The organism is Paenibacillus sp. MER 180, assembly GCF_023713665.1.
Lineage (GTDB): Bacteria > Bacillota > Bacilli > Paenibacillales > Paenibacillaceae > Paenibacillus_B > Paenibacillus_B suaedae.
Map to the genome: position 1 here is coordinate 57,672 of NZ_JAMAVT010000019.1, position 57,671 is coordinate 115,342.

The following is a 57,671-nucleotide window of genomic DNA, read 5'->3' on the forward strand; positions in this document are numbered from 1 at the left end:
GCTTGTCCATTGCGCGGGCACTTGTGCGCAAGCCTGAAATTTATCTCTTTGATGACAGCTTCTCCGCTCTAGACTTCAAAACAGATGCCAAGCTGCGGACAGCATTAAAAGGAGAAACAACTAACGCAACTGTAATTATCGTCGCACAGCGTGTAAGTACGGTGAAGGACGCTGATCAGATTATTGTGCTGGAGGAAGGACGAATCGCAGATATTGGCACGCATCAAGAACTGCTGAAATCTAGTGAAGTGTATCGTGAGATTGTATCCTCGCAGCTGTCGGAGGAGGAGATCGCATGAGTGAAAAAAATAAAGCAGCGAATTCCGGCCGTAAGCATGGTGGCGGTGGACCGATGGGGCCGGGGATGATGATGCCGGGTGAGAAGGCCAAGGACTTCAAGGGTACCTTACGCAGGCTTCTCGGTTATTTGAAACCGAGCCGAACCAAGCTCTTCATCATCTTTTTGATGGCTATACTCAGTACCATATTTTCAATCGTCAGTCCTAAAATTATGGGTAAAGCAACAACCAAGCTGTTTGAATTCACAATGGCGAAGTTCAACGGACTCCCAGCTGCCATGGACTTTGACTTTATTACTAATATCCTACTGCTGCTTGTTGGCTTATACCTGTTCAGTGCGTTTTTCAGTTATATACAGCAATATTTGATGGCAGGTGTAGCGCAAAAAATTGTGTATGACATGCGCCAGCAGGTCAATGATAAGCTGAATCGTCTGCCGCTCAAGTACTTTGACGGACGCACGCATGGCGAGATTCTAAGCAGAGTTACGAACGACGTAGACAACATAAGTACAACGTTACAACAAAGCTTAACGCAGTTAATTACATCGATTATTACGATAATTGGCGTCATCGTGATGATGTTGACCATCAGCCCGCTGTTAACCCTAATCTGTATGCTGACATTGCCGCTCAGTGCGATCGTGATTAAAATGGTGGCATCACGTTCCCAAAAACACTTTATGGGACAGCAAAAATCACTTGGTGAGCTAAACGGTCATGTAGAAGAAATGTATACGGGGCATAATATTGTCAAAGCGTTCGGCCATGAGGAAAAATCACTCGAAGATTTTAACGAGGTTAATGAACGCTTGTACGAATCGGGATGGAAGGCACAATTTATTTCCGGCATGATTATGCCGCTAATGAACTTCATTGGCAATATCGGATATGTTCTTATCTGCGTGGTAGGCGGATTGCTCGTAACGAAGAAATCGATCGAGATCGGTGATATTCAAGCATTCATTCAATACGCTCGTCAATTCACGCAGCCGATTGCTCAGACAGCCAACATTGCGAACGTCATTCAATCGACCATTGCATCGGCAGAGCGGGTGTTCGAGGTGCTTGATGAGGTAGAAGAGGTTCCAGAAGCTACGAAGCCAGTTGAAATCGCACATCCAGTCGGTCAAGTGGAATTCGAGCATGTACAATTCGGATATAAGGAAGACGAGTTGCTCATTACAGATATGAACATCCACGTAAAACCAGGACAAATGATTGCGATTGTAGGCCCTACTGGAGCAGGGAAGACGACGCTCATTAACCTGCTGATGCGCTTCTATGAAATTAATGGCGGCGCCATCAAGATCGATGGCGTGGATATAACCGACATGGAACGCAGCAGTCTGCGGTCGATGTTCGGTATGGTGCTTCAGGATACATGGCTCTTCAATGGTACCATTCGTGAAAATATCGCGTATGGCCGGGAAGGAGCTTCGGAAGCGGAGATTGTACGCACAGCGAAGGCAGCGCACGCCGATCATTTTATCCGTACGCTGCCGAAGGGATATGATACGGTTCTGAATGAAGAGGCCTCCAACATTTCACAAGGTCAGAAGCAGCTCCTTACCATCGCGCGCGCGATTCTTGCGAATCCATCCATTCTTATCTTGGATGAAGCAACGAGCAGTGTCGATACACGTACCGAGGTTCATATTCAGAGAGCCATGAATGAACTGATGAAGGGGAGAACGAGCTTCGTCATTGCCCATCGCTTATCGACTATACGCAATGCGGATCTGATCCTCGTGATGAACAAAGGTACCGTAATTGAACAAGGATCACACGATCAACTGATCGAACAAAAAGGCTTCTACGCTGATCTATATAATAGTCAATTCGAGGAATCAACACCAGAAGCAATTTAAAATCTATAGCCTAAGTATGACGTTCCATGATGGATCAACATACTTGGGCTTTTTATTTGCAAATGAACCAGCATATAAGTTTACATAATAAATATTACGTTACTTCATTTAATTACAAGATCTCTATTTTTGAGTAAATTACGCGTTACAGAAACAAATAAAATTTGACAATTACCGATTACGAGTGTAATCTATACCTCAGGATGTTAATTACATATGTAATCAATAGAAAGAAGGTTGAAAATATGCCAGATATTCCGCGAATCTCGGATGCTGAATGGGAAGTCATGAAGATATTCTGGGGGACAAACCATAAGCTGTCAGCGAACGATGTAATCGAGAAGCTAAGTGAGAATAGCGACTGGAAGCCAGCTACGATTAAATCGTTAATTAATCGATTGCTCAACAAAAATGCGCTCGGCTATGAACAGGAAGGGAAAACCTATCTATATTACCCTGTAGTCAGTGAAGAAGAGTGCGTCAGGGCAGAGAGTAATTCCTTCTTGCAGCGTCTATATGGAGGCGCCTTGAAGCCGATGTTTGTTAATTTCCTGAAGCAAGAGAAGCTATCCACAGAAGAAGTAGAGGAGCTGAAGAAAATACTCGACGAGGGGCAGCGTAGAGATGAATAATTTATTAACATGGTTAACTATTATTTTTGATTGGGTTGCAAAGACTTCCTTAATGGCATCAATCATTGTTGTCCTTATCTTGCTTGTGAGGGCCGCATTGAAGGATCGTCTCCCGATTAAGTGGCAGTACATGCTCTGGTTCGTGCTGCTTGCCAGAATGCTGCTGCCTTGGGTGCCTGAAAGCTCAATCAGCTTATATAATCTATTTTCATTTGCAGATAAACCAGTTACTCTTTCTTTCTCGGCAATGGATGATAAAGTGAGCAGATTATCGGCGGAACGTGCATCAGCAATAAACGAATCCAGCCGTAATCTGGACAAGAGCATATCTGGCGCTGAGCGGTCAGATGTCACGATTAACGATAGTCCTGCATTCATTCACTCCGCATTGTCACTTAGCTGGTTACTTGGCGTATTGGCAATGACAGCCTATGTGCTTGTATCGAACCGTAAATTTTCGCGAAGGATGATGAGAGAATCCTATGTCGTATCCGATGAAGACAGCTTGCGTGTACTTCAGCAATGTCGCGAGGATTTGAAGATAAAGAGAACACTGCCGCTGCTGATATCGAATGGAGTGAGCAGTCCTACACTGTATGGGGTATTACGACCGAAGATATTGCTGCCTGGCAAGTATTTTGCGCAGTTTCGCAATGAAGAACTAAGACATATTCTGCTTCATGAATTTGTTCATTACATACGCAAGGATATTGTGACAAACTGGTTATTCACCATCCTGCTTATCCTGAACTGGTTCAATCCGATACTATGGTACGCATCCAGGAAAATGAGGGAAGACCAGGAGCTGTCTTGTGACGATCGCGTCATTTCTTGTTTGGAAGAAGATGAGGTCAAACAGTATGGATACACCATTGTCAAGCTGGTGGAAGCGAATATGACAACCGGCTTTCGTTCTGTCAGTGCGACAAGCTTCTCAACCGACAAATCCCTCATTAAAAGGAGAATCAACATGATTGCTTTGTTCAAACGAGGTTCGTATAAATGGACCATTCTCGGAATCGCGATCATTTCCATTTTTGCCTGCATTGCCCTAACGAACGCGGCAGCGGATAAACCAGAGCCGAAGAAATCCGAAATCCTTGAGCTGTATGCAAATGAACCATTATTTAATCAGGTTAATGAAAAAATCCGCAATACGGTTAAGCAAACGGTTAGTGATGTCATGCAGCAGTTGGGCAAGCCGCTTCCGCTCCAAGAGATCATGCCCACAGAAGACACGAAGGATCTGTTCCTTGTATTCAAAAGCTCTCCAAATGACGGCCCCGGTCAGCGTTACATATGGGTAAACGCTGACACCGGCAAGCTATCGAGAGTACAACTAGGGTTGGATCTGACGCCAGAAGCAGCCGGCTCTGAATTGTTGAAGAAGGCTGCACAAGCGCTGCAAGACAGTGGATACAAAGGGAATCCATATTTTAAAATCAGTCGTACCATTTTCAATGATCCAAACACGAATGAATATACGGTTCAAACGAAATTGATAGATAATCAGAACGATCATCGAGTTGAAGTGCGATTTTCGAATGACACAATCACTACGTCCTATGATGTAGGTCCTGACCAAATTTCGGATGATGAAAATAAAAAAGGTCAATACATGCTTGCTGTACTGCGCGGCAAAAAAGCTGATCAGCTTACCGCTGCATCCAAACTTTTCTCTGACAGCTACAATACCGTGTATTTGTCTTATGGTTCTGACGGCGGTGTCAGCTTCGATCCGAAAACCTATAAGATTCGTCAAATTTATGATTCTTCATTATCTACCTATTCGAGCAATCCTAAAACAAGCGCGAGCCAAAAGCAGAAAAAGCTTGAAATCACGGATGAGCAATTACAAACAGCTGCTTTCCCTCTTGTTGCTGAATTGCTCGGATATAATCTACATGAATATGAAATGCAGAGAAATCCAAAGGCTCCCGGCAGTGCTCAATTTGTTAAAGATGGAGAGCGTATATTTGCGATAGAGTTTAACGAGAATGGTGATATATGGATGATCAACGACTACACGAATTAAAGCAGACATTCATAACAAAATAACGACGACCTCAGACATAGTCGTGCATAACAAGTATTATAAAAATTCATGACAGGAGTCCTGAATCATCAAGATTCAGGATTCCTGTATTTTGGTCAATGGTTTGGCTGCCGGGCCCTCTAATACATCGCCTTCATAGGAGAACCTTGACCCATGGCAAGGACAATCCCAGCTTCGTTCGCCGTGGTTCCATTCCAGTTCGCAACCCATGTGCGTACAAGTGGTATCAACGATGTGAAGCATGCCATGTTCATCTCGATAAGCTCCAGCTCTTCTACCGTCAATCGATACAACAGCGCCTTCATCATTCGATAGATTCTCAGGCTTATTGTGAACACGTTCCAATTTTCCGCTAATGAGATGTTTGGCTACATCCGCGTTCTGAGCGAAAAATGTTTTCACATCAGGATCGACTTGAAAGCGAGACGGTGTATATAGTTCCTGATAGGCATTCTCTCTCCCCATAATCATATCCCTCAACAGGAGCGCAGCAGCCGTGCCATTGGTCATGCCCCATTTCCGGTATCCGGTTGCAACGTAAACATTCGGTACTGAAGAAGATATTTGTCCGATATACGGCATTTTATCCAAGGTAACTAAATCCTGAGCCGACCACCGATACGATATTTCTGCTGCTCCAAATACATCATTCGCGTATGCTTGCAGTGCTTCATAGTGCTTAATGGTGCAAATGCCTTGTCCGGTCTTATGACCTTCGCCGCCAATGAGTATCAAGCTGTCACCGGAATCCAATGCCGCTGTACGGATCGAGCGTTTTGGGTTCTCTGCGCTAATATACATGCCTGACAATTGAACATTCTTATTGGGGATGCCCACAACATAGGAGCGTTCAGCATGCATTCTTGCAAAATAAAATCCCATCCCGTCATAACAAGGAAAGTGGGAGCATGAAACGGCATGCTTGCAGGTTATCTTGAAGCCATCTTGCGTAATTACGGTCGGCAGCGTACTCTTATCGATAGTTTTTACAGTGGTATGTTCATAGATCTGCCCGCCTAATTCCACAAACAGCTGAACTAACTTGTCCAAATACTTAACCGGGTGAAATTGGGCTTGATTCCGCATGACGAGGGCCGCCTTGATGGGCACAGGCAGATCGATTTGAGTGACCAATTCACCGTCAATCCCGAGCTTCTCATAGGCAGCGAGCTCCGTTTGAAGCTTCGGCAGGTACTCATCCGAATTTGTATAAATATAAGCGTCCCGTTCCTCATAATCACATGGGATCTTATGTTCCTGAACCATATGCTTAATAAATTGCTTGGCCTCGATATTCGCTTGATAGTACAGCTTTGCCTGTTCTTGACCGAAATGCTGAATGAACTCGTCGTAAATAAGGTCATGCTGCGCTGTTATTTTGGCCGTCGTATGACCAGTCGTGCCATTCAGCAGCTGACCTGCTTCAACAAGCACGACGCGGAGTCCTTCCCGTGCCAAGAGGTAGGCCGTTGTTATGCCGGAAATTCCGCCTCCAACTACTACAACTTCTGCTTCCGTATGTTTAGCAAGTTTCGGGAAGGAGGGAATCGTTGCGGAGTCCCGCCAATATGATTCAGGAAATTGGGGGAGATCTTGAATGGACGAGGAATCATTGTGCATAGTAGCGAACCTCCTATATAGATTGTCTTTGTCTATTCATTTCCTTGGGAATCCGTGTTTAATCAGTGTGTGATTGAAATCATACGTACAGACTAGGGAATACAAACATCGATCTGTATGACGAAGAAAGGAAGTATCAGCGCTTCTAGGGTATAATCCGAATCGTTCGATGCCTTGCAGCCTAATTGACATGCTAGCCATTCGCGGATATTATCGATATCATAAATCTATGATTAAGAAGGGTTGTCCATGAAATTTACAAAAGCAACGAATTATGCGCTCCATACTATGCTCATGCTGATTGAGGCATCTACCGTTAAGCCAGTTGGCGTACAACAGTTGGCAGAATCTCAGGGCGTGTCCCCAACGTACTTGTCCAAAATATTAACGAGACTTGTGAAGGCCGGCATGATTGAATCGATCTCGGGAGCAAATGGGGGATATCGCCTGACTCGTCATCGAGATGATATTACATTTCTGGATATTATCCATGCTATCGAAGGCTCGACCTCGTTATTCGAATGTAACTTCGTCCACGGCGAAGAATGTCTGATTCAAGCCGTGATGAAGGAAGCAGAAGAGAAGATGGAGAATCATCTGAAGAATAAGAAATTAGTCGATATCGCTCAACAACTCCATAAAAAATCGCATTCGTAATCTACTGAAATGGAGATCATTTCGTCTAGTACCTAATGTTGTTTTTAATATGTGTATCTCGAAATGTCGAATGTTCCAAACTACAAATAAATAGGAACTGTTGATGCAGGGGGACAGAATAAATCTCAAGGGATTTGAACTGTCCGCTGAACGAAAAGTGAAGAGGGGTATGTCCTGATGTCAAATCGTCAATTGAATCCGAAGGTCGATGAATTTATACGGAAAGCGAAAACGTGGAAAGAAGAATATGAGAAGCTTAGACATATCGTTCTTGACTGCGAGCTGACCGAAGATTATAAGTGGATGCACCCATGCTACACCTATGAGAACAAAAACATCGTTTTAATACATGGGTTTAAAGAGTACTGCGCACTTCTGTTTCATAAAGGGGCCCTGTTAAAAGATCAAAACGGGATCCTCATCCAACAGACAGAGAATGTACAGGCAGCACGTCAGATTCGGTTCACCAATGTTCAAGAAATCGTTGAGATGGAAGACATCTTGAAGGCCTATATTATGGAGGCCATTGAAGTTGAAAAAGCGGGGTTGGAAGTGAACTTTAAGCAAACTGCAGAGTACACAGTTCCCGAAGAATTTCAAGTTAAACTCGATGAAAACCCTGCCTTGAAAGAAGCCTTTGAGGCATTAACGCCAGGGCGTCAACGACAATACCTGTATTATTTCTCAGAACCCAAACAATCCAAAACGCGAACATCAAGGGTAGAGAAATATACACAGCAAATTCTTGATGGAAAGGGATTAAAAGATTAGATTATTTGACGATAATCGTAGGTGGACAAGAACATACCTTCATGTAGATCCGCGCATTGCGCGGGTTTTTTTTATTTATATGCATGGCAATACAAACAATAGGGGTTCGTTCGGACGCATGAAAATCAATCGTTGACAGGACGCCTTTTGGTGTCTTATAATCAAACCGACACCAAAAGGTGTCTCTTTTAAAGACAGTCATAGCGAAATTTGCAAACCTGATTATGTTTCACCTGAAATATTCTTTGTCATGACTGGTGCAGCTCTCTCTCATGCGTTTGCTAATGATTATGGTGATTACGGTTTTTATGCGATCTCCCGCTTTCCTATGCAGCTCTGAGCATCGCCTCATGGACACTGTGTCCAAATAGCCGTAAACTCTAAGGAGGTGATAGAAGTAGTCATAGCTGATCCCTCATATCACCAACAGATTTCTACTAAAGAATGTAAGATATTGGAGAGGTTGTTGTGGGTGAGAATAATCAGTTGCGGGATGTGTTTGACGCGATTGCAGATCCAACTAGGCGGAGACTCATTCGTTTGTTAGCAGAGAAAGAGGAGATACCGCTTCATGAATTAACGGCACAATTTCAAATGGGACGTACAGCGGTATCCAAGCATTTGACAATTCTTAAAGAAGCCGGACTGGTATATGACCGCAAAGTCGGCCGAGAGACACGATTTAGGCTGAACGCCGTACCACTGAGAGAAGTCCAAGACTGGGTGGCTTTCTACAGCAAGTTCTGGGGTTTGAATATGTTGCGCTTGCAACATTTATTAGAGGAGGAAGAAGAATGAGTGTAACATTAACACTGGATTTTCAATACAAGACTACAATTGAGAAGTTGTGGTCCGCATTAACCGATTCCAGCAAGCTTGCCAAGTGGGTTCACAACATCCACACTGGTGAGGCAATGGAAAATGATTTTAAAGCCGTCGTTGGACACCATTTTCAGTTCCGCACGCAGCCGAACGAATGGTGGAATGGAATTATTGATGGAGAAGTACTGATTGTAGACGAACCCAACAAGTTGTCCTATACATGGGAAAGCGGGGAGAAGCACACGATCACGTGGACACTGCAAGACTTAGGGAACGGAAGCGTTAACCTTCATCTCGAACAAACCGGAATCTCCAATGAACAAGCACTCGCAGGCGCTAAGTATGGCTGGACAAAGTGGTGCAGTGAGCTTGAGAAGGTATTCGCTTAGTTATAAACAAGTACACGTTAATGCAGCAATCAGGCATAATGAGCACAGGTACCACTTATAAGAAGAACTCTCCAAGTCAGGAGGGTTCTTTCTGTATTTTTTACGATAACGCGAGTAATACTTGCTTCATAAATCGGTGAAGAATATGTTATCATAGATATTATCAGTCTGTAATATCCTATTTAATAAGGAGATGAGTATTATGATTTACGATTGCGCCATCATTGGGGGAGGACCCGCAGGATTGAATGCTGCTCTCGTCCTAGGAAGAGCAAGAAGAAGCATTGTCTTGTTCGACCACAATCGCCCTAGAAATGCGGTGACATATGCATCTCATGGTTTTATTACGAGGGACGGGGTTACGATTCCAGAATTCCGGCGCATCGCGCACGAAGAGCTGGGGCGCTATCCATCCATTCGTCTGATGCATGTTGAAGTTACGACAGTTGCCAAAGTGGATGGTGTCTTTCACTTACACGATACATTGGGGCAGTGCATTCAAGCGAAGAAATTGATACTTGCGACAGGGGTCAAGGAGATATTCCCGGAAATAGAAGGATTCACTCCGCTATACGGAAAAAGCTTGTTCAACTGCGTATACTGCGATGGCTGGGAATTGCGTGATCAACCACTTGTGGTCGTGTCTGAACATGCTGCTGGATTTCACACCGCCAAGTTGCTCTATCAATGGAGCAATGATTTGGTCGTATGTACGAACGGGCACTCAACCCTTACACACGAGCAGAAGATGCAGCTTCAATCCAAAAGGGTAAAGGTCATGGAACAACCGATAGCCGCTTTTATCGGACATAATGGCATGCTCCAACAAGTCCGATTCACTGATGGAACAGAGCTTGCGAGATCAGGAGGCTTCGTCACTCCCAAGTTTGGGCAAAGTGCACCTTTTGCTGAGCAGTTGGGCTGTGAATTGACCGCTGCTTGTGGGATTAAGACAGATGATTCAGGGAGAACTACGAGAGCGGGTGTCTACGCAGCAGGGGATGCGGCTTCCTTTTCTCCCTCCCAAGTTGTATTCGCTGCAGCAGACGGCAGTCGAATCGCAATGCATATTAATCGAGAATTGACTGAGGAGGAATTCGAACAGGGGGAGACGAGTTAGGACGATATCACTTTGGTAGTCATTCAAACCTTTATTGGAGGAGTAACACATGAATATTGCATGGAATGAGCGTTACGGTTCAGCAGAATATTACTACGGGGAAGAGCCGAATGCATTTATCCGAGAACAAGCACACCGACTGGACAATTGCCGGACTATCATTGCTTTTGCGGAGGGGGAGGGCAGAAATGCCGTCTATTTAGCTCGTGCTGGACATCAAGTGACAGCGATTGATTACTCCGAGAACGGTCTCAACAAAACGGAGAAGCTGGCTCACAAGTACAATGTACGAGTGCAAACCAAGCAGGCGAATCTCCTTACTGATAATGTAGCGAAACAAGAATACGATGCTGCAATTATGGTTTTCGGCCACTTTCACCAACGTGATCAAGGCTTAATTGTGAATAAGCTGAAGCAGGCCGTGAAGCCAGGGGGCATCATTATGCTTGAAGTATATTCGAAGTCGCAGCTGCGTTATGGAACAGGCGGCCCTCCGGATATTGACATGCTATATGACCCCGCTGAGATGCTAGCTTGGTGCAAGGAGCTTGAGGTTCTGCACTTCTATTATGGGGAACAGAACCGAGTGGAAGGAAAGGGCCATACCGGATTAGCTCATGTGATTCAAGTGATCGCTAGACACCGATCCGCCACAATTTGATCTTGAACCGCCCTTTTTGGTGGGATATTATGTAAGGGAATGAACGTTCATTCCGCGAAAAGGGTGATAGCTAGTGACCACGAACAAAAGAGACGATATTTTACTCGCAGCATTGCATTTATTTACTGACCGCGGTTTCGACGCGACTACCGTACCGATGATCGCTGAACGAGCCAAGGTTGGCGCAGGCACCATCTATCGTTACTTTGAGAACAAGGAGGAGCTGCTGAATTCTTTGTTTCAAGAATGCACCGAGCAGTTCTTCCGTGCCGTTAAACAAGGCTTTCCTGATTCTGCAACCGTCCGCGAACAATTTCATCACATTTTTGTTCAGACCATCCATTTCGCGAAAGAGAACAGGGAAGCCTTCTCGTTCATTGACTCTCACTTGAATCCTCGATTATTGGACGAGAAAAGCCTCAAAACATTTGAAATAGGCATGGATTTTATTCGCCACTTCTTATTCAACGGCCAGCAGCAGAACGTTATCTCTCCATTGCCGCCAAATGCGTTAATCTCTATCTTCTACGGGGCGCTTGTCAAATTGTTCGAAACAATCCGGGCAGAAGTGCTCGAAGAAACGCACGAACTCCTCGTAGGAGTGGAGGAATGCTGCTGGAATGCAATCCGAGCTCATTAACTCGATTGTGTTCCCTTCTGCAACACGGAATGAATATTCATTCCTACCTGTCGACTGTTGACTTCAATCGTTTATTGCTGCAATGTAACACTGACATCCATGAGCTACCTCTTACGAACGAATCTGTATTCCATATAGAGGAGGCAATATCATATGTCTATTGCGATTCCACAACCCAAAACCTACGGCCCTCTCGGCAACATTCCTCAACTGAATCCGAATACCCCCATCTTGTCTTTCATGAATCTTGCTGATGAATACGGTGAAATCTACCGCATGAAGCTGCCATTTGGAACGCTTCATGTCGTCTCTGGCTACGAGTTGGCCAAGGAATTTAGCGACACTGCTCGCTTCGGCAAAATCGTAGATAAAACCGTATTACACAATGTGCGAGCATTTGCAGGGGATGGTTTATTTACTTCTGAGACGGAGGAGCCGAACTGGAAGAAGGCCCATAATATTTTGCTCCCGAGCTTCAGCCGCACAGCAATGCGGGGCTATTTTGACAAGATGCTGGATCTCGCCATGCAGTTAATCCAGAAGTGGTCGCGCCTAAATCCTGATGATCATATCGAGGTGCCGGAGGATATGACAAGACTGGCGATGGATACGATCGGGCTATGCGGCTTTAATTACCGCTTTAACAGCTTCTACCGTGATCAACCCCACCCATTTGTAACAAGTATGGTTCGGGCATTGGATGAATCCTTGAATCAAGCGCAGCGACTTGGCATTCAGGATAAGCTTATGGTCAAAACCCGGCGGCAATTCCAGCAGGACATTGATGTCATGTTCACATTAGTTGATAAGATTATCGCTGAACGCAAAGCGCACGGACACGATGAGGCAGATGACTTGTTAGCTTACATGCTGCAAGGCAAGGATCCCGACACAGGTGAAGCTCTGGACGACGCCAACATTCGGTATCAAATTATTACGTTCTTAGTAGCCGGACATGAGACAACAAGCGGATTATTGTCATTCGCCCTGTATTTTCTGCTGAACAATCGCGACAAGCTGCAAAAAGGCTATGAGGAAGTAGATCGTGTATTGAAAGATCCCGTTCCCACCTACACACAGATCAAGGATTTGAAATACATTCGCATGATTCTCGATGAATCGCTGCGATTATGGCCGACAGCACCCGCGTTCAACTTGCTTGTGAAGCAAGATACGCTGCTGGCGGATCGATATGAGATGAAGAAGGGAGATCGCTTGCTCCTACTGCTTCCTCAATTGCACCGAGATGCTGCAGTATGGGGATCTGATGCGAACGAATTTCGTCCAGAGCGATTCGAGGATCCAAGCCAAATCCCTCATGATGCTTATAAGCCTTTCGGAATCGGTCAACGCGCTTGTATCGGTCAGCAATTTGCTCTTCAAGAGGCGACACTAATGCTTGGTTTAATCTTGAAACATTTCGAACTCATCGATCACACCAATTATCAATTGAAGCTTATGGAGTCGCTGACCATCAAGCCCGAAGGGTTTACCATGCAAGTCCGTCCGCGACGCACTAAAATCGGAGCCGCAGCCATTCACATTGAAAATCGTGACCCGTCTAATGAAGGAGCAGCCTTAAGCCGAGAGCTTCAACAACGATCCCTTCACCATACGCCGCTCCTCGTATTATACGGCTCCAATCTTGGCACAGCAGAGGGCATTGCCCGCGAACTGGCGGAGAAGGGCAATCAATTAGGCTTCCTAAGTAAAGTCGCACCCCTTAACGATTATGCAGATGGTCTTCCCAAGGAAGGCATCACCTATATCATAACAGCATCATATAACGGTCAACCGCCCAGCAATGCACGACGCTTCATGAAGTGGCTGAAGGAAGTGGGGCCGGAAGCATTGACAGGAATTCGCTATTGCGTCTTCGGTTGCGGCGATCATAACTGGCCTAGTACCTATCAGAGCATTCCCATGTTCATGGATGAACAACTCGCGGCTAAAGGAGCAACTCGACTGCTGCCTGTCGGCCATGGCGATGCCAGCGGTGACTTCGACACCGAAGTGGAGGAGTGGCGCGCTATGCTGTGGCCAGCAGTTATGCGTTCACTGGAATTAGAATTTGATGGAATTGATGGAACAGAGGAATCGACAGCTTCTTCGTTAACTGTAGAGGTTGTAAACATATCGGTTGAATCACCGTTTGCCGAATCATACCATGTCCATTGTGCAACGGTCATAGACAATCACGAGCTGCAAAGGGGCGGAAACGGGCGTAGTACACGTCATATCGAGATTGAACTACCTGAAGGAGTGTCTTATCTTGAAGGGGATCATTTAGGTGTGTTCCCTATCAATTCGGATAATCTAGTCGAACGGGTAATAAACAGATTTGACTTAAATGGAAGCGATCACGTGGTGTTGCGAACAATAGAGAACCGTTCTTCCCATTTGCCGTTACATCGACCTGTGTTGATACATGATCTTCTAAGCCGGAGCGTCGAACTTCAGGAGCCTGCCAGCCGAGCGCAAATTCGCGAGCTTGCCGCATTGACGGTATGTCCTCCGCATCGAATTGAATTAGAAGCGCTGCTTGAGGCAGAGGCCTTTAGACGGAACATCCTTGAGAAGCGCGTATCAATGTTAGATTTACTAGAGAAATATGAAGCTTGCTCAATGACATTCGAGCGCTTTCTAGGGCTGCTCCCGCCACTAAAAATACGATACTATTCGATATCCAGCTCTCCTCATGTACAGCCGAATCAGATTAGTCTCACGGTAGGGGTCGTACAGAGTCCGGCTTGGGATGGACGACATGAATATCGAGGAGTTGCTTCTAACTATCTTGCCGACAGACAACCAGGCGAATCCATCAGGATGTTTATTCAGCCACCGCAGTCCAATTTCCGGCTGCCAGAGGATCCAAGCACACCTATTATTATGGTAGGCCCGGGGGTAGGAATTGCGCCATTCCGTGGATTTCTTCAAGCTCGGCAAGCCATGAAGGAGCAAGGGATTCCGCTCGGCAGCGCATATCTTTATTTCGGCTGTCGAGATGCGACGGATCACATCTATGAAGAAGAACTGGAGCATTATCAACAAGAGGGGATTGTTACGGTACACACCGCATTCTCTCGTATCGAGGGTCAACCAAAAACCTATGTCCAGCACCTGATCAAGCAGCGTCAGCAAGAAGTAATCGGTCTCCTTGATCAAGGGGGACAGTTCTATGTGTGCGGAGACGGGAGCGCTATGTCACCAGATGTGGAGGCAACACTTAAGCAAATGTATCAAGACGTTCATGGTGTTAGCGAGACGAAAGCAAATAGATGGCTGGAGCAGCTAGGGGCCGACGGAAGATATGTGAAGGATGTATGGGCAGGAAGGAAAGCCTAATGAACCAAAACAAGTTGTAAACGAGTTGCAGGACAAGGGCGCCCTAGATGGGCGTCCTTTACCATTTGGACAGTTCAACTAGGTCATTCGTGTGATTGTGTTGCAAGAACAGGCTTTATATACTTGATTGGAGGTGGAAAGTACGGAAGACATTCCAGTATCGCAGACTAGCAGGGGGGATATTTATATAAAAGCTACTGTATAGAAGGGTTCGTCGTAGACTACGACGAGATCAATTTATGGCTGGTTATCGAGAACTGTAAGATAACGGGAGAAAACTCTTTGTAGGTAGTAACAGTGCTTCTATTGAACCTAACTTTTTTCAGAAAGGAGGAGATGAGATGACGAAAGACGAGGCGCTATTTCTTCTTAAATGCCATGCTTTCCATTATGACGATTTCGAACACGAAAAAATGTCGAATGGATTTTTGGGCATGCTGAGACCTTTTCGCGGTGAATTAATTGAAGATAATTTCCACGAGCTGATGAAGATCATTGAAGTTCTGGCCGATGAGTTCGCGAAGCCGCAAGTAAACAGAATCTTGATATCGTGCTTCTGGAGCATCTGCCAGCTATCCCGAGCATGGGCTTTATATCCTGACGGTATGCTGCAGAGCAATGGCCTGCTTTCCCAAGAACAGGTTCGAAAAATGGACGAATGGGTAGACATGATCTCGTATGCAGTGATGGTATTATTAGAAGGCGAAGATCAATTGGATGAAGCGCTATGGTTATATCGAGAATACTTGCACAACCAAGAGAAGTGAAGCACCGTGGAGAAGGTGAACCAAGGGGATATCGAGGGAAATACATGCACTTGATAGGAGATTATGCAATGAATAGACTCGCCTCATTAGACAGCATTCCATGGCACCGAATGACAACCGCCTATGGAAGGGGAACGGATATACCTCATCTGATTGAAGAAGGAAAATATCATGAATTGGCTAATTTAATCGAGCATCAGGGGACATTGTGGCAGGTAACGCCATGGGTACTGCTTGTGTTGCTGCAGAAGCTGGCGGATCGAGCTCGCCAACCAGAACAAATTACGGAAAACGAAATGAGGCCTTACGCGGCTGTTGCCTCCGCATTAGCCTTTCAAGACATGGAGGCGGGGCAAGCGGTTGACAAGATGGAAGACTTACTAGAAGAAAAGTACTTATGGCCGGAGAGCGAGGAAGAGGATGAGGAACAGTGGGAGGAAGGGGAGCCGCCTGGATATGATCCAATACCGTTCTTTAGTTATTATTACTATAGCTATGACTTATTGAAGCAGGCAGTGCCTACTTTCACTGCAATCAAGAATGGCAATCGCCAGCTTGCTCCCACTATTGATGAGATTCTTCAGTTATTCGCAAGCTAATTTATACAGAACTTATCACCGTCAATAGAAGAATAGAGAAGGGTAATGCGTAATTTAGATGATTTATCTATCTTTACCTTGGCCGCATGCTTACCTGAACAGGTATAATAAATATACGTTAGCAAACCCTAACAGCACGATACATACGAAATAGCAGGAATGAAAAGGAGATACAATGGACGAGAAACCTTCTAATTTAGACGCAGGATGGAACTTCGACAACAGTTACTCCCGTCTTCCACATTCATTTTTTTCCAAGCTGAATCCAACTCCTGTACGAGCGCCGGAACTTCGTGTTTTGAATGAATCGCTCGCAGCCTCCCTAGGATTGAGTGCAGAAGCATTAAGAAGCGAGTATGGCGTAGCTACGCTTGCTGGCAATACGATTCCAGAAGGGGCGCTGCCGCTCGCCCAGGCTTATGCTGGACATCAATTCGGGTATTTCAATATGCTCGGGGACGGAAGAGCAATTCTGCTTGGCGAACATATTACGCCTACAGGTGAACGATTCGATATTCAGCTTAAAGGCCCCGGCAGAACCCCATATTCACGAGGTGGTGATGGTCGAGCCGCCCTTGGGCCGATGCTGCGAGAATACATCATTAGCGAAGCGATGTACGGTCTAGGCATTCCAACGACACGCAGCTTAGCGGTAGTATCCACCGGTCAAGGAGTCATACGTGAATCAGAGCTGCCGGGCGCGATACTCACTCGTATCGCTGCGAGTCATATACGAGTCGGGACATTTCAATACGTATCCAATTGGTGCGGAGCCGAGGATTTGCATACTTTGGCTGATTATACGCTGAACAGGCACTTCCCAGGAGCAGCAGACAACAGTGACAACCGATATTTGATCCTGCTCAAAGAGGTTATAAAACGTCAGGCATCGCTTATCGCTAAATGGCAGCTTGTCGGATTCATTCACGGAGTTATGAATACGGACAATATGGCTATTAGCGGTGAAACGATTGATTATGGCCCTTGCGCCTTCATGGATGCGTACAATCCAGATACCGTCTTCAGTTCCATTGATCGAGAAGGCCGCTATGCATATGGCAATCAGCCGAATATTGGCGGGTGGAACCTTGCTCGGTTCGCGGAATCCATCTTGCCGCTGCTGCATGACAACGAGTTGAAGGCTGTGGAATTGGCCGAGGAAGCCCTAAATGAATACTTTGAGCTATATCATGGTCACTGGCTGACTGGGATGAGGGCAAAGTTAGGCATTTTCAATGAAGAAGAGCAGGATGAAGCCTTGATTAACGACCTGCTGAATCTGATGCAGAAGCATCATGCTGATTATACCAATACGTTCCGTGCATTGACCCTCAATACTGGTGAGAAAGAGTCATCTTTATTCGCTAGCACCGAGTATGGACAATGGCATAAGCAATGGCAAGCAAGACTAGCCAAACAACCGCAATCCAAGGAGCAGTCACTTCAGCTTATGCGCAGCAGCAATCCAGCCGTCATACCGCGCAATCATCGAGTTGAAGAAGCATTGGATGCAGCGTCGCAAGAAGGGGATTTCAGCGTGATGAAGCGGCTGTTGGATGTTCTCGCGAATCCATTTGCGTACTCTGCGGATCAGGATGAATACTGCGAATTGCCGCCTAACCCTTCCCGTCCTTACCGGACTTATTGCGGCACGTGATAGAGAGTACAATCAGTAACTTGACATGTACATTTACAAGGTGTTACGATAAATGCATAAATTTTCTAGGGAGAGATGTTGATGTTGGCGGTCGTTCTTAACTAATCAAATTCCATAGTGAGGAATATGTAATGCCAGTGAGAAGTGTTGCTGCTTAGCAGTATTTATTTGCTGTGGCTTTGCGTACCCTCGGAATTAGTTAAGAACAACGGATATCATACTTGCCTTAGGTCATAAGTATGCCTATTTATTGAACCCGCATCCGTGCTTCTTGAAGCACGGATTTTTGCTTTATTTAAGGGCTTATTTAGGTATCAATCAAGAAGGGCGTAGAATGACGTTTGTTCATTCTGCGCCTTTTTTGTGTGCCATGAATGAGCGTCATTCCACCACAAAGGAGGATTAACGCAATGCGCAATTTTATCGACATCGCAAATGAAGGCGTACGCTTGGAAGAAGGGATCACTGTCATCGAGCAGCTCTTGTTGGAATGTTATTTGAACCCTGGAATCTCTACCAAAGAATTGGCCCGGAAAGCTCTTATTCCGATACCAACTGCTGCTGCCGTTAAACGGGAACTTATCAAGGTCGGGGCCATTGTTCAGGATAAAGGAGCACGCTGTACCGTGAAAGGGAAAGCATGGGTTGAGGAACAATGGGGATATCTCGGAATCCATAGAAGCCTATATCAAGAGCTGATGGCTTTCGAAAATGGGATTCATTCCGATCTGCACCATGTATTAGCCGATTTGCGGGAAATCATGAAGTATCGTCCACAGGCCGATACTCGAATCGATCAATCCAAATGTACACCGGAGACTAGCTTACGCAGAGCAGTGCTTTGTTTGAAGCAGCAATTCTTAATTGGGAAACAGATTATGTGTGTGGGCGACGACGATTTGGTTAGCGTATCAATTGGACTGCTGCTTCAAGCTCTATTCCCTAATGGGAGACATTCCAAAACAGCAGTGCATGTCGTTGACATGGATGAGCGATTTTTACATTACATTCATGATGTGGCACAGCAAAAACGATTGCCGATTCAATGCATCTATCACGATTTGAGAGAACCACTGCCGGCAAACTTGCATGGGAAGTTCGATTGTTTCTTCACAGATCCCCCGTATACGCTGCAGGGGATGAGCCTCTTCGTATCTCGAGGTATTAGCGCACTGCGGAAGAGAAAAGGCTTGCCGATTTTCTTATCCTTCGCACACAAGTCACCTGATTACATGTTCACGATGCAGCGTGAGTTCCTGAGAATGGGGCTGACGATGAGTGCAACATTGCCGCGATTCAATGAATACGAAGGAGCAGAAATTATCGCGAATCGAAGCCAGATGATCATTCTCAAGACGACCGAACGTACCATACCGGATTGCTCAGGGACATTTGAGGATGCATTATACACAGGTGAAGTGAGGCAGACGATGCGTACGTACAAATGTAAACAGTGTGGGAGCAAGATCCCGGTTGGCAGCCAATGTGAGATCGCAACGATAGAGCAGCTCAAGCACCGAGGCTGCGACTCATGCGGCAACGATACGTTTGATTTCATGAATAAGAAAACATTATGATATATCAAGAAGGAGAAAACATGAACATCATCATTCGAAAAGAAACACAAGCAGACTACCAAGTGACTGAATCCGTTGTGAAACAGGCATTCGACGCATTGGAATTCAGTGATCAAAAGGAACATGAATTAGTATCCCGTGTCCGGCAATCCGACGCATTCATTCCGGAGTTATCCTTAGTCGCTGTTCTCAGTGATCGTATCGTCGGTCACATCCTGTTATCTCGAATAACAATTCGTGGAGATCAGCACACCGTAGATTCACTCGCCTTGGCTCCCGTATCCGTGTTACCGGAATACCAAGCTCTCGGAATTGGAAAGAAGCTGATCCGTGAAGCACTGCAGCTAGCTGTACAGTTGGGATACAGTTCTGTGATCGTATTGGGTCATCCTCAGTATTATCCAAAGTTCGGCTTCAAGAAAGCCTCAATATGGGGGATACAACCACCTTTTGAAGTGCCTGACGAGGTATTTATGGCATTGGAGCTGCAAGAGCACGCTCTGGATCACGCTTCCGGGGTTGTGCAGTATCCAAGTGAATTTTTTTGAATAAATGGTCGTTCTGGCCGGTATGCAGATGATCAGGCCAGGTAGCGAGCCATACATGGGAGAGTCGATAATGAGGTACCCAATTGTCGCGTATGATGCGAAATACCATGAACGATTAGTAGACATATGGCTTCGTACGCACAGATAGGGCGTTCAGTTCTCGACGGAACAGGCCGACCTTTTCCATTGCTGCATCTAGAACTAAAAAATGATCAATCGGGTTAAGCTTTTATATCGATATCGAGATACAATCATGTAATACTATTTCTGCTAAAATAATAAACGAAGTAATCGGGTGTTTTATATTCGTATTTTATGTTTAGATGTTCAAGCCAGTCTCCCTAGAGGGGATTGGCTTGAACTCTTTTTGTCTTGAGATTAATTTCATAATGAAAAAGGATGAGGGCGGCATATTTGGATCGTTTCATCATATGATCGATACTGACCGAAAGGTTAGTAAAAAGTGAAGGAGGAGAAGCTTTGCCTGTAAGGCTCTACGAAAGAGAAAAAGTGTTGAGGGCCTGCATATCCGTATTCGCGAGCAATGGTTATAAAAACACTTCGACCGGGATGCTGGCTGAAGCAGCCGGCACATCGAAGGCTTTAATATTTCATCATTTCACCAGCAAGAAGAAGCTTTATTTCAGCTTATTGAATCATTGCATTGAAAAGTTATCAAGCAAAATTCGAGCGGACTACATACTCGATAACGAGGATTTTTTTGAGGCTATAGATACGATCAGCCGCTTAAAACTAAATTACTTTCGTAAACACGCGAATGAATACAAATTGGTGTACGAGGCTTTCTATTTGATGCCTGATGAACTGAAAGAAGACATTGAGCTGAAGTATGGGCACGCAATTGCCCTCAGGTATCAAGAGTGGGAACGATTATTTGAAAAAGTTCAGCTGCGAGAAGGCGTTCAGCGCAAGCAAGCTTTTGAGCTAATCAAGATTACGCTGGAGCATTTCCAAAGGAAGTTTATTGAGGAGCTCAAGGATATTGATAACATTGAGGAAGAATGCCTTGATGTCTTGCTTGATGAGATGAAAAGCTTCTGCTGCATGATCCGCCATGGAATTGCATCGGACACGACTGACACGAATGCATGACCCAATGATTATGGAAACGGCGAATGTGAAAAGGAGCGAAAATATGAAGAGATTAACGAGTGACGACTTTATCTCTACGGAACCAATGCACGATGTCGTCTCATTTTATGCGAAATTTTATGAGCAGCAGGAACCGCTGTACCGCCTTGATAATTTTTTTGGCATGGGGGAAGCATGGCTCGCATTTCGCCACGATGATGTTGTTGCAATATTAAAAGACCCTCGCTTCATCAAGGACATCCGCAAGCTGACACCAAGGGAACAACCCATAGAGGAGAACGCATCCGTGAATGCCTTGATGGAATGGGTGATCAACATGCCGAATATGCTCACTGTTGATCCGCCCGATCATACCAGGCTGCGCAGGCTGGTATCCAGAGCCTTCACCCCCAACATGATTGAGGAGCTACATCCCCGTATTCAGCAGATTGCCGATGAATTGCTGGATGCTGTGCAGGAGCAGGGAAAGATGGATCTTGTATCGGATTTTGCCTATCCGCTTCCTATCACCGTCATTTCGGAAATGCTTGGCATTCCCGTCGCTGAGCGAAGCCAATTCCGAGAATGGACGCGTACACTTGGGCAAGCCTCACTGGATCCGAAGGAAAGTGAGGCGGTTGTTGCCACACTGAATGAATTTATTCAATATATTCAATTACTTCTAACCGAGAAACGCAAAAATCCTGGAAACGATGTAATCAGCAGTCTCGTTCAGGCCTATGACGAAGGTGATCATTTAAGCGAGAATGAGCTCCTATCGACCATATGGCTGCTTATCTCCGCCGGACATGAAACGACATTCAATCTGATCGCCAACGGCACGCTGGCTCTGCTTTAGCACCCAGATCAGATGCGTCTGCTCCAGAACGATTCCTCTTTGGTGCCTTCCGCAGTGGAGGAATTATTGCGCTTCGCTGGTCCAGTCTTGCTTGGCAGCCGCATTGCGGGCGAAGATATAGTGCTTCACGGTCAGACGATTCGTAAGGGCGAAATGATTGTGATCACGTTGAACGGAGCCAACTTTGATCCGCATAAGTTTGCGAATCCCGGTACTCTGAACATTACGCGTGAAGAGAATGAGCACTTAACCTTTGGCAAGGGAATTCATCACTGCTTAGGCGCCCCATTGGCCCGATTGGAAGGTCAGGTTGCTTTCCGCACACTGCTGCGACGACTGCCTAATCTGCGCCTGGCAATTGATCCCGAGCATCTGACCTATAACAAGGACTCAATGCGTTCACTTGCGAGCTTGCCTGTATTGTTTTAGGCTCTTCATCACGGTTCGCTTGACTGTAATTCGACGTTCACATGTCTTCAGGTTTTGTCGTATCAATGATACGCAAGCTTGAGGACATTTCTTTTTTTGCAAACATACAAGCCTTTAGCAAGATTGGAACAGCATCTATCCCACAGAACAGATACAATAAAGGTAACAACGAACCACTGCTAGAGGAAAGGACAGATTTTGCATTGGATTACAAGGACGATATTCAGCGCAGTATCGAGTATATCGAAACAAATCTAACCAGAGAGCTTACTGCCATTGAAATTGCAGAGCATATCGGATACTCGGTATATCATTTTTGCAGAGTATTCAGCGTCCACCAAGGTATGCCTCTGATGGATTTTGTGCGTAAGAAAAGATTGATTCAGGCAAGGAGATCGCTGCTCACGAACCGTAAAATTATTGATATTGCCCTAGATTACGGGTTCGAAACAGCAAGCGGTTTTTCCAAATCCTTCCGCAAAGAATTTAGCTACAGTCCGACCGTCTATCTTACTAAGTTCAAAGCATGGCATTCAAGCAATCTATACATTCATTTGGAGGGAGACAGAATGCACCCTATTTTTGTAACAAAATCCGAATTCAAAGTAGCTGGCTATGGCATTTACACGAATCTGGCGAACGGGTATACGAAAGACATCGCAGCCTATTGGGATACGTATATCGGAGACAATTTGGAAAGCAAGATGTATGAGCAATTAACTCCGCCGGAGCACGGCGAGGTAGGAATCTGTATCCCCGCATCAGCTGAAGGGAATATTGTCTATTTATTTGGCGTAATCGTTAAAGATTATAGCAAGGTTACTCCCGACATGATAACTGTCGAAGTTCCTGAGGCACATTATGCCGTCTTCACAACACCGCCAGTCGATTATTTCGGAAGCGATGCAGCTTATGATGCAGATCCGCTAGCTGCGGCCGTTCAAGCAACCTGGACCTACATTTTCGAGGAATGGTTCCCGAACAGTGAATATGTATACGATGAATCCAAGCTCGATTTTGAATTTTATGATGAACGCTGCCACGGACAGAGCAATGTCGTCATGGATATTTATGTCCCAGTCCAAAAATCAATTGCTCAGGGGGAATAGAGTATGGAGAAGCAATATTATGGAGAGTTATGCTCCTTATTTTACGATTTGGATAAGCCAGAGGCACCGAAGGAACAAATGGACTTCTGGATGTCTTATGCCGATAAGACAATGAGAATATTAGAGCCTATGTGCGGATCAGGTCGGTTTCTAGTCCCATTTCTTGAACAAGGTTATCAGATCGATGGATTCGATTTGTCTGCGGATATGATACATAGATGTATAGAGAAGCTCACATCATTAGGCTTCAGTACACATATTGATATATGTGATTTCAACAACTTTGATACGTCGATTGCGAAGTATGATTTAATCTTTATTGCAGCTGGATCATTTTCCTTATTAACGGATCGGGACGAGGTAATCAAGGCTCTCCAAGTTATGAAGAATTGTCTAACTCCGACAGGTCGCATCGTGTTAAGTGTTGAATCCGACCTTCCTTATCGTGGAATTGGACAAACTAGCATTAATCAACAGCAATTCGATTTGGCAGCGTTCGAGGAAGGCAGGAGGGTAGGGAAGGACTCCGTAGAAGTAGCACTGCGAAGCAAGAATGCTTACGATACGGACCAACAAATTTTATACTCGATGATTTCCTATGAGTTGTATATCGATAATAGATCTGTACGTACCGAATACGAGGATTTTCATTTGAGACTGTATCTACCGAATGAATTCGACAGCATCGTTGAGCAATGCGGGTTCGTGATCGCTCATAAATTTGCCGATTTAGATAAAAATAATGTTGATTTCCAGCAGGCAGAAGAGATCTATTACGAACTTCATACATAAAACGTCAAGGGCGGCTAATCCTGCAGCAGGAAGGCCGCCCTCATCGTTCATGCAACAATGTATGGATTGCAAGTATCGTTATTGTTCACAATGACATCTGCGCACAGTTGTGGAGCGTGTTCCTCAATATACAGCTGGGATGCTGCATGATATCGATTCACAAACACAGCTTCCGCCTTCTCATAACTTCCGAAAGCAAGTGCCTCCCGCAGTGCCCCTCTATTTCTAGCAATTGCATAATCCGTATCTACAAACACCTTGAAATCGAAGAGCGTCCGCAGCTCCTTTTTCAGTAAGAAGGTTCCATCGATGATTACAATCAAATCCTTGGCTGCTAATTGCAATTCTGGATTCACATATACATCCTGAGCTAGATCCAATGAGATCGTCTGGTAATACAGGCTACCATTGGGCCCGAGGGGAACGAGAAGCTTTTGTTTGAATGACTCATAATCATGAGCATCCTCGTAATATCCGGTTGCAGAATCCTTGCCTTGTCTGTAGCGAATTTGCCTTGGATGATGAAAGTGATCAATACTAGCTCTAATCACGCGACTTTGCCTACATTGAAGTTCCTCAGCTAGCTCATTTGCAAGTGTTGTCTTCCCAGATGCAGTGATTCCACTAATCCCCACACGAATCGGATGGTCTAATCTCAAATCTACGATTCGATCCGCGATTTCAGCGATCAACTTTCTTCGCAACATATTGCTCCTCCTTATGTGATAGAGCAGCATCCATTCTCTTATTTGCAGGTCGAAAACGTGTGGGAATGGGATGGTAATATCAGATTGATTTATGAATGAGCGGACACTGGAATATGCGTAAAGCTAGCAAAATCGAACAAGCCCATATCGGTCAGCTTCAGTTCCGGAATAACCGGCAAGCAGAGGAATGACAAGGTGACAAAAGGATTGAACTCCTGTGAAGCGCCAATGTGTGCCAATGCATCATTGAGACGTTCCATACGATCAAGTACCTCCGTATATTCGCCCTTCGCCATCAATCCTGCCAGCGGAAGCTCGATCGAAGCGAGGACTTCGCCCTGGCTTACTACAACCAAGCCGCCCTCTAAGTCACGCAGCGCCTGAACAGCTGTCAGCATATCCTGATCGTTGCTTCCGGCTACAACTAAATTGTGCGAATCATGTGCTACGGTAGAGGCAATCGCTCCGGATTGTATGCCAAATCCCTTCACAATGCCTAGTCCAACACAGCCAGTATGGTGATGTCGCTCGAACACGGCGATCTTCAATTGATCCTTCTTGGTAGAAGGGCAGAAGTACCCATTCGCTACGTCTACTTCCTCAATAAGATGTGTCGTGATTAGACTATTCGGATTAATGCCGATAATGTGGCAGTGTCGTTCTGTTTCACCCAGTTCAATTTGCAGATCATGCTCCGTAATCTCAGACAGATGTACGGTCTTCAATAAAGGGGCAGGGATATCAGTTGCTTGGATCTTCGGCCCTGTATACTGGCCATTCTCGCCGACTAAGCTTCCGCCTTTGTACACCTGAGCAATCGTCAGTTCCTGCAGGTCATCCAACAATAACAGATCTGCCTCGTACCCTGGGGCAATCGCACCCTTCGCATGCAAGCCGAAGCATTCAGCTGCATTCAGAGAAGCCATCTGAATCGCTTGCAGCGGGTCAAGACCGTATCGAATAGCAAGGCGTGCATTATGATCAACGCTGCCCTCATGGAGCAGCTCATCCAAGTGCTTATCGTCGGTACAGAACACACAGCGGCGGGCATTGCTCGCTGTAACAGCCGGGATGAGCGCCTCAACATCCTTCGCAACCGATCCCTCGCGCAGCATGACATACATACCTCTGCGCAGTCTTGCCTTTGCTTCCTCAGCTGTCACACATTCATGGTCATTGCGAATGCCTACAGATCGGTACACATTGATAGCTTCTTCATCTAATCCAGCACCATGGCCGTCAATCAGTTTGCCGTGCCGATGCGATGATAACAACTTGTCCACCATATCCGCATCACCACGGCGTACAGAAGGGTAATCCATCACTTCCGCCAATCCTAGGACGCGTGGGTGAGTGTAGAAGGGTTCCAGACTGGCAGCATCCAGCTTCGCTCCGGCATGCTCGAATGGCGTACAAGGGACACACGATGGGAGCATGACAAAGACGTCCAGCGGCAGATTTTCAGAGGCATCGAGCATATATTGAATGCCATCCGCTCCCGCAACATTTGCAATCTCGTGGGGATCTGTAATGACCGTCGTAACTCCATGCGGAAGTACAACACGAGCGAATTCGGATGGCGTAACCATAGCAGATTCAATGTGAACGTGCGTATCGATGAAAGAGGGTGCAATATAGCGGCCTTTCGCATCGATGACGCGATCTCCTTCATAGCTGCCGCCAATTCCTACGATAATGCCATCTACAATCGCGACATCACCTTCCATAATTTCTAGATTGAAGACGTCAACGATCTTTCCGTTCGTGATGACAAGATCAGCAGACTTCATTCTGCCCGCTGCGGCAATTCGATTGTTCCAATGCTGCTTGCTCCAATTCATTCGAAATCACATTCCTTTTCTCGTTGTATGAATAGTGTGGGGATAAAGCACCCATATAAATACAAAAAAACTTTAGTTCTGATAACTAAAGTTTGACGGTAAGGAGCAAGAACAGCCTGTCCATGCTAGATAGAAGAGTTAGCGCTCAATCCGATCCCACATAGCAAGCATTCTTTTCCTCGTAGTCAAACTGTTTACGGCAGCTCGGTAGAGACGATTGGACCATATTTCCAAAGTTATACGAAGAAGTATACGGTTGTAATTCTCTACATTGTATAGGGCGCCATTATTCCCGTCAACCCGGGAGCTTGTTCCTAGCAGATCAATTGTTTGTAATAAGAGGAAGAGAAAACGCAGGAATGGGAAGCAATATAAGGTAAAGTGGAAATGAGTGATGAAACCATAATTGTAGGTCCATACGGAAAATGGGGAAGTAGTTGAACAGAGGGAGTGAGTATCCCTCTGTTCGTTTGTGAATTCACTTCTAATCCTTCAAAGCATATAGCTGCTGTTGATTCACTGGTGACGTATTTACTGCTCCAGCATAGAAATTCAATAATGCCATCATATCTTGCGTACTTTGACTGGAATTGCTGGATAGATTGTTAACCGGCTGTTGAGCTACGGACGACTCAGCATTGCCAATGAATTCACCAAAAGTCTGTTTTGTTTCGCCTAACAATACTTTGCTGCCGTCTGGTCTGACGAGATATTGCCGAATATAGCCGTCTTCGCGGGTCGTTACGAGTTTGCCCTTTTTATTCTCTTTTTCATCTGATTCCTGCTTTTGTATTTCCTTCATTGTGTCCGCAAATAACGGCTCAGATTGTGCTTTGGATCGCTTCGCGGCAGGCGGGATTCGATAATAAGATTCAATACGCATCTATGTAACCCTCCATCATTTTGCATGTTATTAGTAATTTGCTTTCATGTTATCTATCGGAAAATAACTGCTTATCGCTTAATATTTTTGAAAAAAAGAATAATGAAGTTATGTCTTGAACCTGGACAGCACATGCAAAACGGGCGTATTTCAATTCTATTTCTAGCTGCTTGACCGCGTCATCCTTCCTTATCATTTCATATAATTGTAATGATAGGGGGGTGTTAATTTTGTGCAATCATGGGTTTGAAGATGACAACTGCAACAGCTCGATGGAAATATTGCAAAGTACTGCTGATATGGCATTCCGTGTTCCTGTATTTCTCAGCCATCCTAGTACACTAAATAATACACAGTTGAGATTTTTAAGTCGCTTAATTACAGAGATTCAGAACGCGCTTCTCTTTCCTCGTACGCTGCCCGATACAGAACAGTACCCGGAGAAAACCTTAACGAGTGTACGCCGTATGATCCTATCCAGCTACGGTTTCATAGCCACTAATTTGCAGCAGGTGTTCGCAATGTATACGCAGACCAATACTGGCTCACAACCACCAGCGCCGTCTTGGGAGGGAGCACCGTTCTTGCAAATTGAACCTTCTATGGCGTATCTATACGGATTGCCTATGCTGTTGATTAAGGAAAAGGGAGTAAACAGTATCGGAATCTGGAATCCCTTAGTTCAACCTTATTTTATTATCGAATGGGATTCGACGAAGCCGCTCAATGATTTCTTCGGAACCGTAGAATGGAAAGAGTTGTTCCAGAACTGGGTCGCTAGGGTCAGAAATGGTTATTTTATACAGACTGAGCCTTCGTTCCAATATGAATGTCGGGGAAATCTGTAGAGAATTAAGGGGAATGCTGTCATTTGAATATAAATAGGATACGCCACAAAAAGTACCTCTATCCCATTTCGAAAGAGGTACCTTTGTGTGGCGTATATAATTTCAAGTCATGCAGGGAAGAAGAATCTGATTCGAAATGAATTAAGAATTGATAACCTGAATCCCTTTGATAATATTCCATACAAAGTAGTACACGCTTATCACTCCGCATACACAAAATGCGATAATTGCACCGATTCCCCATGCGACGCCAATGTCGCGTACACTAACCCCAATTAAGCCAAACAACATTACCGCAATAATGACCGCGATACTTGGAATAAGGTGAGTCCATAGCGCACGTTTGGCATGGCTTCTTGTTACCGAATCTCCAACAATCCAGGCTAAAACAGGGAATAAGATAGGCGCAAAGAGAACGCTCCAGTACGAAAATGCCGATATTACTTTATTTTCTTTCATTTATGTTCACCTCTAGTAGTTATTGTTCTTATCTTGTTCTGATACATAGATCATACAATAAGACTTTGGCTCTACCTATCGATCAAGCTTTCAATATCATTACGAATTTGTAAGCCTAGGGCAAGTTTCATCATTCGATTCGCCTCGTAGTCCATCCGTTGACTGCTTACATTTATGATTCCTATAATAAGTTCAAGGGAATTCATTTCCAACGAAACTTGTCCATCGCGCTTATGAGACGCATCGCCATACGATAAAAGGTGGGGAAGAGCTTCATCTGAGAAGCATCGAGGTTGGCATGAGGCCTGCCCGGGGATGGGTATCCGATAATCGGATATCACGAATCTAAGAAGGGGCTGTATCTTGCCGTCATGCATTCCGCCATCATATTAGCTTCGCTTATCAGCTGACTCGCTGCTAAGGAAATTATTGATAAAGTGCAATTGGAGGAATTACAAGCATGTCGATTGGCTAGATTTAATAAAGAAAGCAGATCATAAGCGATCAAGCTGACTAATGCACTTGGATAGCAGCTTGATCGCTCATGTCACGTACTACTTGAGTATCTTGTCAATAATCCCATATTCAAGCGCTTCTTCTGCAGTCATAAAGTAGTCGCGATCCATGTCTTTCTCAATTCGTTCGGCGGGCTGACCAGTATGGCCAGCCATTAATTGCACAAGTCTCTCGCGCATCTTGAGAATGCGTTTGGCGCTGATGGCAATGTCGCTTGCCTGTCCTTGAGCGCCTCCATGGGGTTGGTGAATCATGATTTCGCTATTGGGTAGTGCAAAGCGCTTGCCCTTGGCTCCTGCTAACAGCAGAATCGATCCATAGGAGGCGGCTAATCCTGTACAGATGGTATGAACCTGCGGCTTAATGTATTGCATTGTGTCATAGATGCCAAATCCTGCAGTGACCGAGCCTCCTGGACTATTGATGTACATATAAATGTCTTTGTCTGAATCCTCCGCTGCAAGAAGAAGGAGCTGCGCAACAACACTATTGGCCAGACTATCATTAATTTCAGAACCGACAAAAACAATTCGATCCTTCAGCAATCGGGAATAGATGTCGTAGGAGCGTTCGCCTCGACTCGTTTGCTCAACAACATATGGGATATAGTTGGACATGGTAATACCTCCTCTGTTTTTCCACTGTGGAATATCCAGAAAACGAATGGATCGCAGCAGAAGATACGGTTCAGAGGACAAAAGTTTTTTTCACAAGGTTGCGTAACGCAATGCATGCTTCATTCGTTTACTGATAAGAAGATACACCATAATTGCCGCCATGAATGATTCATGTTAGGCATGAAGAAGGCTGATGAAGTGAAAGCGAGAACGAGCGAATGAAGGAGTTGACTGTGAAGGATGACCAATCTAGATCAAGTGCAGAGCGTCGAACAACCTAATCTGAAGCAGTTGAACGACGTACTGAACAGATATTGCCTCTCTCTCACACATTCCAAATGGGATTCTGAGGATCTCGTACAGGATACGTGGGTCAAGATTCTAGCCCGTAACAAGGAGTTAGAACACAACAACCCTGAAGCGCTGCTGCTGCGTACAGCCAAGAACGCTTGGATTGACCAAGTACGCCGAAGACATCGATTGGATCAAATTCTGGTAAAGCAGCAGCTTCAATCTCAAGAACACAATGATCCTATACAAGAGAATAGTACAATTGACATTGAAGCCGCCTTCCAATATATGATGACACACTTGTCTCCTCTGCAAAGAACCGTCCTCCTTATGCGCAGCGTACTCGGGTATTCTGTTGCTGACACTGCAAATAAGCTGAAGACAACGGAAGGGGCGGTGAAGGCTGCATATCATCGAGCACGGAAGGTGCTGCTTGATGTGAAGGAAGATGAATACATGGAAGAAGCGGCCCTGCCTGACAATGTGGAAGCTCAAAGCCACATACGGGCACTCGCTATTGCATTTGTCAATGGAGAAGTCAATGAGGTATTGAGACTTGTGCAGGGAGAACAGGATCTCGTTCCTGTATTAAATATGTACTCTAGGTCGAATCAGATGCGTTATAAACAGAAGCAGCGGGATTATAAGCAGATGTTCCACCATTTTGAAGCCTTACTAGCTGCATAAAGTATGCTCGTATGGAGCAATGCAGCATGCTGTTTCTGGATAATCTGTGAATCGCTTAGCCCGCCTCATGCATACACGTCGATATGGGCAAACGTCTTCAGCATGTGACACGTAACATGGAGCTGAGGGCGCTTGCCCGATCCTCCTTTATGAAAAGGTGAGAAGGGGAGCAATTTATCTAGTTTAAGCGAGCAATAATAATGATAACCGTGCTATAAACATCTTTGGATATTCATAGCGTTGTAGACAATCCCAACATTAGGAAGTAGACTGGCTATATAGTATTTTGGACATGTCTACATAATCATCGATGAGAGGAAATTGAAGATGACAGATGTACAATTACATCACATTTTACACTGTTTTCGCTTCCATAAGCCTGAAATCACTTTCCTGAGGCATAATGAGAATCGGACATATAAAGTGAGCGACGCTGACGGCAGCACTTATGTCCTGCGTGTTCATCAGCCGTTTAAAGAAAGTATGACAGGCTTGCAACATACTTATGAAGGCTTGCTGGGTGAACTGTTCATGCTGGAAGCCTTGGCGAAGGAGAGCAGCCTGCTGGTACAGTCGCCGCTGCGCAATCAAGATGGGGAATTGATTACCGTCATCGAACATGAAGGGCAGCGATTGAACTGTTCGGTACTAACGTGGCTGGACGGTAGGGATCTTCAGAAGGAGGACGTTCAGAAGCCAGAATTGGTCAAGCTGCTCGGATCTCAAGTTGCTGAACTCCATGAATTTTACCGTCAGTATCCGCGCGATCGGGTAAAGAATCGACCAGAGCAAGGGATTGCATATAATGTTGACTTGATTTCAACAATACATACAGGGTTGGAACTCGGTTTATTTGTGCCTTCAGATGTCGCGATCATCGAGAAATGCATTCATCTTATCAACGATAAACTTGAGCAATTCGGAACCGAGGATAGATGGGGACTTATTCACGGTGATTTAGGTTTTGGTAATATGATTATCTCTCCTGAAGGTCAATTAAGCTTTATTGACTTCGGATTCTTTGGCCCGGGATACGATTGGACAGACATCGCCATGGGGGCGATGATGGCTCCCGCAGCACACAGAGACATATTCCTAGAGGGATATTACGGAACTGCGAACATTGCTGTGGACGAGCTTGTTCTAATCGAAGGCATGATGCTGATTTCGATTATCGGATATTACGCGTTTCAAATGGGGAACGAGTCCGTACGTAATTGGATGCGGGAGAAAATGCCGAAGCTTTGTGCTGATCATTGTGTGCCATTCCTAGCAGGAGAGCGAATATTTTATCAGGTATAGGGTAATTATGTCACGTCGAGTCCTTATATTTTTCCAAGATGATTGATAAGATAGGGGAAGAACATATATTCCGTGGACAATCGGGAGGATTAAAAGGAGGGGTTCCTATGCACGCGAAGAAAGTTCCTCGTTAAGCCCGTGGCCCGCCATTCATGAAACTGTATCCACTCATTCCAAATACACAGACCAAGGGAGAGATACGCGAATGAACATGAATGGACCTGTTGAAATTTCAAGACAAGAAAGACTGGAAATTTGTTATGAGCTCGCCGACCGTTTGCGGGAGGTATACAATAAGCAAATTATTGCAATCGGGGTGTATGGCTCCGTATCCCGAGGCACGGACGGCCCTTATTCGGACATTGAGATGTTCTGTGTGCTGAAAGACGCAGACGAAGAGGTAAACTTCAGTTACGAATGGTCATCGGGGCCTTGGAAGGCTGAAGTGAATGTACGAAGTGCTAGTGTGGTTCTGAACGACGCAGCCGCTGTGGAAGGGGACTGGCCATTAACACACGGGCCATTCTTCTCACCGCTAAGTCTGTATGATCCGGATGGATTTTTTTCTAAGCTGAAGGAAGCGGCACAATCACCCTCAAGTGTTGATTTCTCAAATGCAATTAACGAAGTGCTCGTGGGAGAAATGTATGAGTTCATTGGAAAGCTCCGGAATGCGAGTCGAACCGGCACGCAAATGTATCTGCCCTATTTAGCTATGCAATTTGCCAAATACGGCGCCATGTTGATCGGACTTCACAATCGGAAGCTGTACTCGACAGGAGCAAGAGTTCTTCCTGAATCGTTGCAGCTTCCAGAGCGCCCGGCTGGGTATGACATGGTCGCCAATATGGTCATGTCCGGTCAGTTGTCTGAACCGGATCGAATTATTGATGCGTGCGAACAGTTCTGGAATGGACTCGTCTCATGGACTGCAGAGTATGGTTACAAGATTCATTCGGAACGTATTCCATTCTAAGAAATCCCGGCTGCGTTAAATGGCGATTGATGACCTGATCATCAAATCACAATATGGACTTCATGTACACAAGCTCTGCTCTAAGCAGGGCTTTTTTATTTTTCAACTGGTGGCGGCCAATGAGCCGATGGTTCTTTCAATAGATAGAAAATGATTCTTCCTATTTTCGAGATCCATACTTGTTTTTCGGGTTTGAATCCAACTGTTTGATTTTTCCTAGAAATGAAACTTGTCTCACCATTTGAGATATGTGATACTATTGTTATCTGCAAAAATGGGAGGTGAATGCATTGCTGTTGGAACTCCAGGATCTGATGTCTACTGATTTGATTCCGTATTTGATCTCGATCGGTCTAATATGCTCACTGACGTATGCTTACGTAGCTCATCTGTATGTCGCAGTCGATCACTACTTAGTGCCTGCATACAGAGGCCGAGTCGCGATTGTTCCTCATCAGGAACGGATCGTCGGTCGGACAGAGATACATCACTGGCTAACCAGAAGCGTGAAGCGAAAAGAAGCGCCGGATGGAGATTCAGGAGACTGCCATTCCTTGATTGGAATTAGAACGTTACCCAATCAAGGAGGATTATTATGGAGCAGTTCAATGTATTCACCTACAAGCGAAAGTTCATTCTAATCGGGGCATTGGTGCTCCTAGTGCTATTAAGCGGATGCGGGGTAAGCGGGGCTGATGCCACCGTTGATGCTAATACGCCAGGCTTTTTTAACCATTACATTGTATATCCGTTTGTGTATCTGATTCAACATTTTGCGGCATTTTTCGGTGGAAGCTACGGACTGGCATTGATTATGCTCACGCTGCTCGTACGGTTAGCGCTGATGCCGCTCATGATGAGACAGTATCGCAATCAGCAGAAGATGAAACAGAAGATGGACGTTTTGCAGCCTGAGTTGAAGCTTCTTCAAGACGCATATAAGGATAAGAAGGATGCGGAATCAAAAGCAAAGATGCAGCAAGAGATGATGCAATTGTATCAGAAGCATCAGGTGAATCCGCTGGCAATGGGCTGCTTGCCGCTGCTTATCCAGCTGCCTATCTTGTCCGGATTGTATTATGCCATTAAGTTCACACCGGAAGTAGCTGCACACTCGTTCCTATGGTTCCAGCTCGGAAAACCGGACATTGTGCTTCCACTGCTCGTTGGGATCATCTACTTCTTTCAATATAAGGCTACGCAAATCGGTATGGATCCGATGCAGAGCAAGCAGTTTGCATTTATGGGATACTTGTCTCCAATCATGATGACCGTGTTTTCCCTGACCACTCCCGCAGTCATACCGATGTATTGGTGTGTAGGCGGCGTGTTCGTTATTCTGCAAACACTGCTTGCGAAGAAGATGTATCGGAGGACGAAGATAGAACCAGCCGCAACCGTTAGCAACAATTAAAAAGCGTAACAACAAAGCAATCAAAGCTGTCCTGAATGAATTAGTGGGGCAGCTTTTTATCTACTTGAAAATGGATAAAGAGGTATTTAGACATTGGAGGGAATGGGTATGGAGTGCCAATCTAGCATATTTACGCAGGAGCAAATCGAAACTATCGTGAAGCGATTTGGAAATACATTTTTTGAACAGATGCTGCGCCATCTCGATGATTATGCCGAGAAGTGGTCGTTGTCCTCATTGCAGCTGATTCCTTCCTTCTCAGCAAACGTAGTGTTCACTTGCTACTCCGAACAATTTGGCCATGCGATACTTAAAATAGGACAACCATCGGAAACGATTTGGACGGAAGTTTCGACATTGCGTCAATATCAGGGGCAGCGATTCTGCAAGGTATATGAGGCGGATATAGAAAATGGCGTTATCCTATTAGAACGTTTGCAGCCGGGTACTACCTTGCGGGACGAGAGTTCTCTACAGCAACGATTGGATGTATTCTGTTCCTTATATTCGAATTTACATATCGCGGCTGTTGAGGCAGAACAATTCCCAACCTATATCGGTTGGGTCGAACGGATAACAGATTACATGAGACAGCGTCACGATTGCCCTGAATTAACTAGACACATGCAGCGTGCAAGAGATATTTGCTTGTCCATAGCTTCAACGTATTCGCAAAATCTGCTGCTGCACGGTGATCTTCATCATGATAATATGCTGCTCGGCAGCAATGGGGAATACGTGATCATCGACCCGAAGGGTGTAATCGGCGATCCTGTATTTGATATTCCTCGATTTATATTAAATGAGTTCGATGAAAGCATTTCGGAGAACTTATATGAGAAAATAGAAGAAATCATAGGTGTTCTCACGAAGAAGCTTGCGATTCCGAATGATGTCATAAGGAAATGCCTATATGTAGAAACGGCGATGGGAATGTGTTGGTGTGTAGAAGACGGTTCGACACCTGAGGAATATACTGCCCTTGTCCAAAAGGTAGCCTTTGCCGAGGCAATCATAAACGAGCAAGGTACTTGGTAAGGCTGGTTGACGCAGCTAACTAAATACTATAAGTTTGAATGGAGTCAGATTGGCTCCTATGCTATTACGATAGGGAGGAGGGAAGATACGTGCAGTTTTTATTGTTCTATTAATACGGGCTTCTTCTTAACCAGATAGAAGCTCGTATCGAAACCATTCCTATGGCTATCGATACGAAATGATGAAATTTCGGAGGTAGCAAATAGATGGAACTATTTGTTTTGAACTCGAAAACGTCGAAGTGACGTATTTAGATAAAGAGATATTCAAGATTGACCGGTTAGCTGTACATCAGTTTGACCGGATTGGCATCGTTGGCAAGAACGGGGCAGGGAAGAGCACGCTTCTGAGGTTGCTTGCAGGTATTGTTCAACCCACGAGCGGGAACGTGAAGCGGCATGTCGAATATGGCTTGTTTGAGCAAATGGAGGCGCCTGCAGATGCTGAAGCAGATCCAGCGTTACTAGGCAGATTGGCGGTTCCGAATCGTACTGAGGGTTTAAGCGGCGGGGAGCAGACAAGGCTGAAGCTTGCGCACATGCTGACTCATTATTATGAAGCACTGCTCATCGATGAGCCAACAACCCATTTAGATCAAGCGGGCATTGCGTTCCTGCTCGATGAGCTTCGCTATTACTACGGAGCGCTTGTCCTGATCAGTCATGATCGTGCCGTACTGGATGAGCTCGTCACGACGATTTGGGAAGTGCATGAAGGCAAGGTACATGTGTATTCAGGGAACTACAGCGATTACGTCGAGGCGAAGCGTCTGGAGCGCGAACAGCAGATGCAAGCACATGAGCAGTTTATCAAGGAGAAAACCCGCCTAGAAAAAGCTGCACAAGAGAAAATGAAGAAAGCCGAAAAGATTGCGCAAGCAGGCAGTATGTCTAAGAAAGAGTCGAAGGCATTAGCAAACCGCATGTTCGAAACCAAATCGAAAGGCACCAGCCAAAAAGCAGTCCATCGTGCCGCTCGCGCTATTGAACATCGAATGGAAAAGCTTCAAGAAGTAGAGGCCGTGCAGGAAGAGAGACAGATTGTGTTCCGCCAAGCGAAAACAGTAGAATTGCACAATAAGTTTCCTATTATGGCAGACAGACTCACGCTCCAATTGGGTGACAATGTATTACTTAAAGATGTAAATTTCCAGCTTCCTCTGGGGAAGAAAATAGCGATTACGGGTGCAAATGGAAGCGGAAAAAGCTCGCTGTTAGCACATATAGCAAATGCGGGGGCAGGCTTAACCATTTCCCCAAAAGCGAAAATAGGCTGGTTCCGTCAAATGAGTTATCAATATACAAGCAATGAGTCCGTGCTGCAATTCGTCAAAAATCGTTCCGACTATGAGGAAGGTTTTTTGCGAGGTGTGCTGCATGCTATGCAGTTCGTCGGGACTGACATTCAGAAGAGTGTCCGATCCTTAAGCGGTGGGGAAGCGATTCGTCTCCAGCTGTGCCAGCTATTCCTAGGGGAATATAACATACTATTGTTGGACGAGCCGACCAACTTTTTAGATATTCTTGCTATAGAAGCATTGGAGCGGTTCATTGCCGCATATGAGGGAACGATCCTCTTCGTGTCTCATGACAAGAAGTTCGTGGAGCATGCCGCAGATGTCCACTTCCATCTCTCGGATCGCAAATTGCATTTAATGTAAACGTAGTTAAGCATCCAAAATAAGCCGCCAAGTTCGACTTGGCGGCTTTCTGTTATTTGTTCAGTTGTGTTCTCAGAAGTTCTTTAGGACAAAGCTTTCAAACCCGTAACCCCAATGATAATTGCGATGAGGCTCACGATCCGCGCTGGGCTTTTGCTTTCACCGAAGAAAATCATATTAATAAGCACGGCTCCTGCAGTACCAATGCCGACCCATACTGCATAGCTGACACTAACCTGAAGATATAGGAATGAAGTATAGAGTAGGGCGAAGGAAGCACCGAATCCACCTAAGAAGATCACTCCATTTTGCAGCGTTTTATGCTGGGAATACTTTTTAAGTCCGACTACACCGACCATTTCACACATTGCCGCTAGGAAAACAAACAGCCATCCCATCGTTACACAACTCCTTTCTGTTTATGATCCGTGGCAGCTTGATCTGCCAATTTAAGTCCGATAACGCCTGCAACAAGCACGATCATAAAACCAATTTTGCCTATGCTAAGACTCCCGCCGAAAAACAATACATCCATCAGTGCCGTACCGACTGTCCCTGCACCTGCGAAGATCGCATATACAGTACCGGTAGGAAGCTTCTCACAAGCCTTAGCCAAGAAATGAAAATCAACAGCAATGATTCCGAGAATAATGGCCCAATGCCACCACGATGAGGCCATATTAAAGCCAAATACCCACAGCAGCTCGAACAGACAAGTGAGTATGACATACATCCAAGAACGATTCATGTTTTACATCTCTCCTAATGTGAATGACATTCAGTCATTTTATAGACAAAAAGATAGGCCCTTGAACTACAGGACCTGAATCCCTAGTGCGTGACTGACGAAGGCGTATACTTCTTCCGCTTGCGCTTGTACTTCTGATTCATCCGCTTGATCGAACAGATACACTTGCTCAGCTGCGGATTCAATAGCTCCAATCACAATTCGCGCCGTTCTAACGGTGTTCAGCGATTTCCGAATTGAGCCATTGGCTTGAGCTTTTTCCAATAGTTCAGAAACCCAATCATAGTAAGGTTTATAAATGGATTCCCATTCCTTTAAATGCTCACTGGAAGCTAATCCTGCATACAAAAGCGCTAACTGCTCTCGGCTATCATGGTGAAGCTGGAACACCGTTGCAATAAAGGACTTGATCTGATCCTGAAATGGGGCGTTCTGATCTACTGAGCTCTGGAGTGCTTCTATAATCTTCTGCACCATGACTTCTGCAATAGAAGGCATGACAGCCAGCTTAGAAGGGAAGTAAAGATAAAATGTGCCCTGTGCAATCCCGGCTCCCTTCACGATATCAGATACCTTCGTCTTCTCGATGCCTTTGCTGCACAATACTTCTATAGCCGCACGAACAATACGTTCCTTTTTGTCTTCGATGAGTATGACCTCCTCTAACTCGATCACAAATGACTGACTATCATTCATTTTACTTTGTGATCAATGAACTGTCAATTGGGGGATATTCAACATGAATTGTAGCTTGTATAATGTCTTTGGATATCTATATGTAATATCCAGGAAACGACTTCAGGTTCCGTAAGGAATCGATGAATCCAAGCTGCATGATTATCCATATCGACGAGAAGGATCCCTTCGATTTCGTACGACCAGCCTGTGAGTACACTGAATCGAAGGAGAATGATCATGCAATCCATTACAGCACTCAGTTTTGCAGCTCCTAAGAACGATGAGGACATGACGCCAACTCTGACAACCTCTCTATCACCCACTTCTAGCTCTTCTCTACTTGCCGTGTATGATCTTAGTCTTGCACACACAGAGGAATCGCTGAACGACGATGCCTGGAGCAGCCATGATGGACATCGAATCGAGCTGATGAAACCAGATCCGCAAGATCGCAGTCAAGATCGTCTGTTTATTAACGAACAAGAGATCACCCCCGGCAACTGGCGCTGGTGCGTCGACGGCGTAACGCTGCGCTGGAATCAAGGCAGCGGCAATGATTACGTAGCAGGCGAACTGGCCTTTAATCAGTGCCAGAGCAGAGCCGTAGGTTCCGTTATGTTCAATCAGATTCACTATTCCGCCGCGGCTAATGTGAGACCAGCTGAATACAATTGCCGACTTATTCATAACGATCAAGTCGCATACCGCGCAGACGGACAATTGAAATGGGTGGAGAATGAGCTTTGGAATACTGAATCATTATGGTCAAATGAAGTATTAAGATGGAGCTTCTGGGTTGAAGAGTATGTTGATGAATACGGCACGCGCGGTTATCGTCCGAGATTGCGGTTTCAAGACATCCAAACCAACGAAGAGTGGACGCCGCAGGTTGGATCCTTCTCTGCTCAAATCGATGAGAACTATCAATATCACTACAAGTATATTTCTACCTCTCCTTTTTCCTCCGAGAACGATGATAAAGAATTGACGATTCCAAGAGAATCGAAGTTTTCTACCTTGTTCCCAATAGAAATTCATCTAAAATTGCAGCCGGATGCAACGGCTGTAAAAGGCGTAATCGAGGTTAAAACAGAACGTAATGAAACGATAATTTACGGTTTGAAAGGAGTCAGTGCACATCCGTATGAAGTTCTGCAATTGATGCATGCAGAGATGGCTCTAGAAGAAATCTCTGCGGCTGTTTCACCGCCTAAGGAAGCGAAAATCACCTCTACTACTGCCGGTCAGGATCTGCAGCCATATTACCTGTATAACTTAGACCCTTATGAGTTCATTCAAATCGGCGAGAAGACTGAAAAGGTAGTCAGAGACGCGGTTCAGCATTATGCCGAAGCGAGCTTAATCGAAATCATCCAATACTATATGCCATCTGAGCAGAGAAGAAAGTTCATCTCCGCTTCTCCTATTGATATTGACGAAAATATCCGTACAATAGCCGAGACAAAAGTAGTTGATCCCGATGACGCTGCGGGACAACGGTTACTTGATCCTAAAGCGTTCTACCGAAGCTTGACCACTCCCTTGTTATCTATCATTCTGAAAGGTCAGACGCCAAAGGTAAATGCGCGCAGAGCACGAAAACAGTTTGAAGAGAAGCTGTCCAGCAGTGCGATTTACCAACAGCATGCGCCTATGCTCTATAAATATCATTTTGTCGAGAAGTTCCCGGCAATTAAGGATTATTTCGACGATGAGCGTTTGAATCTAGAGGACAAGGCCAAAAAAATCAAATTCTATACCGACGCGAAGAAAAAAGAATATACAGCGCTTAGAGATCAAGCCGAAACTGATGATGTTCGGAAACAGTATGATCTACTTCTGGAGGAACTTGACGAGATGCAGCAGAAGGCATTAGAAGGGAAGTTCTGGGCGCATCGGGTATTCACGCATTTTACCGGGGACGACTTCTTGAATATGTTGAAAATGCAGTTGTTCGCCTCCCCAGATGGAGCGAAAGCAACCGTTCGCAATATTCAACGCGTCTCTACCGTTTTGTCTGTTCTCGATGACAGCCAGTACTTCGCGAAGAAGTTCGCAGACACGATGAGAATCTTCCAACTGTATAACATTCTTGCTCAAAACGCGAGCCTGCGCGAGGATCAGAAGACGCTGCGTGATATTACCGAAGAAATCGCCAAGGAGTTTGCGAAACAACATAACGACTCTACGGATGCGCTCACAAAGCTGGTAGCAGAAGCGATTAAGAAAGCCGAAGAAGATGCAGCCAAAGGGCAGAAAAATCTGTGGACAGAAATTATGTCGATTATTTATGTCTGGTTCGAGCAGGTCGGACGGGCCCAATCGATTGCTCAAGTTGTTGCAAAATTGACGGCGAAGTTAAACCCGCTGCTGGAGCGGATTACCGAAAAAATCATTCAAAATCCGGCGCTTAGAGCTCAAATCGAGAAGTACGGGCTGGTCGCCAAGACGGTTGCTTCCAAGGTGCTGTGGCTTGGCATAGGCGGTATTACGATAAGCGCCATGATTTTTATGATGGTGCTCGATTGGGACAACATGGACCCCGCAACGAAAACAGGCATGATCATGGTAGGGGTGGGCATGCTGGCGAACTTCGCCCTTAGCATCTTGAAGGCGGGCATGGATTTCTATACAGTGTACCGCGGCACTGGCTCATTCCGCGGCGCGTTGAAGTGGGCTGTCGGGCTGCAAAGCCATACCGTAGAGCAAATGGAAAGAATGTTCGCGGACGCCGCTAATCATGTCCTGCAGAGGCTGTCCGGAGGACGGATTCAACTAGCTCAATGGGCGAACCTCTCGGGCTGGAAAGGCAGCGCGGCAAAATTTGCGATTCGCTGCCTGCAAAACTTGACACGTATTGCGATGATTGCCATATCTGCGATAATGGCTGCGATCAATATCGTACTGTCCGCGATATCGCTTGCGAAGGCGCGCACGCCTTTGGAGTCGGCAGTAGGCGCTTTGGCGATTTCCTCATCGATTCTGGAGCTGATCGGTCTAGGGTTTGAACTCGCTTCCGTGTTGACAGTCGGTACGGCGTCAAGCGTTCTGGGAGTGATCGCAGGCGTCTTTGCCGGATTTGCCATCCTGGTGGCATTGGCGGGGGTTGGAATCATGATTTACCTTGCAATTAAAGCGCAAATCTCACCAGTGGATGAATTTGTCGAGAACGAAGCGCGGCAGGCTCATTTAGACATGCCGAAGGAAACGGATATTGACTATATGTTACCCATCTATGATAAGAGTGGAAAGCTGCTCAAGGAAGGAGTCACCATTTCAGATTCAAATGGCGTGTATCTCATTACACAAACAGGCGGTCAAGCAGGTGCAGGGTCATTAACACGAGATCAGACAACATGCTTCGGCATAACCACTGACGGGGAGGGGAGAGCTGTCATTTATTCAGCAGCTATCCAAAAGGATCAATCGATTGAAGTTCATTACCTTACGGCCTCTGAATCTCGCAGTCTTTCGTTCCAGAATAAACGCATGATCGGCGAAGAAGCAGTGCAGCAGTTGTGGCATGCTGAGTTAATCGGCAATGCCGAAACTACGAATCCCGGCAAAGATAAAGATGAAGATAAGGATAAAGATGATAATAAAGAACTGCAGCTTGTCAAAGGGTTATTCCAACTGTATACAGAAAAAAGCGGAACAAGATCTTATCTCGGTTATAACGGAACCTCCTTCATCCTGTACGACAATCCGCAGCAGCCGCTATGGCTGCGTTTGGAGTCAACGAAGGCTTCTAGTCTGTCAATGAATGACGTCAAGCTATATACCGAAGATCGGGATATGCAGTTCTATGCCAATCTCGCTTTCCCGGGAAGCGAATCGAGAAAATGGGCTTTGCGAGGCGGAGACGTTCCGTCCTTTATGACTTTTGATGCTGATCAAGGCGTACTTGTTCAGAAGCAAGGCATCGCACCTGAGCAAGGTGAATTCGGTCCTTATCAGATTGCACTCGACTCCGGTTCACTTGAGACCTTAGAATCAAATGAATTTTATATTTTCGTCGCGAACACTCCCGGCGACGACATAGCTGAGCTATAACGGATGGATTCGGGAAAGGAGGTGCCGTTTCATCGGTATCGATATGAGTTTGCAAGATTTTGAAAAACGGATGGAGCGCGATTTTGCAGACGAGATTGATTCCCTTACAGCGCTTAGCAAGTTTGTCGTGCTGCAGCCTACCATGACCAGGAATCCGGTTGCGGATGCTTTGTTCCGGGCGATTGTTGCACATTTGAAAGGGGCGTTGCCAGGAGAACTGAAGGAACGATTGTTTAGCAAGATGCTGTATGAAACCGGTTCGTACCGGGCTTTGTTCTTCCCAAGTTATACACCCGATCCTTATGAATCGATCTTGTATAATGGCCCATATGATCATCTGGAGCAGGCACAGTGGTCCAACTTTGCCGTTGCACTGCTGTGCCAGGATATATATAAGATATCCGCTTCAATAAAAAAAGAAATGCGGAAGGAAGCCATCGATCGGCAAATTCAAAATGCAAATTCCTTAATCAATAACCGATTGTGGATCTGGTATGCTCAAGTATTTATGCATGAGATGCCTGAATACGCCAGTCTCGTTACAGAATTAGGGGGCCCTGAACAAGCGCTGCTCAAATATGAAGGAATGCTTCAGTCCTCGCAATGGCTGGAGATGGTCACACAAATGTTGATTTCAGGGAATTTCCCTGACCCTGAATGGTTTTTCTATCATACCTGGATTAAGCTCGTGTGCTTGGGTGTTAGAGACTTGGATAACCTTATTGACGAGATCGTTCGTGGTACAAATGGGACTCTCCCTTCTTCAGTGCGTAAGGAAGCTTGGCGTAGTTACCAAACGTGGATGCCGGCTCGTTCGATTAGCTATGAGCAATTTAAAGAAGCGGATTCGCGTATTGTTAAATATGCGTATCTGGAGTCAGGGGATGTGTATGTCAAAGTTCCTGAGTTTTATGCACAATCTTTCTTTGATGATCCCGGCAACATATATAAGAATGAACCGAGCAGTTGTTTCGCTGCAGGGTCGATGGTCAGAATGGCGGATAGAACACTGCGGGCAATAGAGCACATACAAGCAGGCGATCAAGTTCTTACACCGAATGGATCTCGAAGCGTGATGCTGTTGGTTAACGAAGACTTGGCTGGTCGTTACTTATATTCACTGAATGACTGTACAGCCAAGTTCACGGCACTTCACCCGTTCGTTAGAGCTGGCGAGGAGCATGAGCCGCAGCTCGCTGCTATCGAGCCAAGACATCTAGGGTTCAATATGCCAACAATGAGCGCGCTCGGAATCATGCCGTTGAATGAAGATACCGTTCTGCATGCCTATCAAACCACTGAATACAAAGCAGAACCCACGAAATCCACAATCCGACAGGTGCTGGAGCATGAGCCGCAGGCAAACGTCAATGGAGAGCAGCTTGTATACGATTTGATTCTTGAGCCAAATGAACTTGGAACCTCGGAGTATTACATCGGCGATGATTCTATTCAGTTTCTTGCGATGTCCGAATTTCCAGCGTTTATGCATGCTCCTCGCCTGACGGCGACCATGCTGATGATGCTGCACACCATGTATGAAAACATCGGAGATACTGGTATTAACGTAGAGTCAATAAACAGTTTTGTTGCTCAGCATCTTCTTTCTCAGTGCATAAATGACTCAATTGTACAGGCATTAGCCGTTATACAAGATGTACATGTTGCAGTCAACACACGGGAAATCATTAGCCTATTCCAATCGCATACATTACCAGAATTTATGGCGAATCATCTATCTTACTATCGCGGCGCACATCCAGAAGACGCGCATTATCATCGCAGCAACGGGAGATGGGCTACACTGCTGCTCTCTAAGCATGCGGAACAGCTACAAGGGGCTGTATCTATGGGATGGAGACTGTTCTCGATAGGCGCCACTGGTTCCGAGTATGTGGCCGATGCAGAAGTAGGAGAGAGAACGGGAAAGCCGGGTTCGTCTCGCAGCCTGCATTTCCTTCCAACGAATCGAATCCTTGCCCTCAGTGTTCACAGTCTATGCTTAGACGCAGAGGAAGCCATGATTCATCGTAATCTTACGTTCGAGATAACGGCAGCTGTTCAGGTGAATGAACATCTTTATTCCACCGTTAGTTGGACGAAAGAACGAGACGCTGCAGTGCAAGATAAGCCAAGCCTTTTCTGTCGAACGTTTTACGATGAATTATATTTTGCTGAGTTTCCGATTGAGACGGAACAAATGCAAATGCAAGTTCAATTCACCATTGTAGATGCAGATACAAAACAGATGATATTCTCGGCTTGCAATCTTATTGAGTGGCCTCTCTCGAACGATTATGCACATCGAAATGCGTTACTCATCAATGTCAATGGGGTGGACTGCGGTTTTCTTTATTTTGATTTGCGCTTGATTACCCCAGAGGACGTTCGTCTTCAGACAGTTGCCAAGCAAACTTGGTCGAAGGACCGAGAAGCTCAGTTTGCGTGCCAGTTTGGCGAGCAGATGGGAAGCGTATTAAGTCAAACACTGCCGAAGCTGCTGTCTGAACTTGATGAAGGTAACGTGAAATAAGTGAGGAGCAATTCGTTTTCCATAAGTTCGAGCTAATGATATAAAAGAGTCAACTCATTTATGACACCCTGATGCTGCTTTATTCATTCCAAGTTCGATTTTACGCTTACTTTTAAGCTCGATAACGTTTATAATATATCGAGTACAAAGACTATAAGAAAAGGTGTCATGAATGAGCATATTAAACGTAGAACGACTCAGCCACGGCTTTGGAGACCGTGCGATCTTTAAGGACGTATCCTTCCGCCTGCTCAAGGGCGAGCACATTGGACTAATTGGCGCCAATGGAGAAGGCAAGTCCACTTTTATGAATATTATTACTGGCAAACTACAGCCGGATGAAGGCAAAGTTGAATGGTCCAAGCGCGTGCGCGTTGGCTACCTCGATCAGCATGCCGTACTTAGCAAAGGCTTGACAATTCGTGATGTATTGAGAAGCGCGTTCCAATATTTATTTGATATGGAACAAGAAATGAACGACATGTATGGCAAAATGGGTGATGTAACGCCAGAGGAACTGGAGAAGCTTCTAGAGGAAGTCGGTACGATTCAAGATACGCTTACGAATCAAGACTTCTACTTGATCGATGCGAAGGTCGAGGAGACTGCTCGAGGGCTTGGCTTGGTTGATATTGGCCTGGACAAAGACGTACACGACTTGAGTGGCGGTCAGCGTACGAAGGTGCTGCTCGCAAAGCTATTGCTTGAGAAGCCAGACATCCTGCTCTTGGACGAGCCTACGAACTATTTGGATGAACAGCATATCGAATGGCTGAAGCGTTATCTGCAAGCGTACGAGAATGCGTTCATCCTTATCTCGCACGATATTCCGTTCTTGAATAGCGTTATTAACCTGATCTACCATATGGAGAACCAGGAGCTTAACCGCTACGTGGGCGACTACGACAAGTTCCAGGAAGTCTATGAAATGAAGAAGCAGCAGCTGGAATCTGCCTATAAGCGCCAACAGCAGGAAATTGCTGACCTGAAAGACTTCGTTGCACGCAACAAAGCGAGCGTCGCGACACGCAACATGGCGATGTCCCGTCAGAAGAAGCTTGACAAGATGGAAGTGATCGAACTAGCGAAGGAGAAGCCGAAGCCTCAGTTCAACTTCAAGGATTCCCGGGCTTCCAGCAAGCTTGTATTCGAGACAAAAGACTTGGTTATTGGTTACAATGAGCCATTGTCCCGTCCATTGAACCTCCGTATGGAGCGCGGCCAGAAGATCGCCTTCGTCGGCGCGAACGGTATCGGTAAGACGACATTGCTTCGCAGCATCTTGGGCGAAATCCCTGCAATCTCGGGCTCTGTAGAGAAGGGTGACAACCTGGACATCGGGTACTTCGAACAGGAAGTCAAAGACGCGAATTACAATACATGTATTGAAGAGATCTGGAAAGAGTTCCCTTCCTTTACACAATTCGAAGTTCGTGCAGCACTGGCGAAATGCGGACTGACAACGAAGCATATCGAAAGTAAAATTGCAGTGCTAAGTGGTGGGGAAAAGGCGAAAGTTCGCTTGTGCAAGCTCATTAACGTGGAGACAAACTTGCTCGTACTCGATGAGCCGACGAACCACTTGGATGTTGATGCGAAGGAAGAACTGAAGCGTGCCCTTAAAGCGTACAAAGGCAGCGTCCTGCTTATTTCTCACGAACCTGAATTCTATCGCGATATCGTGACAGAGACATGGAACTGTGAATCTTGGACGACAAAAGTATTTTAATTGGATATGTAAAAAACGACTCCGTTGCCACGGAGTCGTTTTTTTGTACATGAACACAAACTGACTAAGTTCATTTAATATGGCCATTCCGTACCTGCTCGAAGAAAAGTTTGTTATGCAAAGCAATGCAAAACTAACATCTGAGATTGCTTCCTGTAGAAATGCCAAGCAAATTGGCGAAGATCGTAAAGAAGTTGACTCGATTTTCAACCGCCGCTGGATTTGAGCCGTTACATTCCTGTGTCCCGTTAATGGAACGAATGGTCTCCCCGTAGCCTGCTCCGTTGACAATTGCATTATGCGGAGTCATCGTTCCTGCTCCGTTCTGTGTGTTCCAGAACCACAAGGCCGTTTTCCATGCTACTGAAGAATCCTGCGCGACCAAGTCTGGATTGGTCAGAAGCGGAAGTCCCAATGCAGCGCCAGCAGCACCATAGTTGTAGTTCCAGCTTATTTGGAGCGGGCCTCTTCCATAGTACTGCTTTCCAGGAGCACATGGATACTGAACATTATTGTTATTGCAATAAAACGGATAATTTGCCGTATCCAACTCAACGATGTATTTTAAATGTCCCGTTTCTTGGGCTACATTTCCTAGAAAAGCTGCTGCCTCTTGTTTTTTGATCGTGTCGCTTCCTGTATTGGCAAAGGCAGGGTAGGAGGACAGAGCGGATACTAAACCGGAATAAGTATAGAATGGATTGCGGTTAGGGAACATTTGATTGAATTGAGCCTCGGTAACGACAAAGCCGCCACCAGTACCGCCAGAAACAGGTTTGCAAGTTTTACTGGAGCTTTGCGGCGAAGTAGTAACAGGAGTAGTCTTGTCATTCTGTGCGGCAACGGTATACGTATAGGTTGTTCCGTTCGTCAATCCCGTATCGGAAAAGGACAAAGCGCTGATCCATTTATACCAATCGCCGTTGCGATAGATATCATAACCTGTTGCTCCATTGATAGCATTCCAGCTTAAGCTACAGGTTCCATTCGATGCTCTTACCGATAAAGTAGGGGCTGGCAATGTGCTGCCGCCTGAGGCGGTTGGCGTGCAAGCTTTGCTGGCGCTATGCGGGGATGTCTCTACAGGACTAGTCTTGTCATTTTGCGCGGCAACGGTATACGTATAGGTTGATCCGTTGGTCAATCCCGTATCAGCGTAGGACAACGTATTTGTCCATTTATACCAATTGCCGTTGCGATATATATCATAACCTGATGCTCCGCTAATCGCATTCCAACTCAAGCTACATGCTGCATTCGACGCAGTAACCGCTAACGATGGGGCAGTTAGAGCAGCAAAAGCAGTAAGAGGAGATACAAGAACGGTTACTATCACAATTGCTAGCATGAATACTCTCTTATCGATCATCTTTTTCATAGAAAGCCTCCTTATATTAAAGTAAGAAGAAATAGAAACAGACAATCAAGTAATATCACTCCTCACTTGAGATAATCTCACCTCCATCAGCTCTAAGCTCTTTGCAAGATGAGTTCCAACTGTACAGATAATAGAATGAATGGTTCTTTTCAATAGAGCAGATTAGAACAATTTCCATACATGTTGTGGAAATAAGGAGGCCATTATACTGACGGCTTCTGTGCACGATAAGAGCGCAACGTGCCGAATATGGTCGCAAACTGACCGGTTTGCTCCACATTCTCAAATCCACATTCCTGGTGCAATTCAGGAAGAATACCGTGGACATGATCCCGGGTCGTTGTGAAGCCATCCAGCCATTGAATCGGGTAAAAGGCAAGACGCATCCAACTGTTTTGCGGTTTATCAAAATCAATGATGTTAATCGTCCCGCCAGGACGCAAGGCACGATGCAGCTCTTCTACCGTGCGGCGCTTCATATCGAGGGTCAGATGGTGGAAAAAGAGACTTGAAAAAACGTGATCCAAATGGGCATCTGGAAAAGGGAGATCCGTGGACATTCCTTGCTGAAAATCAATATCCACCTTATTCTGTACTGCCTTATTCTTCGCAATCGCCAATATTTCTGGATCAGCATCAAGCCCTACAATTTCAGCTTCCCCCTGTGCTTGCTTCAACATTAACGTCAATGTGCCCGTTCCACAAGCCAAATCGAGAATACGTTGACCTGGCTTCAAATTCCCTTGTTGAACCAAATGGGTCTTGAACTTGTTCTCTTTCATCCCCCATTTTAACAACGGATCATACACAGGGGTCAACCAATGGAACTTCATAGCCGGAATATACCCTTTATGTGTCATGAATGCACAGCCCCTTTACTCCTAAGTTCGAATGCAGAAGTATGTAAGATGTGTAATGTGGGATTCATCATATGTAATTCTTATTCTCCGTACTATATTAACATATTAAGGCAATTATGTCAGATCGATTATATTTCCTTCCAGTGAAAAGTTCATTTACATGACCCGGTACGACGCGATTATCCCGCTTATATCCAGTGTCCTGATTCCATGGAGAAATTTGAATTCGTCGTGCAGATCGCATCTGAAGAGAAGCCGCGCTTCATGATCGGTGACAACGGCAACATGTATATATACCGATCCAAGACAGACGAAGGAGTGGTATATGAATTGAGATTGTTATTGAATACTTACCAGTATGGCTTGCGCTTCGGGTGTTCGCCCATTTCCAATTTGGCCTGTATGGAATAATGTATCCATAACAACGCAGCGGCGATGGAGGCTGATTCAATGCCAGTGAAGAGCGGCAAGGAATATATAGAACGGATTAACAGCAATCTCCCCGATGTTAGAATCGCAGGGGGAAAGATAAGAGGGGAAATTTCCGAACACGAAGCCTTCAAGGGACTTATGGCTACACAAGCGAACATGTATGACATGCAGGTTGCCGGGAAAGTGAAGGCACGCCTCGTGTATTCTTCGCCCTTAACAGGCGATCCAGTAGGTCTGTCCTATATGCAGCCGAAGACGATGAAGGATCTCGTACAGCGAAGAACTATGATGGAGACATGGGCGAATGTCCATCATGGATTTCTTGGTCGTGCGCCTGATTATATGAATACTGCCATTATGGCGTATGCATCAGCTGCCGGGGTACTTGAAGAAGAATATCCCGCGTATGCATCCAACTTGAAGGGGTATTACGAGTATTGCCGCGAGAACGATATCACGCTCTCTCATGTATTCATTCAGCCCAAGACAGCTAGAATAGCTACTTTTCTCCGAACCTTCAAAGAACCGGAAGCCGCCCGAATCATGGACAAAAATAAGGATGGGATTGTAGTTCGCGGGGCGTTTTTATTAGACACACAGGGAGCAACCTCCGATGAAATACTCGTATATCCAACTCCTTTCTCTTGGACTGAAGCGGAAGACAATCCTTATTCATTCGTATTTGCGGTTCCTAGTAACCTAGAGGGCATCCGTTTTATATGTAGAGAAAGCTTCTCAGCTGGCGATTCTTCCTATGATTACCCGCTTAGTTCCCGATTTGAAGAGATGGATACGCTTGTCGTGTTCGATGATGTTACTGTCCCATGGGATCGGGTATTTGTATGCGGGGACGAGAGGATGGCGTCTCGGCTCATGACGGAAAGTAATTTCCACGTTTATGCCGGCACTCAAATTATTTGCAAAAATATTGCAAAAACGGAGTTCATGCTCGGTACGATCGAAATGCTGGTTGAAGCCACAGGGATTAATAACCATGAACATATTATTGAAAAGGTTGCAGAAGTTATTGTAGCCGTGGAGACGCTCAAGGCTTTCCAACTTGCAGCCGAAAAGGGGGCAGCTGTAGATAGATGGGACAGTATGCTTCCTAATCGCAAGCCGCTTATTGCCGCCAATGTATATTATCAGAAGATGTATCCTCGTATTATTGAAATCATCCAATTGATCGGCGCCAGCAATTTAATTATGATTCCACAAGAGAGGGACTTCAACACCGATATTCGCGATCAGCTAGATCGTTACATGAAGGGTATCGATCTGGATGCCAAGAAGAGCGTGCAGTTGGCGCGATTGGCATGGGAGCTGTGCGTCAGCTCATTCGGCGGGAGGCAGTCTGTCTATGAGCGCTTCTTCTTCGGCAACAGCACAGTTGTAAATAACCGGATGTATGCCGAATACCAAGATAGTCGGGCGAAGTATGCAGATCGGGTCAACCGCTTTTTGACATAATTCCTTGAATGTGAATGATCCCTGAGTACCTTGACACACCGACCAAGAACCCAGGGAAATATAGACTTCGTATTGAATTCCTACCTAGCAGCTGCTCTTCGTTCTGCAAAGACTTCCGCTGCTACCTTGAAGATTGTGTTCAGGGCATGTGGAAATCCGGCATAAATGATCATCTGCATAATTACTTCAACAATCTCTTCCTCTGTCCATCCAACGTTGAGCGCTCCATTGATATAAAATTTGAGCTGCGTAGTGTTGCCTAATGCAGTCAAACCTGCCACCGAAGCAAGCAGTCGTGATTTCAAATCGAGCCCTGGTCGCGAAAAAATCTGTCCATAATTAAATTCTACAGCAAGTCGTCCTAAGTCCGGAGCAGGCGAATCCTTGAAACTGTTTACAATGGCCTCAACATGATCTTTGTCGATACGTGCCAAGATGTCCAAGCCTATTTGATAGTGGTCTTCACAGCGTGACATGATGAAATTTCCCCTTTGTAAAAAATTAACTTTCATTTGCTCAACCGTTAGATGTTCCAAATGAGTTCCCTCTGTCAATCAGACCGATGGAAGAGATGAGGAGCATAGAGAGTCCTGTGACACAGACTCCTCCCCATTGCCAATGACTCCATGCAAGCAAACCCAAGTAAGAGCCTAGAGCCCCTCCCAAAAACGTTGCAACCATATATAGTCCATTCAGACGATTGCGAGCTTCGGAAGACTGTTCGAAAAGACGCGCCTGACAAGCCACTTGATTTGCTTGCGTACAAACCGTAAGCAAGAAAGCAGCGAACACGAGTACCAGCAGACTTTCTCCCCAAAACAGAAGCAGCAAGTAAGAGAACAGAGCAGCAGCCGTACATACTCTTCCAGCAAACACAGCTCCCATGCGATCGATCACTCTCCCGACGAGGGGAGTTGCGAACGCGCCTCCAATCCCAACCAGCCCGACCATGCCTACTGCACCAGAACCTAAGGAGTAGGCAGGCGAGTCAAGCAGCAAGGCTAACGTTGTCCAAAACACACTAAATGCTCCAAATACGAATGCTTGACTTATACATGTCTTGCGCAGTACTTGCTCCTTCCGAATCAACGGAAGAAGAGAGGCGATTAACGCTCGATATGTCATCTCTGCTCGGCCATAACTGCGTGGGAACAAGCTGCGAACGAGTATCATCAGGCCGATCATGCAGCCAAATGATATCCAGTACATGACTCTCCAGCCATAAATAGCGTCTATCCATCCGCTAATGAACCTGGCACCCAATATTCCGCACACTAAACCGATTGCTACATTTCCGAGCACTCTCCCTCGCTGTTCCGCTTCGACCAGAGAAGCCGCCATCGGAACGACAACTTGTGGGATAACAGTGGTCATTCCGATAATGAAATGAATGCTTATTAACCAGTTCATATTCGGGGATACCGCAGCTGCCGCTAAGGAGAGACTCACGATCCCGAGAAGGACAAGCATAAGACGCCGTCTCTCTACCATATCAGCAAGCGGAACTAAGAACAGATTGCCCAGTGCATAGCCTACTTGCGCCAAGGTTGCAACCCAACCAATTTGAGTAATCGTCCCTCCGAACGTCTGCGCCATACTGGCAAGCAAGGTTTGGCTCACATACACATTGGCGACCGTAAAGCCGCATGTTAATGCCATTAAGAACAATAATCCTCTTGTTAGCTGTGGATGATACACATCTGGTAAAGTACGATTCATTGTTTCAATCACCTCCGTTCTTCTTAGTTGAGTTACTTCTATCCGCAGTGATAGAATAAGGGTATTTTCCTGATCCAAATAGGTTCCTGTTAATCATAGTATTGAGAGTAATAGGTATAGGAGTTGAGATAGCTTGGATAAGAAGAGCGAACAGGGGCGACGCCAAGAATTAGGGGACTTTCTGAAGTCACGGCGCAATCGCCTGCAGCCTGCCGATTATGGTCTGCCGATCGGAACGAGACGCAAAGCGAAGGGGCTTCGCAGGGAAGAGTTAGCACAATTAGCTGGCATCGGCCTATCGTGGTATACATGGCTGGAGCAGGGAAGAGAAATTAATGTCTCCCAAGACGTATTAGAGAGCTTAGCTCGGGTTATGCGATTAAGCGCGGAAGAGAAGAATCATCTATTTCTACTCGCTCTACAGCAGCCTCCTGCAGCGAGCAAGCCGGAAATGATTCATGCGGATGTTCAGGCCGTTGTGCAGCATTTTCTAGAGCATTGGGCGGATTGTCCTGCATACGTAACCGATCATAAATGGGATGTGTTGGCTTGGAACCGCGCTGCTTGTGCGGTATTTGGTGATTTTTCCGCCATGAATGGGAAAGAACGCAATGCGGTATGGCGTTGTTTTCGATCAGCTTCTTACCGAGAGCTGCTGGTCGATTGGGAGGGTCATGCGAAGCGGCTGCTTGCTTCATTCCGATCTACCAGCACATGTTACGTAGGGGAGGATTGGTACAAAGAGCTTGTCCAAGAGTTAATCGAACATAGTAAGGAGTTCCAACAATGGTGGCCTCGCCATGACATCATGGGAACCCCAATTGGCACCAAATCATTGCTCCACCCAAAGGCAGGGCTAATGTTGATGGAACATATTACATTCCAGGTATATGATGCTCCGGATCTTAAGGTGACATTGTACCGGCCGCTTCCTGACAACAACACAGTGGTGAGACTCGCCAAACTGCTTGAGGAATATCAGGATACAAACAGCTTGACACCCATAGCAGTTGAACATTTACCTGACAGACTTAATTTTTCCTGAAAATTTGAAGTGTCCGTGTTAAAATATTACATGTTCATATATTCATGCAGTTACATACATTACAGGAGTGGTGAAACATCATGTTGTCGAACAAAAGGATCAAAAAATGGAGCAGTGCTATATTGGCAGTTGTGTTGTGCTTGAGTGCTGTAACTAGTGTCTCAGCTAGTAGTACAAGCAAACCGCTGCCGAAGCCGAGTTGGCAAAAAGACTTGTCTGAGATAAATCAATTTATTGAGGCGCCATTTCATATTCCGAGCACGAAGACCGTGTATTTGGCTTCGAATACTTATATCGCCTCTCAAACGAAAGTATGGGAAGCAGGTGTTGTCACCGCCGTAGATGAGAGCAGCGGTAAGCCGAAATGGTCCTTCACATTCTATCAGAAAGGAACACCTTATCCATGGAATACGAAGATTGCTTATAGTAAGTTAGGCTCGGTATATGCCCTTGTAAAAGATGGTCAAGGAACGAAATTATTCTCCGTGAATGCTTCCGGCAAAAGCAATTGGACGATCCCCGTTCCCAGTGCCGAAGACGTGCATGTGATGAACGATGGTACGATTCTATTAATCGACCCGGATAGAAAGGTTACACCTTCAGCGAAAAGCAAACCTCGTGCATATGCCTATAGTGCAAACGGCAAAAAACTTGCTGAACTATCACTGGGACAAATGTATTCCGTAATTGGCGGTCAATATGTTGTATCCCAAATAGGAGAGATCGGGATATCCAAGTTAGCGGTGTATGGTTCGAAATTAAACAAGCTATTTATCTATAATCTTCCGAGTGGGGCAACTACCTATGTAGATGAAGCAACCTGGGTCATTAACAACAGTGATATTCTACTGCGCGTTAATATTCCTGAGAGCGGAAATAAGTTAATCGCGATGAACGCTAAAGGGAAAACATTATGGGGACGCAGCATTCCAGGAAATGCACGGGTTCAATCCATCGGACAGAACTATGTTGTGTACGCGGATGGGGTAATGAGCTTGTTCAATGCCAAAGGACTTGTCACGAAAGCCGAAGTGAAAGTGGATCTCCCGATAGCCATCATTTTCGAAACACCAGATCAGCAAATCGAGATACATACAGAGAATGCGAAAAAGGTGCTGAATGCCAAGACCCTGCAAACGATATATGAGTATCCGAATGACGAAGACAGACAAAAATATCATTATGCAGGCAATGGATATCTGTACTCCATAAACCAAGGACATCAGCTAGCCCAATATAAATTGCAAAAAGGTACACAATGAATGGGGTTGTCTCAAAAGGATAGGATCAAATGAGTCAGTCCCACAAGATGTGCAAAGACGCTTCCAAAACCACTGAATGTGTGGGATGGAAGTGTCTTTTTCCGTGCATGCTCCTATCAATGTGGAGGCTCCAAATTTAATATTGACCTGTGAGACTGTCCCAATTAATCATTGCTTTGTCCATTAAGCTTCAATTGCGATTTGCGATTCCATAAGGTTGACATCACAAGCGCAGCAAGCAGGATTACTGATGCGAACATGTATGGCGCATTAATGTTCAGGTCGAATAAGAAGCCGCCTATGGCCGGCCCAGCAATAATGCCTAAGCTTGTGTAGGTGGAGTTCATTCCTGCGACAAAGCCTTGATTTTCTCCAGCCATTTTCGAGAGTAAGGAAGTGACGGCTGGACGAAGAATATCACAAGCGAAGAAGACAATGCTCGTCACAACCATAATGGCTAAATAACTGCTTACGAATACCGTGGCCATAATGAATAATGCCGCTACAACGAGGGAAGCGTGAATGATATTCTTCTCCCCAAATTTCGCCACCATCTTCTCAAAGAACAGAATTTGCGCAACAACTCCTAGAATTGAGCCGATCGTAATAATGAATGCAATATCCTTGGCCGAAAATCCAAACTTCGCATCAACGAACAGGCTGAACATCATTTCGTATGCTGCCAATCCAAACGCGAGCACAAACACGATGAGAAACGGTACAAAATAGACGGACTGCACTGATTTTTTCATTTCAGCAAAGAAGTTGACGCGAATATGTTGTGCACGGTTATTCTCCATTTGCTCCTGAGATAGCGATTCTCGCAGCAGGAAGATGGAGAAGATCGCCGCGATGAATGCAAAGGCTGCAGCGAAGAAGAAGGGGGCACGTATGCCCAATTCGGCTATGAAACCGCCTAGACCCGGCCCGATAATGAAACCTGCACTAATAGCAGCAGCTTGATAACCTAATACCTTGGCTCTATTCTCAATTGACGTTCGATCCGCAATGTACGTAATAACGGCTGGCATAATGAATGCATCACTAATACCGCCTAATATTCGCGATGCAAATAGAACCCAAGCCTGCGTTCCAATGCCGAACAAGATCTCTGAAAATGAAAACAGACATAACCCGAATACGATCATTTTCTTTCTCCCCAGCGTCTCTACCCAAACCCCTGTAAACGGGGAGGCGAGCAGCTGAGCAAAAGCAAAGGCCGAAATCATATATCCGACCATTTGTCCGCTTAAGTGCATCTCCTTCGCAATGGACGGCATGACAGGGACGGCAAGACCAATACCGACGTAAGCAATAAATAAATTAAACAATACGAGTGCTAATGACATTTTTTCTTTTGTGACTGTACTCATGTTATTCCTCACTTATTCAATTTTCTATCTTTCCCGTAGTGTGATCAGGTTTCGATAGCCGTTATTGTTCTTCATCAGACCCCGTTATAACTCGGTTGATCTTCCTCATCGTATGAAGCATTTGTTCCAATTCCTCAAGCCCAATATGAGATGAGAGCTTCTGTACAATAGACTCATCAGCTTTGTTGATGAGCTCCGCATATTTTGTTCCTTCCTCTCCAAGAAGAATAAAGGATTCGCGCAGATTTTCTGGATTGCTCTTACGGATAATAAAGTGTCCAGCCTCCAATTTAGACAGCACCTGACTAACCGCGCTTTTGGAAATCGAAAAGGCTGATGCAATCTCATGAGCAGTCGTCCGCTCATTACGCATAATAAACAGCAGCGTATTTTCTTGTTGAACCGTTAAGTGATACTCATCTATTTGTTTAGCTCCCTTGTTATAAACCGTGAAATAATCTAGAAAAGCATCATTGAGCTCGTTCATAACTCTTCGGTATTCCGCAATCATATCAATTCCCTCCATAGCGGTAGTATTCACTTTCCTCAACTAGAATCAAATTCAGTTTCGTTGAATAAGTTCATTTTAGTTTAGTTAAGTTTACTTAACTATATAGATGGAGCACGTTATTGTCAATTCATTAATGGGGAAATTGATGAGGTTAAACGTCGATTCATGGAGTAAGCTGGTGATACCAGCATAAGATTGAGGGTTTTTATGGAAATAGATTCATGCTATACTGAATCCGTTACTACAGATGAGGAGGCTGAAACATGTTGATAAACAAGCTCGAGATATCGCTCTGTGCAAAGTCTTACCTATAAACAACGGCGGTTGTT

The 57,671-nt window shown here is 45.5% G+C and carries 50 protein-coding genes, 2 pseudogenes and 1 riboswitch (1 of these 53 only partly in view); of the genes and pseudogenes, 37 read left to right on the plus strand and 15 right to left on the minus strand.

Annotation, left to right across the window (positions count from 1 at the left end; all coding sequences use genetic code 11):
• The 4 genes from M3661_RS24155 to M3661_RS24170 all read left to right on the plus strand — a co-directional run.
• Positions 1 to 299, plus strand: partial view of an ABC transporter ATP-binding protein gene (locus M3661_RS24155; protein WP_251489329.1) — the 3' portion only. 1,429 nt of this gene lie to the left of the window's left edge; only the last 299 of its 1,728 coding nucleotides appear in the window; the start codon falls outside the window, past its left edge; its stop codon occupies positions 297 to 299.
• Positions 296 to 2,170: an ABC transporter ATP-binding protein gene (locus tag M3661_RS24160; protein WP_251489331.1), complete on the plus strand. Its 1,875-nt coding sequence runs from the start codon at positions 296 to 298 to the stop codon at positions 2,168 to 2,170. The genes M3661_RS24155 and M3661_RS24160 overlap by 4 nt, the downstream gene beginning before the upstream one ends.
• Before the next feature lie 245 nt (positions 2,171 to 2,415).
• The gene (locus M3661_RS24165) at positions 2,416 to 2,802 is read left to right on the plus strand and encodes a BlaI/MecI/CopY family transcriptional regulator (RefSeq protein ID WP_251489333.1); all 387 of its coding nucleotides are present in this window, start codon (positions 2,416 to 2,418) and stop codon (positions 2,800 to 2,802) included.
• Positions 2,795 to 4,837 carry a M56 family metallopeptidase gene (locus M3661_RS24170; RefSeq protein ID WP_251489335.1) on the plus strand — a complete coding sequence of 681 codons (2,043 nt, stop codon included), beginning with the start codon at positions 2,795 to 2,797 and terminating at the stop codon, positions 4,835 to 4,837. The genes M3661_RS24165 and M3661_RS24170 overlap by 8 nt, the downstream gene beginning before the upstream one ends.
• Positions 4,838 to 4,933: 96 nt before the next feature.
• Here the strand turns inward: M3661_RS24170 and M3661_RS24175 are convergent, their stop codons facing one another.
• Positions 4,934 to 6,478, minus strand: a complete 1,545-nt coding sequence (locus M3661_RS24175; protein ID WP_251489337.1) for an FAD-dependent oxidoreductase — start codon at positions 6,476 to 6,478, stop codon at positions 4,934 to 4,936.
• A 249-nt stretch (positions 6,479 to 6,727) separates the two neighbouring features.
• Between M3661_RS24175 and M3661_RS24180 the strand changes: the two genes are divergently transcribed.
• The 18 genes and pseudogenes from M3661_RS24180 to M3661_RS24265 all read left to right on the plus strand — a co-directional run bounded on the left by M3661_RS24180 (position 6,728) and on the right by M3661_RS24265 (position 24,312).
• Positions 6,728 to 7,135, plus strand: a complete 408-nt coding sequence (locus M3661_RS24180; protein WP_028532762.1) for an RrF2 family transcriptional regulator — start codon at positions 6,728 to 6,730, stop codon at positions 7,133 to 7,135.
• Between the two features lie 177 nt (positions 7,136 to 7,312).
• Complete coding sequence (locus M3661_RS24185) at positions 7,313 to 7,906, plus strand: YdeI/OmpD-associated family protein (protein ID WP_251489339.1); 594 nt, start codon at positions 7,313 to 7,315, stop codon at positions 7,904 to 7,906.
• 238 nt (positions 7,907 to 8,144) lie between these two features.
• Positions 8,145 to 8,290: pseudogene (locus M3661_RS24190) on the plus strand (DoxX family protein); the annotation flags it as partial.
• Positions 8,291 to 8,374: 84 nt separating this feature from the next.
• On the plus strand, positions 8,375 to 8,704 hold the full coding sequence (locus M3661_RS24195; RefSeq protein WP_065291808.1) for an ArsR/SmtB family transcription factor: 330 nt from the start codon (positions 8,375 to 8,377) through the stop codon (positions 8,702 to 8,704).
• Positions 8,701 to 9,117, plus strand: a complete 417-nt coding sequence (locus tag M3661_RS24200) for an SRPBCC family protein (RefSeq protein WP_021255962.1) — start codon at positions 8,701 to 8,703, stop codon at positions 9,115 to 9,117. The genes M3661_RS24195 and M3661_RS24200 overlap by 4 nt, the downstream gene beginning before the upstream one ends.
• Before the next feature lie 202 nt (positions 9,118 to 9,319).
• Complete coding sequence (locus M3661_RS24205) at positions 9,320 to 10,237, plus strand: NAD(P)/FAD-dependent oxidoreductase (protein WP_251489341.1); 918 nt, start codon at positions 9,320 to 9,322, stop codon at positions 10,235 to 10,237.
• A 49-nt stretch (positions 10,238 to 10,286) separates the two neighbouring features.
• Positions 10,287 to 10,898: a class I SAM-dependent methyltransferase gene (locus tag M3661_RS24210; RefSeq protein ID WP_065291806.1), complete on the plus strand. Its 612-nt coding sequence runs from the start codon at positions 10,287 to 10,289 to the stop codon at positions 10,896 to 10,898.
• Between the two features lie 73 nt (positions 10,899 to 10,971).
• The gene (locus tag M3661_RS24215; RefSeq protein WP_065291805.1) at positions 10,972 to 11,538 is read left to right on the plus strand and encodes a TetR/AcrR family transcriptional regulator; all 567 of its coding nucleotides are present in this window, start codon (positions 10,972 to 10,974) and stop codon (positions 11,536 to 11,538) included.
• A 153-nt stretch (positions 11,539 to 11,691) separates the two neighbouring features.
• Complete coding sequence (locus M3661_RS24220; protein ID WP_065291804.1) at positions 11,692 to 14,883, plus strand: bifunctional cytochrome P450/NADPH--P450 reductase; 3,192 nt, start codon at positions 11,692 to 11,694, stop codon at positions 14,881 to 14,883.
• A gap of 341 nt (positions 14,884 to 15,224) precedes the next feature.
• A complete protein-coding gene (locus M3661_RS24225; protein ID WP_065291802.1) occupies positions 15,225 to 15,650 on the plus strand; it encodes a hypothetical protein in 426 nt (141 codons plus the stop codon).
• 68 nt (positions 15,651 to 15,718) lie between these two features.
• Positions 15,719 to 16,249: a hypothetical protein gene (locus tag M3661_RS24230; protein WP_065291801.1), complete on the plus strand. Its 531-nt coding sequence runs from the start codon at positions 15,719 to 15,721 to the stop codon at positions 16,247 to 16,249.
• Positions 16,250 to 16,424: 175 nt separating this feature from the next.
• Positions 16,425 to 17,906 carry a protein adenylyltransferase SelO gene (locus M3661_RS24235; RefSeq protein ID WP_251489343.1) on the plus strand — a complete coding sequence of 494 codons (1,482 nt, stop codon included), beginning with the start codon at positions 16,425 to 16,427 and terminating at the stop codon, positions 17,904 to 17,906.
• Between the two features lie 410 nt (positions 17,907 to 18,316).
• Positions 18,317 to 19,483 (plus strand): bis-aminopropyl spermidine synthase family protein, encoded by a 1,167-nt coding sequence (locus M3661_RS24240; protein ID WP_251489345.1) that lies wholly within the window; start codon positions 18,317 to 18,319, stop codon positions 19,481 to 19,483.
• A gap of 20 nt (positions 19,484 to 19,503) precedes the next feature.
• Positions 19,504 to 20,031 (plus strand): GNAT family N-acetyltransferase, encoded by a 528-nt coding sequence (locus M3661_RS24245; protein WP_065291798.1) that lies wholly within the window; start codon positions 19,504 to 19,506, stop codon positions 20,029 to 20,031.
• A 480-nt stretch (positions 20,032 to 20,511) separates the two neighbouring features.
• Entirely contained in the window at positions 20,512 to 21,144 is a 633-nt protein-coding gene (locus M3661_RS24250) for a TetR/AcrR family transcriptional regulator (RefSeq protein WP_065291797.1), read from the plus strand.
• A 43-nt stretch (positions 21,145 to 21,187) separates the two neighbouring features.
• Positions 21,188 to 22,411, plus strand: a pseudogene (locus M3661_RS24255) (cytochrome P450 family protein).
• Between the two features lie 65 nt (positions 22,412 to 22,476).
• A complete protein-coding gene (locus M3661_RS24260; RefSeq protein ID WP_251489347.1) occupies positions 22,477 to 23,520 on the plus strand; it encodes an AraC family transcriptional regulator in 1,044 nt (347 codons plus the stop codon).
• Positions 23,521 to 23,523: 3 nt separating this feature from the next.
• Complete coding sequence (locus M3661_RS24265; protein ID WP_251489349.1) at positions 23,524 to 24,312, plus strand: class I SAM-dependent methyltransferase; 789 nt, start codon at positions 23,524 to 23,526, stop codon at positions 24,310 to 24,312.
• A gap of 47 nt (positions 24,313 to 24,359) precedes the next feature.
• Here the strand turns inward: M3661_RS24265 and M3661_RS24270 are convergent, their stop codons facing one another.
• The 3 genes from M3661_RS24270 to M3661_RS24280 form a co-directional block, all read right to left on the minus strand.
• Positions 24,360 to 25,019, minus strand: coding sequence for a nucleoside/nucleotide kinase family protein (locus tag M3661_RS24270; RefSeq protein WP_065291795.1), 660 nt, complete (start codon positions 25,017 to 25,019; stop codon positions 24,360 to 24,362).
• Between the two features lie 89 nt (positions 25,020 to 25,108).
• Positions 25,109 to 26,860, minus strand: a complete 1,752-nt coding sequence (ade, locus tag M3661_RS24275; protein ID WP_251489351.1) for an adenine deaminase — start codon at positions 26,858 to 26,860, stop codon at positions 25,109 to 25,111.
• 162 nt (positions 26,861 to 27,022) lie between these two features.
• A riboswitch (purine riboswitch) is annotated at positions 27,023 to 27,124 on the minus strand.
• 220 nt (positions 27,125 to 27,344) lie between these two features.
• Entirely contained in the window at positions 27,345 to 27,743 is a 399-nt protein-coding gene (locus tag M3661_RS24280; RefSeq protein ID WP_251489353.1) for a hypothetical protein, read from the minus strand.
• Positions 27,744 to 27,973: 230 nt separating this feature from the next.
• On the opposite strand from M3661_RS24280, the gene M3661_RS24285 reads away from it, so the two are divergent.
• Positions 27,974 to 28,591: a hypothetical protein gene (locus M3661_RS24285; RefSeq protein ID WP_251489356.1), complete on the plus strand. Its 618-nt coding sequence runs from the start codon at positions 27,974 to 27,976 to the stop codon at positions 28,589 to 28,591.
• Positions 28,592 to 28,732: 141 nt separating this feature from the next.
• Here M3661_RS24285 and M3661_RS24290 read toward each other — a convergent pair whose 3' ends face one another.
• Positions 28,733 to 29,050, minus strand: a complete 318-nt coding sequence (locus M3661_RS24290; protein ID WP_065291792.1) for a magnetosome magnetite crystal formation protein family — start codon at positions 29,048 to 29,050, stop codon at positions 28,733 to 28,735.
• 554 nt (positions 29,051 to 29,604) lie between these two features.
• Positions 29,605 to 30,183, minus strand: a complete 579-nt coding sequence (gene clpP / locus M3661_RS24295) for an ATP-dependent Clp endopeptidase proteolytic subunit ClpP (RefSeq protein ID WP_065291791.1) — start codon at positions 30,181 to 30,183, stop codon at positions 29,605 to 29,607.
• Positions 30,184 to 30,423: 240 nt separating this feature from the next.
• On the opposite strand from clpP, the gene M3661_RS24300 reads away from it, so the two are divergent.
• The 7 genes from M3661_RS24300 (at position 30,424) to M3661_RS24330 (ending at position 37,551) form a co-directional block, all read left to right on the plus strand.
• Entirely contained in the window at positions 30,424 to 31,161 is a 738-nt protein-coding gene (locus tag M3661_RS24300) for an RNA polymerase sigma factor (RefSeq protein WP_065291790.1), read from the plus strand.
• 327 nt (positions 31,162 to 31,488) lie between these two features.
• Positions 31,489 to 32,463, plus strand: a complete 975-nt coding sequence (locus M3661_RS24305) for a phosphotransferase enzyme family protein (RefSeq protein WP_251489358.1) — start codon at positions 31,489 to 31,491, stop codon at positions 32,461 to 32,463.
• A gap of 205 nt (positions 32,464 to 32,668) precedes the next feature.
• Positions 32,669 to 33,439 (plus strand): ANT(4')-I family aminoglycoside nucleotidyltransferase, encoded by a 771-nt coding sequence (locus M3661_RS24310; RefSeq protein WP_251489360.1) that lies wholly within the window; start codon positions 32,669 to 32,671, stop codon positions 33,437 to 33,439.
• 290 nt (positions 33,440 to 33,729) lie between these two features.
• Positions 33,730 to 34,080, plus strand: coding sequence for a hypothetical protein (locus tag M3661_RS24315; protein ID WP_065291787.1), 351 nt, complete (start codon positions 33,730 to 33,732; stop codon positions 34,078 to 34,080).
• A complete protein-coding gene (gene yidC / locus M3661_RS24320; RefSeq protein WP_251489362.1) occupies positions 34,035 to 34,853 on the plus strand; it encodes a membrane protein insertase YidC in 819 nt (272 codons plus the stop codon). The genes M3661_RS24315 and yidC overlap by 46 nt, the downstream gene beginning before the upstream one ends.
• A 108-nt stretch (positions 34,854 to 34,961) precedes the next feature.
• Entirely contained in the window at positions 34,962 to 35,891 is a 930-nt protein-coding gene (locus M3661_RS24325) for an aminoglycoside phosphotransferase family protein (RefSeq protein WP_251489364.1), read from the plus strand.
• 202 nt (positions 35,892 to 36,093) lie between these two features.
• Positions 36,094 to 37,551, plus strand: coding sequence for an Msr family ABC-F type ribosomal protection protein (locus M3661_RS24330; RefSeq protein WP_397376552.1), 1,458 nt, complete (start codon positions 36,094 to 36,096; stop codon positions 37,549 to 37,551).
• 83 nt (positions 37,552 to 37,634) lie between these two features.
• Here M3661_RS24330 and M3661_RS24335 read toward each other — a convergent pair whose 3' ends face one another.
• From M3661_RS24335 to M3661_RS24345, 3 genes are all read right to left on the minus strand, one after another.
• Positions 37,635 to 37,949 (minus strand): DMT family transporter, encoded by a 315-nt coding sequence (locus tag M3661_RS24335; protein WP_065291783.1) that lies wholly within the window; start codon positions 37,947 to 37,949, stop codon positions 37,635 to 37,637.
• Positions 37,950 to 37,951: 2 nt separating this feature from the next.
• A complete protein-coding gene (locus tag M3661_RS24340) occupies positions 37,952 to 38,299 on the minus strand; it encodes a DMT family transporter (RefSeq protein ID WP_065291782.1) in 348 nt (115 codons plus the stop codon).
• A gap of 66 nt (positions 38,300 to 38,365) precedes the next feature.
• Positions 38,366 to 38,947: a TetR/AcrR family transcriptional regulator gene (locus M3661_RS24345; protein WP_065291826.1), complete on the minus strand. Its 582-nt coding sequence runs from the start codon at positions 38,945 to 38,947 to the stop codon at positions 38,366 to 38,368.
• Between the two features lie 267 nt (positions 38,948 to 39,214).
• On the opposite strand from M3661_RS24345, the gene M3661_RS24350 reads away from it, so the two are divergent.
• The 3 genes from M3661_RS24350 (at position 39,215) to M3661_RS24360 (ending at position 47,292) form a co-directional block, all read left to right on the plus strand.
• Positions 39,215 to 43,030, plus strand: a complete 3,816-nt coding sequence (locus M3661_RS24350; RefSeq protein ID WP_251489367.1) for a hypothetical protein — start codon at positions 39,215 to 39,217, stop codon at positions 43,028 to 43,030.
• 43 nt (positions 43,031 to 43,073) lie between these two features.
• The gene (locus M3661_RS24355) at positions 43,074 to 45,563 is read left to right on the plus strand and encodes a Hint domain-containing protein (RefSeq protein ID WP_251489369.1); all 2,490 of its coding nucleotides are present in this window, start codon (positions 43,074 to 43,076) and stop codon (positions 45,561 to 45,563) included.
• A 172-nt stretch (positions 45,564 to 45,735) separates the two neighbouring features.
• Positions 45,736 to 47,292: an ABC-F family ATP-binding cassette domain-containing protein gene (locus tag M3661_RS24360; protein WP_028532775.1), complete on the plus strand. Its 1,557-nt coding sequence runs from the start codon at positions 45,736 to 45,738 to the stop codon at positions 47,290 to 47,292.
• A gap of 133 nt (positions 47,293 to 47,425) precedes the next feature.
• Here M3661_RS24360 and M3661_RS24365 read toward each other — a convergent pair whose 3' ends face one another.
• Positions 47,426 to 48,670, minus strand: coding sequence for a glycoside hydrolase family 19 protein (locus M3661_RS24365; RefSeq protein WP_251489371.1), 1,245 nt, complete (start codon positions 48,668 to 48,670; stop codon positions 47,426 to 47,428).
• A gap of 203 nt (positions 48,671 to 48,873) precedes the next feature.
• Positions 48,874 to 49,530 carry a class I SAM-dependent methyltransferase gene (locus M3661_RS24370; protein ID WP_065291778.1) on the minus strand — a complete coding sequence of 219 codons (657 nt, stop codon included), beginning with the start codon at positions 49,528 to 49,530 and terminating at the stop codon, positions 48,874 to 48,876.
• A 210-nt stretch (positions 49,531 to 49,740) separates the two neighbouring features.
• On the opposite strand from M3661_RS24370, the gene M3661_RS24375 reads away from it, so the two are divergent.
• Together M3661_RS24375 and M3661_RS24380 are read left to right on the plus strand one after the other, a co-directional pair.
• Positions 49,741 to 49,941 (plus strand): hypothetical protein, encoded by a 201-nt coding sequence (locus M3661_RS24375; RefSeq protein WP_065291777.1) that lies wholly within the window; start codon positions 49,741 to 49,743, stop codon positions 49,939 to 49,941.
• A 39-nt stretch (positions 49,942 to 49,980) separates the two neighbouring features.
• Positions 49,981 to 51,432, plus strand: a complete 1,452-nt coding sequence (locus M3661_RS24380; RefSeq protein WP_065291776.1) for a 4-hydroxyphenylacetate 3-hydroxylase family protein — start codon at positions 49,981 to 49,983, stop codon at positions 51,430 to 51,432.
• 80 nt (positions 51,433 to 51,512) lie between these two features.
• On the opposite strand, the gene M3661_RS24385 is transcribed toward M3661_RS24380, so the two are convergent.
• Both M3661_RS24385 and M3661_RS24390 read right to left on the minus strand, forming a co-directional pair.
• On the minus strand, positions 51,513 to 51,908 hold the full coding sequence (locus M3661_RS24385) for a carboxymuconolactone decarboxylase family protein (RefSeq protein ID WP_251489372.1): 396 nt from the start codon (positions 51,906 to 51,908) through the stop codon (positions 51,513 to 51,515).
• Positions 51,909 to 51,948: 40 nt separating this feature from the next.
• A complete protein-coding gene (locus M3661_RS24390) occupies positions 51,949 to 53,151 on the minus strand; it encodes an MFS transporter (RefSeq protein WP_251489374.1) in 1,203 nt (400 codons plus the stop codon).
• A gap of 133 nt (positions 53,152 to 53,284) precedes the next feature.
• Here M3661_RS24390 and M3661_RS24395 point away from each other — a divergent pair, with 133 nt between their 5' ends.
• Both M3661_RS24395 and M3661_RS24400 read left to right on the plus strand, forming a co-directional pair.
• Complete coding sequence (locus M3661_RS24395; RefSeq protein WP_251489376.1) at positions 53,285 to 54,196, plus strand: helix-turn-helix transcriptional regulator; 912 nt, start codon at positions 53,285 to 53,287, stop codon at positions 54,194 to 54,196.
• 80 nt (positions 54,197 to 54,276) lie between these two features.
• The gene (locus tag M3661_RS24400; protein WP_251489378.1) at positions 54,277 to 55,458 is read left to right on the plus strand and encodes an outer membrane protein assembly factor BamB family protein; all 1,182 of its coding nucleotides are present in this window, start codon (positions 54,277 to 54,279) and stop codon (positions 55,456 to 55,458) included.
• A gap of 164 nt (positions 55,459 to 55,622) precedes the next feature.
• Here M3661_RS24400 and M3661_RS24405 read toward each other — a convergent pair whose 3' ends face one another.
• Both M3661_RS24405 and M3661_RS24410 read right to left on the minus strand, forming a co-directional pair.
• Positions 55,623 to 56,831 (minus strand): MFS transporter, encoded by a 1,209-nt coding sequence (locus tag M3661_RS24405; RefSeq protein ID WP_251489380.1) that lies wholly within the window; start codon positions 56,829 to 56,831, stop codon positions 55,623 to 55,625.
• Positions 56,832 to 56,892: 61 nt separating this feature from the next.
• The gene (locus M3661_RS24410; RefSeq protein WP_251489382.1) at positions 56,893 to 57,342 is read right to left on the minus strand and encodes a MarR family winged helix-turn-helix transcriptional regulator; all 450 of its coding nucleotides are present in this window, start codon (positions 57,340 to 57,342) and stop codon (positions 56,893 to 56,895) included.
• Between the last annotated feature and the right edge of the window lie 329 nt (positions 57,343 to 57,671).

Bases quoted from the DNA above. Each gene is read 5' to 3' on its own strand.
- M3661_RS24160 (WP_251489331.1), top strand. From the start codon at position 296: ATGAGTGAAAAAAATAAAGCAGCGAATTCCGGCCGTAAGCATGGTGGC.
- M3661_RS24165 (WP_251489333.1), top strand. From the start codon at position 2,416: ATGCCAGATATTCCGCGAATCTCGGATGCTGAATGGGAAGTCATGAAG.
- M3661_RS24170 (WP_251489335.1), top strand. From the start codon at position 2,795: ATGAATAATTTATTAACATGGTTAACTATTATTTTTGATTGGGTTGCA.
- M3661_RS24175 (WP_251489337.1), bottom strand. From the start codon at position 6,478: ATGCACAATGATTCCTCGTCCATTCAAGATCTCCCCCAATTTCCTGAA.
- M3661_RS24180 (WP_028532762.1), top strand. From the start codon at position 6,728: ATGAAATTTACAAAAGCAACGAATTATGCGCTCCATACTATGCTCATG.
- M3661_RS24185 (WP_251489339.1), top strand. From the start codon at position 7,313: ATGTCAAATCGTCAATTGAATCCGAAGGTCGATGAATTTATACGGAAA.
- M3661_RS24200 (WP_021255962.1), top strand. From the start codon at position 8,701: ATGAGTGTAACATTAACACTGGATTTTCAATACAAGACTACAATTGAG.
- M3661_RS24205 (WP_251489341.1), top strand. From the start codon at position 9,320: ATGATTTACGATTGCGCCATCATTGGGGGAGGACCCGCAGGATTGAAT.
- M3661_RS24210 (WP_065291806.1), top strand. From the start codon at position 10,287: ATGAATATTGCATGGAATGAGCGTTACGGTTCAGCAGAATATTACTAC.
- M3661_RS24220 (WP_065291804.1), top strand. From the start codon at position 11,692: ATGTCTATTGCGATTCCACAACCCAAAACCTACGGCCCTCTCGGCAAC.
- M3661_RS24225 (WP_065291802.1), top strand. From the start codon at position 15,225: ATGACGAAAGACGAGGCGCTATTTCTTCTTAAATGCCATGCTTTCCAT.
- M3661_RS24230 (WP_065291801.1), top strand. From the start codon at position 15,719: ATGAATAGACTCGCCTCATTAGACAGCATTCCATGGCACCGAATGACA.
- M3661_RS24235 (WP_251489343.1), top strand. From the start codon at position 16,425: ATGGACGAGAAACCTTCTAATTTAGACGCAGGATGGAACTTCGACAAC.
- M3661_RS24240 (WP_251489345.1), top strand. From the start codon at position 18,317: ATGCGCAATTTTATCGACATCGCAAATGAAGGCGTACGCTTGGAAGAA.
- M3661_RS24245 (WP_065291798.1), top strand. From the start codon at position 19,504: ATGAACATCATCATTCGAAAAGAAACACAAGCAGACTACCAAGTGACT.
- M3661_RS24260 (WP_251489347.1), top strand. From the start codon at position 22,477: ATGATACGCAAGCTTGAGGACATTTCTTTTTTTGCAAACATACAAGCC.
- M3661_RS24265 (WP_251489349.1), top strand. From the start codon at position 23,524: ATGGAGAAGCAATATTATGGAGAGTTATGCTCCTTATTTTACGATTTG.
- M3661_RS24270 (WP_065291795.1), bottom strand. From the start codon at position 25,019: ATGTTGCGAAGAAAGTTGATCGCTGAAATCGCGGATCGAATCGTAGAT.
- ade (WP_251489351.1), bottom strand. From the start codon at position 26,860: ATGAATTGGAGCAAGCAGCATTGGAACAATCGAATTGCCGCAGCGGGC.
- M3661_RS24280 (WP_251489353.1), bottom strand. From the start codon at position 27,743: ATGCGTATTGAATCTTATTATCGAATCCCGCCTGCCGCGAAGCGATCC.
- M3661_RS24290 (WP_065291792.1), bottom strand. From the start codon at position 29,050: ATGAAAGAAAATAAAGTAATATCGGCATTTTCGTACTGGAGCGTTCTC.
- clpP (WP_065291791.1), bottom strand. From the start codon at position 30,183: ATGTCCAACTATATCCCATATGTTGTTGAGCAAACGAGTCGAGGCGAA.
- M3661_RS24300 (WP_065291790.1), top strand. From the start codon at position 30,424: ATGACCAATCTAGATCAAGTGCAGAGCGTCGAACAACCTAATCTGAAG.
- M3661_RS24305 (WP_251489358.1), top strand. From the start codon at position 31,489: ATGACAGATGTACAATTACATCACATTTTACACTGTTTTCGCTTCCAT.
- M3661_RS24310 (WP_251489360.1), top strand. From the start codon at position 32,669: ATGAACATGAATGGACCTGTTGAAATTTCAAGACAAGAAAGACTGGAA.
- yidC (WP_251489362.1), top strand. From the start codon at position 34,035: ATGGAGCAGTTCAATGTATTCACCTACAAGCGAAAGTTCATTCTAATC.
- M3661_RS24325 (WP_251489364.1), top strand. From the start codon at position 34,962: ATGGAGTGCCAATCTAGCATATTTACGCAGGAGCAAATCGAAACTATC.
- M3661_RS24335 (WP_065291783.1), bottom strand. From the start codon at position 37,949: ATGGGATGGCTGTTTGTTTTCCTAGCGGCAATGTGTGAAATGGTCGGT.
- M3661_RS24340 (WP_065291782.1), bottom strand. From the start codon at position 38,299: ATGAATCGTTCTTGGATGTATGTCATACTCACTTGTCTGTTCGAGCTG.
- M3661_RS24350 (WP_251489367.1), top strand. From the start codon at position 39,215: ATGCAATCCATTACAGCACTCAGTTTTGCAGCTCCTAAGAACGATGAG.
- M3661_RS24355 (WP_251489369.1), top strand. From the start codon at position 43,074: ATGAGTTTGCAAGATTTTGAAAAACGGATGGAGCGCGATTTTGCAGAC.
- M3661_RS24360 (WP_028532775.1), top strand. From the start codon at position 45,736: ATGAGCATATTAAACGTAGAACGACTCAGCCACGGCTTTGGAGACCGT.
- M3661_RS24365 (WP_251489371.1), bottom strand. From the start codon at position 48,670: ATGAAAAAGATGATCGATAAGAGAGTATTCATGCTAGCAATTGTGATA.
- M3661_RS24370 (WP_065291778.1), bottom strand. From the start codon at position 49,530: ATGACACATAAAGGGTATATTCCGGCTATGAAGTTCCATTGGTTGACC.
- M3661_RS24375 (WP_065291777.1), top strand. From the start codon at position 49,741: ATGGAGAAATTTGAATTCGTCGTGCAGATCGCATCTGAAGAGAAGCCG.
- M3661_RS24380 (WP_065291776.1), top strand. From the start codon at position 49,981: ATGCCAGTGAAGAGCGGCAAGGAATATATAGAACGGATTAACAGCAAT.
- M3661_RS24385 (WP_251489372.1), bottom strand. From the start codon at position 51,908: ATGTCACGCTGTGAAGACCACTATCAAATAGGCTTGGACATCTTGGCA.
- M3661_RS24390 (WP_251489374.1), bottom strand. From the start codon at position 53,151: ATGAATCGTACTTTACCAGATGTGTATCATCCACAGCTAACAAGAGGA.
- M3661_RS24400 (WP_251489378.1), top strand. From the start codon at position 54,277: ATGTTGTCGAACAAAAGGATCAAAAAATGGAGCAGTGCTATATTGGCA.
- M3661_RS24405 (WP_251489380.1), bottom strand. From the start codon at position 56,831: ATGAGTACAGTCACAAAAGAAAAAATGTCATTAGCACTCGTATTGTTT.
- M3661_RS24410 (WP_251489382.1), bottom strand. From the start codon at position 57,342: ATGATTGCGGAATACCGAAGAGTTATGAACGAGCTCAATGATGCTTTT.